The sequence below is a fragment of the Actinacidiphila polyblastidii genome, assembly GCF_036353415.1.
Classification (GTDB): domain Bacteria; phylum Actinomycetota; class Actinomycetes; order Streptomycetales; family Streptomycetaceae; genus Actinacidiphila; species Actinacidiphila polyblastidii.
In genome coordinates, this window is record NZ_JAZEWV010000049.1 from 1 (window position 1) to 49213 (window position 49213).

Below are 49213 nucleotides of genomic sequence, written 5' to 3' on the forward strand. Positions count from 1 at the left end.
GCCGGGGGGCGCGCGGCCGGGGGGGCCCCCCCCCCCCGGGGGGGGGGGGGGCGCCCCCCGCCGTTCGGAACGTCACCTGCCTGAACTACCAGCGATACCAGCGCCCCCTGCTTCCGCTCGAGTGAGTGCCCCGCACGACGAAGCCGAGCAGCCACACCACGAGCACGATGACGGCGATCCACCAGAGAAGGTGGAGCGCGAAACCCGCGCCGAACAGAAGCAGCGCGAGCAGAAGAACTACGAGCAAAGGTCCCATGAGTATCACCCTCCAAGACGCCGCTTGCCCGCGATCCGAACACTTACGCGCTTCCCGGCGCGCTGACGTCCGTTCCTGTCCCGGTGAGGGTCGCGAGGTGCTGGGCGAAGCCGCCGCGGGCGCGCCCCCGCAGGCGGTCGGAGGTGAGGACCGGGCACGCGTCGGTGCGCAGTATCCGGTAGCCGCCCCGGTGCAGCGCGGCGACCAGCGCGCGGTCCTCACCGACGCCGAGATGCGGGAAGCCGCCGACCTCCTGGTACGCGTGCGCGGCGACGCCGAGGTTGGCACCGTGCACATGGGGATGGCGCCACGGCGCACGCGCCGCCGGCCGGGTGGCGTCGTAGCCGGCGGCGTGCAGCGCCGCCAGGGGTGAGGGCGGGAGCCTGACGGTGCCGACGACCGCGTCCCAGCCGGTGCGGGCCATCGCCCGGTGGAAGGCCAGCCAGTGCGGCGGCACGACGCTGTCCGCGTCGGTGGCGGTGATCCACAGGCCCTCGGTGCCCGCCTCCGCGAGCGCGCGCTGCGCGCCGAGGGCGCGGGCCGCGCCCGGGTTGCGGCAGTCGGCGTGGACGACGAGGGCGCCCGCGGCCGCGGCGACCGCCGCGGTGCGGTCCCGGCAGGAGTCCGCGACGACGACGGTCAGCACCCGCAGCGCCGCAAGCGACGGGGCGCGGGAGGCGAGCGCGACGGCGTCGAGGGCGGCGGGCAGCAGGCGCTCCTCGTCGTGCGCGGGGATCACGACGGCCATGGCGGTGAGGGGCGCACCGGTCCCGGCGTTCACACCAGGCCCTCGGCTGCGGCCGGGCTCGCCGGCGGGCGGCCTTCGGCGGTGGTGCGGCCGTGCACCTGGAGGACGAAGTCGCGTTCCCGATGGTCGGCCAGCAGGGCCGTCCCGGGCAGGCGGGCGAGCCGATCCGCGATGGCGTCCCCGGTGGACAGGTGCTCGGGCACGTCGTGGTTCCAGTGCACGGTGACGAGGGTGCCCTCGGGCTCCAGCGACTCCACCGACTGCCGCAGCACCCGTCCGACGGCGTCGTCGTCGAGGTAGTAGAGGAGCTCGGAGAGCACGATCAGGTCGAACACCCCCGCGGGCCACTCGTCGGGGACGGTGAGCTGCCGGACGCTCACCTGGGGGAGGTCCGCGGTGCGGCGCCGGGTCGTACGGACCGCGGCCGCCACCCGGTCGGCGGCCAGCAGTTCGTCGCAGCGCGGCGCCAGGCCCAGCGTCAGCTCCCCCACCGAGCAGCCGGGTTCGAAGGCGCGCCGGTAGCGGGGGCGGGGCAGGGCGGCGAGCGTCAGGTCGTACTTGCGCCGCTCGTACCACCGCTCGGCCAGGTGCCAGGGGTCGTCGGCGTCCGCGTACATCCGGTCGAAGTACGCGGCGGGCGTGCCGGGCCGGGTCATCGCAGCACCGTCTCGACCGGGCGCAGGTGGTGGGCGAGTTCGCCGGGCGGCAGGATCGCGGCGTCCGCGGGGTCCGGGCCCAGCGGCTCGGTCTGGCTGGTGAAGCAGGCGACGGCGGCGCGCTTCGCGGCCATGACCGGCTCGGGAAGGCGCACCCGCGCCGCCGACTCCCACGGCACGCGGGCGTCCCCGGGCGTGGCCCAGTGCCACATCCACACCGGGTACTGCGCGTAGGGCACTCCCGCACCGGCCGCGGCGGCCGCCGCGGCCCGCCCCGCGGCCTCGTGGTCGGCGTGCACGTCCGCGGTCCACGGCGCGAGGCACAGCGCGGCGCCGGGCAGCAGGGCGAGCAGCGCCTCGGCCACCTCGTCCTCGTGCGCCGCGACCGCGGTGTCCGGCACCATGAGCCGCACGACGTCCGCGCCGCCCAGCTCCCCCAGCGCGTCACGCAGCTCCCGGCTGCGCACGGCGGCGAGCCGCCCGGTGGCGGCGGCGGAACTGGCGGCGTGCGACTTCTCCCCGTCGGTGACGGACACGACGGTCACCGCGACGCCGTCCGCGCGCAGCCGCGCGATGGCGCCGCCGACGCCCAGCACCTCGTCATCGGGGTGCGCGGCCACCACCACGACCCGGCCCGACGCGGGCAGCGCGAAGTCGGGCATGGTGGCCCAGGGGTCGGCGGCACGCCACAACTGCTCGTCGGTGCCGGGCGCCTGGATCGGATCGGCGTAGGGCGGCTGCCGCCGCCGCGGGTGCGGCGTCACCGTGCGTCCTCCCCGGCCCGCGTGTCCTGGCCGGTGCGGCCGGCGAGGAGGCCGCCCAGTTCGGCCAGGTTCCGCTCGGCGTGGTGCTGGCGGATGTAGACGGCCAGGTCCGCCGCCGCACGGGCGTGCCGCTCGTCGTGGCACAGCGGCGCGGCTCCGGTGGCGCGGCCGACGTGCGTGAGCACGTCCGCGCAGGCGCCTTCGACGACCGCGCGCACCCGCAGGCTGCGCAGCCGGGCGCCGCCCTCGGTGTCGTGCGGATCGCGGTCGATGTCCGCGGCGGCCTCCCGCAGCACCGCACCGGCCGCATGCAGGCGGACGTCCACCGCGCCCAGATGGGCGAGGGTCAGCGGATCGGAACCGCGCCCCCGCGCGGCTCCGAGCAGCGCCGCGGCCACCGCGCGGGCGCCGCCGTACCAGCAGGCGGCCACGCCGATGCCGCCGTGCTGGAAGCCGGGCCGGTCGACGTACCCCTCGGGCCCGCCGACCGGGACGGCGGGGACGTCGTCGAAGCGGATGTCCGGGGTGTCGCTGCCCGCCATGCCGAGCGCCTGCCAGCTGCCCTCGACCGGACGCGTACCGTCCGCGTTGGCGACCGCGAAGAGCCGGCGGCCGCCGTCGGCCGATGCGGTGACCAAGGCGTGCGTACAGCTGTGCGCGCCGGAGCAGTACCGCTTGAGGCCGCTCACCGTCCAGCCGTCGCCGCCGCGCTTCGCGGTCAGGCCCTCGCCCGGCGGCTCCGCGGCCCACACGCCCCAGCGCTCGCCGGGACCGACCGGCGGACCGCCCAGCTCCGCCAGGATCGCCGCCGCGTCCAGATGGCCCTCGACCAGCCGCGCGACGCACACGTCCTGCTCCGCCACAGTGGTGAGCGCGTCGAACCGCTCGGCCGTACGGCCCGAGCCCGGCAGCGGGAAGTCGGCGGGCAGCGCCGCGACGATGCCGGCGAAACGCCCGGCGGTCTCCCGGCGGGCTCTGGCGGCGGTGAATCCCGGCTCGTCGCCGGTGTCAGGCGGCGCTGCGCCGGCCGGCTCTCGGCGGGTGGTGCTGTGCATCAGGGCTGCTCCTCGGCGCGGTGAACCTGCCCGTCGCGGATGCCCGCGTGCGGGGGCGGGGCCTGCTTGTCACCCTTGCCCGGATCGGGAGGGTACGCATCCGGATGCCCTGGCATGGTCCCGGTATGCGCGGGTCCGGCAGCCGGCGTCCCACCGGATGACGTGCGTGGGAGGGGCGGCGGAAGGACCGCGGGAAGCCGGACGTGGAGGGCGCGAACCGGGGCAGATGGAGGGCGAGAAGCGATCCGCCCGGCGGGCCGTCCCGCGCGGGCGGGGGTGTCCGCGGGGCGCAACGAGGAGGAAGTGCCGTGGCCGAGTTCCTGACCGACATCGAGACCATCCGCAAGCGGGCCCGCCAGGAGATCGGCAAGGGCCCGGTGACCGACGCGTACGGCGCCGATCTGACGAGGGTCCTCCAGGTGCTCAACGAGGCGCTGGCCACCGAGATCGTCTGCACGCTCCGCTACAAGCGGCACTACTTCACCGCGACGGGGATGTACTCCGAGCCTGTCGCGGCGGAGTTCCTGGAGCACGCGAAGGAGGAGCAGGAGCACGCGGACAAGCTGGCCACCCGCATCGTGCAGCTCGGCGGCGAGCCCGACTTCGACCCGGACACCCTCACCACGCGCTCGCACGCGCAGTACGACGCCAGCGCCGACCTGGTGACGATGATCGAGGAGGACCTGGTGGCGGAGCGCATCGCCGTCGCCTCGTACACCGAGATCGTCCAGTGGCTCGGCGACGGCGATCCGACCACGCGCCGGGTGTTCGAGGACCTGCTCGCCCAGGAGGAGGAGCACGCCGACGACCTGCGCGGCCTGCTGGAGCGCCTGCCGCGTGAGCGCCAGGGCTGACCGCCTCCCGGCCCGACGGCCCGCTCGCCCGGCCACCCTGGCCGGCCGTGGCCGGTCGTGCCTGATCCGGCCTACGGGCGCGGAGCCGACCCTCGGGCGAGGGTCCGGCGCCATCGCCGTTCGCCGTCGTGCCACTCGTCGGTGGGAGTGAGGCCGACGGCGGCGGCCACCGCGGCGGATGCCCGGTGATCGGGGTGGACGTGGGCGGTGACGGTGCTCACCGGCTGCCCGGCGAGCCAGTCGACGAGCCCGCGCGCCGCCTCGGTGGCGATGCCGCGGCCCTGCCACGGCGTCCCCACCACCCAGGCGATCTCGGCGACGGCCCCGGGGGTCGCGTCGGAGCCGCGACTGCCGCCGGGGGCGGGAGCGGAGGGACTCACCGTCGCCTGCACGGTGCCCGCCAGGCAGGCCGCGGCGCGGACCCGGATCACCCAGTTCAGCCAGGTGACGTCCGGGTCGGGCGAGCCCGCGGTCATCCGCTCGTAGCGCGAGCGCAGCGACCGCGGGGTGTCCGGGGCGCCGCCGATGAAGGTGTGCAGGGCCGGATCGCCGAGCACCGCGGCCATCTCCTCGGCGTGCTCGACCCGAAGCGGCAGCAGGTCGAGCCGCCCGGTACCGATGGCCTGGGCCGCGAGGGCGCTCACGCTCGGCCCGTGTGGAGGACGCGGAAGCGATCGGGGTGCGCCGGGTCCCGATCGACGACCTGGACCGGCGCCCGGGCCCATTGCCAGACGCCGATGCCGGGGACGCGGGAGAAGCCGATCCGCCCACGGGTGCCGTCGACCGCGACGTGCGGCCAGGACGTGGCGGTACGCGCCCGGTCCGCGCCGTCCGGGCGCAGTGCGTCGGCGAGGACGGCGACCGTGTCGTAGATCCGGACGGCTGGTCCGCCGGGCCGCTCCGCGCCGGGCGGCGGTGGTGCGGTGCTCATGCGTGGTCGCCTCCCGGGGAGTGAACGTCGCCGCGGCCGACAGTAGTCGAGCCGGCCATGCCCGGCTCCGGCATCCGGTCCGCGGCCCCGGACCTGCACCCCCCGGTGGCCGTCACGGCGGTGCAGGTCACGCGGGTGCAGGTCACGCCTGGGGAGGTCACGCCGGTGCGCGGAGCCAGCCGTGCGCGCGGCTGGTCTCGGCGGCCGCTCTGAGCAGGTGGCCGACGCCCGGCCGGCCGGCGTCGCCGCGGGTCAGCAGGTGGATCTCAAGGGCGGCGGGCGGGTGCAGCGGCCGCCAGGTCAGCCCTCCGGGCAGCCCCGGCAGCGCGGACTCGCCGACCACGGAGACGGCCGAGCCCCGCGCCACCGGGGTGTGGGCGGCGTCGAAAAGCTGCCGGTGGCGCAACTCCGGGTTGATGCCCGCGCGTTCGAAGACCGCCGTGATCGCGTCGTAGTGACCGGGGTTCGCCTCGCGCGCGTGCATCAGGACGCGCTCGCCGGCGAGCGCGGCCACCTCGACCTCGTCCTGCCCGGCGAGGGGATGCCGGTCGTGCGTCAGCACGCCCTGCCGCTCCAGCCGGAGCAGGGTGCGGACGAGGTGCGGCAGCGGCGGCGGGCAGCGGACCAGGCCGGCGTCCAGGGTGCCGTCGGCGACTCCGGCGACGATCTCGCCGGTCGGCAGCAGCCGCGTGGTGACGGTGAGACCCGGATGGTGCTCGGCGAGATGGGCCAGGAGCGCGGGCGCGGTCCCGTAGCCGGTGCTGGCGCTGTAACCGAGCGTCAGGCCGCCCTCCGCGCCCGCGGCGAAGCTCCGCATGTCACGCCAGAGCAGGTCCGCCTGCGCGCAGAGTTCCCGGCCGCGGTCCCGCAGCAGGCGCCCGGCCTCGGTGAGCGCGGTGGACTGCGTGGTGCGCTCCAGCAGTCGCACGCCCAGCTCCTTCTCCAGCTCGCGTACCTGGCGGCTGAGCGCGGGCTGGGCGATGCGCAGCCGGGCGGCGGCGCGGGTGAAGTTCAACTCCTCGGCGACGGCGAGGAAGTAGCGCAGGCGACGGAGTTCCGGCATGCCCCGCATGCTACCCGCGCGCTGAACTGTGCTTATGCCGGAGTGTTCTGGGGTGAGCGCAGACAGGTCTTTCCCTCCGGCAGGGGCCGGAACCTAACGTTCGAAGTGCCGCGGAGAGCACCGCGGCAACGACACGAGAGGTCGAGACCATGACCGCGATCGACACCGCCAGGACCGCCGCGGAGACCGCCCCCGTCACCACCGGAGGGACCCCCCGGGCCGCGGCCGCCGGCGACACCACCCGGGCGAGCAGGGCCGTCATCCAGGCGTACATGGACACCCTCATGACCGGCGACATGCAGGCGCTGAAGGCCTTCTTCACCGAGGACGCGACCTGGACCCTCGCCGGCGACCTGCCGCTCTCGCGCACCTGGACGGGGCCCGCGGAGATCCTCGACGAGTTCGTGCCCGCGATGATGGCCCGACTGGAGCCGGAGACCGTGGAGTTCACCTTCGACGGGCTCCTCGCCGACGGCGACCGGGTGCTGGCCGAGTGGAACACCCGGGCCAGGGCGAAGACCGGCGGCCGCTACGACCAGCACTGCCTCGCGGTCTTCACGGTCCGCGACGGCCGGATCGCGGCCGTGCGGGAGTACTTCGACACCCTGCACGCGAAGACCGTCGTCTTCGTCTGAACCCCGCACCGGGAGCGGCCCGGTCAGCTGACCGGGCCCCGGAACCGAAAGGACGAACGGACCATGAAGGCGATACTCCCCGGCGGCGCGCCCGACGCGCCCGTGCTCCTCGGCGAGGCCCCGGAGCCCGAACCCGCCCCCGGCGAGGCCGTGGTGAGCGTGGAGGCGTACTCGGTCAACCGCGGCGAGACCTACCAGCTCGACGGCGGCCTGGACCGTACCTGGGCGGGCTGGCGCCCCGGCAAGGACGTCGCGGGGACGGTGCTGCGCGCCGCGGCGGACGGCAGCGGACCGGCCGCCGGCCGCCGGGTGGTGGCGCACCCGCCGGCGTACGGCTGGGCCGAACGCGTGGCGGTGCCGGCCACCGGACTGGCCGAACTGCCCGACGCCGTCGACGCGGTGACCGCGGCCGCCCTGCCGCTCGCCGGGATCACCGCGCTGCGCCTGCTCCGCGCGGCCGGCCCGCTCGCGGGCCGCCGGGTGCTGGTCACCGGCGCGAGCGGTGGAGTCGGCCACTACGTCACCGAGTTGGCGGCCGCGTCCGGCGCGGAGCTGACCGCCGTCACCGCCACCGCCGAACGCGGCGCCCGCCTGCTGCAGTTGGGCGCGGCGGAGCTGGTCAGCTCGGTGGACGGCGCGACCGGCCGGTACGACGTGGTGCTGGAGTCGGTCGGCGGCGCCAGCCTGCCCGCCGCGCTGGCCCGGCTGGCGCCCGGCGGGCTCCTGGTGTGGTTCGGCCAGGCGTCCCGCACGCCGGTCACGCTGGACTTCTTCGACTTCTTCGGCGGCCCGGACCAGGCGCGCATCGCGCACTTCGACTACACCGCGTCCGACCGGACGTACGGCCAGGACCTCGCGACCCTGGTGCGGCTGGTCGCCGCCGGCCGCCTGCACCCGGAGATCGGCACGGTGCGGGACTGGGCGCGCACCGCCGACGTCATCGCCGACCTGCGCGGGCGCCGGGTCCGCGGCAACGCGGTGCTGACCGTCGGCTGAGCGCCCGCGGCGGCCTCCTTCATGCGGCGCCGCCCCCGGTACGGGCTGACCGCGCCGTCGCACCGGCGAGGCGATGGAGATCGACCACTCCGGCACCCGGACGGTCTCGCGCGCCTTCGCACTCGTGCCGGCCCGCAACGGCGGCGGCGCCCTGGTGAACATGAGGACCGGTACGAGGTCTCGCCGACGAGCGGACCCGCCAGGTGGAGCAGGCCCTGTCGCAACCGCTCGGGCGGCGCGCCTGATCGGACGGCCGCCTGATCGGATCAGCGCTCCATCATGCCCATCTGGGCCTCGCTGTGGGTGTCCCCCGCCGCCGGGGGAAGGGCGGTGAGCTGCGCGAGCTGCTCGTCGGTCAGCCGGACGGAGTCGGCGGCGCAGTTCTCCTCGACGCGGGCCACCCGCCGGGTGCCGGGGATCGGCGCGATGTCGTCGCCCTGGGCCAGCAGCCAGGCGAGTGCGACCTGCGCCGGGGTGGCGCCGATCCGGTCGGCGACGGCGGCGACCTCGTCGGCCAGCCGGAGGTTGTGCCGGAAGTTCTCCTCGGCGAACCGGGGGTTGCCGGCCCGGAAGTCGTCCGGGTCGAACTGGTCGGTGGAGCGGATCGCGCCGGTCAGGAAACCGCGCCCCAGCGGGGAGAACGGCACGAAGCCGATGTTCAGCTCGCGCAGCACCGGCAGCACGCGGGCCTCGGGGTCGCGGGTGAAGAGCGAGTACTCGGACTGCACGGCGGTCACCGGGTGGACGGCGTGGGCGCGGCGGATGGTGTCGGGGCCGGCCTCGGACAGGCCGATGTGCCGGATCTTGCCCTCGGCGACCAGCTCGGCCAGCGCCCCGACGGTGTCCTCGATCGGAGTGCCGGGGTCGACGCGGTGCTGGTAGTACAGGTCGATCCGGTCGGTGCCCAGACGCGTGAGGGAGCCCTCGACGGCGGTGCGGATGCTCGCCGGGCTGCTGTCCGTGCCGCCCTGGCGTCCGCTGTGGGAGATCAGGCCGAACTTGGTGGCCAGCACGACCTGGTCGCGGCGTCCCTTCAGGGCGCGGCCGACGAGCTCCTCGTTGGTGTAGGGGCCGTAGACCTCCGCGGTGTCGATGAGGGTGACCCCCTGTTCGAGGGCGCGGTGCAGGGTACGGACGGACTCGGCGTCGTCGCTGCCGGCGCCGGTGTAGGCGTGGGACATGCCCATCGCGCCCAGGCCGATCCGGGCGACGTCCAGTCCGCCCAGCGTGACGTGCTGCATCTCTTCTTCTCTCCTCGTGGTCGCGGCGCGGCGGTGCGCCGCGTCGTGCTCGTACGCGTCGACGGCCGGCAGGTGGCCGGCAGGTGGGACGGCCGGCCGGTCAGGGCCGGATGAGGGCCTTCAGGGCCTCGCGGTCGTTCATCGCCCGGTACCCGTCGGCGACGTCCTCCAGGCCGAGGGTGCGGTCGAAGACGCGGCCCGGCCGGATCGAGCCGTCCAGCACGTGCGGCATCAGCTCCTCGATGTACGCGCGGGCCGGGGCGACGCCGCCGGTGAGGGTGATGTTGCGCAGGAAGTCGTCGAAGCCGAAGGGGACGTCGGTGAACTGCGGCGCGCCGACCCGGCTGACGGTGCCGCCGTCGCGGACCACGCCGAAGCTCTGCACGACGGCGTCCTTCAGACCGACGCACTCCAGGACCCGGCGGGTGCCCTCGCCGCCGGTCAGCTCCTTCACCCGGGCGACGCCCTCCTCGCCGCGGTCCGCGACCACGTCGGTCGCGCCGAAGTCGCGGCCCAGGTCGGTGCGGACCTGGTGGCGGCCCATGAGGATGATCTGCTCGGCGCCCAGGAGCTTGGCGGAGATCACCCCGGCGAGGCCCACCGCGCCGTCGCCGATCACCGTGACGCTGTCGCCGGGCGCGACGCCCGCGGTGAGCGCCGCGTGGTAGCCGGTGCACAGGACGTCGGACAGGGTCAGCAGGTCGGGCAGCAGCTCGGAGTCCTCGCCGACCGGCAGCCTGACCAGCGTGCCGTCGGCGTAGGGGACCCGCGCGGCCTGGCCCTGGCCGCCGTCGACGTCGCCGACGCCCCACTGCCCGCCGTGCACGCAGGACGTCTGCAGACCTTCGCGGCAGTAGGCGCACGTGTTGTCGGAGTAGACGAACGGGGCCACCACCACGTCACCGGCCTTGAGCCCGCGCACCTGCGAGCCGGTCTCCTCGACCACGCCGAGGAACTCGTGGCCCATCCGGCGGGGCTCGTCGGTGGCCGGCAGCGACTTGTAGGGCCACAGGTCGCTGCCGCAGACACAGGACAGCACGATCCGTACGACCGCGTCGGTGGGCTGGTGGATCTTCGGGTCGGCGACGTCCTCGACGCGGACGTCGCCGGCGGCGTACATCAGGGTGGCTCGCATGAACGGGGGCTCCTTCTGGCAGGTCATGGGGGTGTGGTGGGTGGGACGGGCCGCCGTGGCCGGCAGGGTGCGCGGCGGCCACGGGGCGGGCGGACGTCCGTCCGCCGCCGACCCCGTGGGGGGGTCCGGCGGCCGGGCCGCCCGGCCGGGCGGCGTGCTCCGGTGTACCGCGCCACACCCTCCAGCCTGCCGCGGCACGCCCGTGCCAAACAGGCCGGGATCTGCCGCGGAGCGGCCGGCGGGGGCGTGACAGGGCCCCCTCGCCGGGTGGGCGAGCCGCGTCAGCCGGGTCGTCCCGTGGTACGGCGGGGGTGGTCGTGGCCACATGTGTGGCACGGCGAGAGCCACGGCAAGGGGAAGATCGGGGGGCGATACTGGGTGGGACGGAGCGGTGCGGACGGCGCCGCGCCTGAGGGGTGGCACCGCGTTGTCCGGCGCTGTCACCACCGGAAGTCCTGGTCTGTCCGTGGGGTGGCCCCCATGGAGGAAGAGAGGACATCGTGCGTGAGATCCTGATCGTCGGCGGTGGATACGCGGGCTTCTACACCGCGTGGCGCCTGGAGAAGAAACTGCGGCACGGCGAGGCGCGCGTCACCGTCGTGGACCCGCGCCCGTACATGACGTACCAGCCTTTCCTGCCGGAGGTGCTGGCGGGCTCGATCGAGGCGCGCCACGCCGCCGTCTCGCTGCGACGGCATCTCCACCGCACGCGGCTGATCGCGGGGAGCGTGACGGAGATCCGCAACGCCTCCCGGACGGTCACCGTGCGGCAGGAGGGCCGGCCCGACTACGACCTCGGCTACGACGTCCTCGTGGTCACCGCCGGGGCGGTGACCCGCACGTTTCCCATCCCGGGGATCCAGGAGGAGGCGTTCGGGCTGAAGCACGTCGAGGAGGCCGTCGCCATCCGCGACCGCCTGCTGACCTCGTTCGACCGGGCCGCGGCGCTTCCGCCCGGACCGGAGCGCAGGAAACTGCTCACGGCCACCTTCGTCGGCGGCGGATTCTCCGGTGTGGAGGGCTTCGGCGAACTGATGTCCCTGGCGAAAAGCCTGCTGAAGCACTATCCGGAGTTGGACGCGCACGAACTGAATCTCCACCTGGTGGAGGCGCTGGGACGCATTCTCCCCGAAGTCGGCGACAAGCCGGGTTCCTGGGTGGTCAGGTCATTGGAGCGCAGAGGAGCGCAGGTCCATCTGAACACCCAGCTGCTCTCCGCCGCGGACGGGAACATCGTGCTCTCGAACGGGCAGGAATTCGCGTCCGGACTGCTCGTATGGACCGCGGGCAACGCGTCGAACCCGATTGTCCACAACCATACCGACCTCCCGGTCAATCAGCGCGGACTGGTGAGGGTACGGGCGGATCTCCGCGTCGGTACGGAAACGGCCGTGATTCCCGATGTGTGGGCCGCGGGAGACGACGCGGCGGTGCCCGATCTCGCGACGGGCAGAAGCGACACGTACACGGTGCCCAACGCGCAGCACGCGGTCCGGCAGGGAAAGCGCCTGGCGAAGAACATCGCGGCTTCCCTGCGCGGCCGGAATACCAAGGACTACGTGCACCACAGCCTCGGAGTCGTGGCCACGCTCGGTATCGGGCGCGGCATTTTCCAGTACCACGGCCTGGTCATCAAGGGACTGCCGGCCTGGCTCATGCACCGCGGCTACCACGTGCTCGCCATTCCGACCTGGGAGCGCAAGGCCCGCGTGTTCGCGGTCTGGGCCACCGCCGCGCTCTACGGGCGCGACATCGTCTCGCTGGCCTCGGTCCAGGACCCCAGGAAGGCGTTCGTGTCCGGCGGGCGCCCCGCCTCGCCGGTGGGGCTGCCGGACTGAGCAGCGGCCTACCCGCAGGGACTGGCCGCGCAGCCGCGGTCGGCGGAGTCGGCCGCCGCCGCCCGCGCCGCGATCGAGGACCGCTCGCCGCGGACGGGCCGGAGAACGTCAGGGCGCTGCAGCGGGCCGTCCGCACCACCATGACCGAGCACGCGGGAGCGGTACGCGACGAGGAGGCGCTGCGGGCGGGGCTCGTGGAGCTCGGCGCGATCGAGACGCGCAGGGAGGTGGTCCCGGTGGTGGGCAAGCTCGCGGAGTGACCCACCGCCCGCCGCGACCCGCGGCGCGAGGCCGAGGGCGGGGGCCGGCGCCGGCGCCCGCCTCCGGCGTGCCAGGCGCGGCATCGGCGCTCGTGTAGTCTTCAAGTGGCTGTCACTGTTCACCATCGCGCATGTCGTGCCTTCTCGCCGACATCCTGGTTTCGAGCGTTTCGCCGAAGGATCGAACTCCGGCCCCGTCGTGGACCGATGAGCGATCCCTGCTGGCTCCCCTCTCTGCGGATCGTCTTGTGCGCGGTCGGCCACCCGTGGGTCCGGTCGACGTCGCGTTTCCCGCGGACCTCGGTCGGCCGTCCGTTCTGGAGGTTCCTGGTGCTTCGGGTTCGAAGCAGCGGTTCACCGCAGTCGTCGTGTCCGAGACTGAAGTTACGAGACGTGAGGTAGGACAAGTTGATTTCGTTCATCTGGTCTCCCGGAAACCCGTTGCCCGCCGGCACCGGTGGCTCGGAGAACTACACCGTCGGACAGGTCCGGGAACTCAAACGCCGCGGACTGCCGGCACAGATCGTCACCATCGGCCTGGGCACCGACGACGGCAGGGACGAGTTCCTCGACATACCGTTCCTTTCCCTGCCGGCACTCGCCGATGTCGGCGAACTCGACGGCACCGTGGTCTTCGTCAACGAACCGCACATCGTGGCGACCAGGCGCCCCGCGTTCCTGATCCTGCACAATCCGCCTCCCATCCGGGAGTGGGAGAAGGAGTTCGCCGTCGAGGGGACCAGGGATCGCGCCCTGATCGTCACCAGCCAGTACGCGGCCACGCTGTGGTCGAGGTACCTGGACGTCGACGTCCTGACGATCAACGTGGTGTATCCGTTCGCCGAGCCGTGCTTCGCCGCGCAGTCCCGGCCCGACAACGACACCGGGACGACCCGCGTGCTGTTCGCCGGCCGGCTGAGCCCGGAGAAGGGCGTCTACACCCTGCTGGAGACGCTGCACATCGACATCGTCGAGAAGGACGCGGACCTGACGTTCACCGCGACGACCGCGGGGGCGGACAAGCCGCAGGGGAAGATCATCGAGCGGTTGCTGTCCGGGCACCCGGGTATCTCCGTGGTCGCCAGCTGCAAGACGCCGGCCACGATGGCGGCGCTGATGGCCGATCACGACATCGTCGTGATGCCGTCGAACAGCCAGTACTGGCACGAGACCTTCGGCATCGTCTCGATCGAGGCCCAGCACTCCGGCTGCCGGGTGATCGCGTCCGACGACGGCGGTCTGCCCGAGACCGACTGCGGCGGCGTGGCGCTCATCACGCCGGACAACGCCGAGGCGCTCGCCTGGGGCATCCGTGCGGCCGTGGACAGCGGACCGCTGTCACCGACCGCACGGAAGCAGGCCGGGACCAGGTTCACCGTCGAGCAGTCCGTGGACAGGCTGCTGGAGGTCTTCGCCCAGCCGATGTCGATCCCGCCGGCGACCATCGTCGCGGAGCTGGAGGAGCTGATCCTGGCGCCTTCCGCCGTGGTGCAGCCCGTCCCCCGCCCCACCGGACTGCGGACCGGACCCTCGCTGTGACCCGGGAACACACGGTGCGCTGACGGTCCTGCGGTGGCAGGTCTCGCCGACCAGGAAGGGCCAGTGGCCGGGAGAGGCCTCGCGCGTGTTCGTCTTCGCCCACTGGTACATGCCGGTGCGCCCGTTGAACCAGTCGGCGACCTGAAGTCCTTGCCCGGAGCGGGAGATGCGGCCGGAGCGGGAGATGCGGCCGGAGGGGGCGCGGATGCTGCGTCAGGCACGTGCCGCTCCCCCTTGAGGCCGCGGGGGGCCGCCGCCCTGTGAGGTCACGCGGCGCGGCCGGCGCCCGGCGCGCGGCGATCGGTCGACAGGCCCAGTGTGGGTTCCGCGCGGGGCGGGCCGGGCGCTGCCACGCCCACGCGCCGGACCGGTCCCCCACTGGGGCCAATCACGCGGCGCGGCCACCGAGCACGCGTCCGCGGGCGCGGCGCCCAGCTCCTCCGCGCCGCCTGCGTCGGCGCGGAGCCGGGCCCGCACGCGGGTCCGGCTCCGCACCGAGCGGGGGTCGGCCGGTTCAGGGGGCCTGCCAGTTCTGGGCGGTGCTCCCGTTGCAGGCGTAGAGCTGGAGTTGCGTGCCGTTGGCGGTGCTCCCGGCGGGGTCGTCCAGGCAGAGCCCGGAGGCGGTACCGGAGATGCCGGGCCCGCCGCCGGCGTTCCACTGCCACTGCTGGCCGGCGGTTCCGTCGCAGGTGGCGAGCTGGACCTTGGTGCCGCCGGCGGTGGCGCCGCCGGCGGCCGCGAGGCACTTGCCCAGGGACCGCAGGGTGCCGTCGTCGCCGATCACCCAGCGCTGGGCCGGGGTGCCGTTGCAGTCGTAGAGCGCCACGGGGGTCGCGTCGAGGGAGGTCCCACCGGTCACGTCCATGCACTTGCCGGCGATCTTGGAGGTCACCGGCCCGGAGGGACCGGTCCCGGCGGTCCCGGCCGGGGGCGCGAACCACTGCGCGCGGACGTCCGCGCAGTTGGCGATCTGCAGGGCGCCGCCGTCGGCCGGGGTGCCCGTGGAGACGTTCAGGCACCGTCCCGACTGCGGGTTGAGCAGGGTCCCGTTGCGCTGGGTCCACTTCTGGGCGGCGGTGCCGTTGCAGTCGTAGATCTGCACGGGCGTGCCGGCGGCGGTGCCGCCGGAGGCGACGTCCAGGCACTTGCCGAGGGCGCGTACGGTGCCGTCGGAGGCGATCGTCCACTGCTGGCCGCTGCCGCCGCCGCAGGTCCTGATCTCCACCGGCGTGCCGTTGGCCGCCGATCCTCCGGTGACGTCGACGCAGGTGCTGCCCTCCTGCGAGGTGATCGGGCCGGTGGGTCCGGTGGCGCCGACCGGCCAGGCGATCTGGCCGGAGTGGTAGTAGCGGGTGCCCTGCACGTCCCAGCGCGGCCCCTGCGCGGCCAGGCGCTGGGAGAAGGCGGTGACGTCGTGGCCGGACTGGGGCGACCAGCCCAGCTCGGCGACGACGGGGAGACGCGGGAACGCCAGGTAGTCGATGTCCTGGGTGCTGGTGGCGGTCTCGGACCACAGCGGCGCCTCGACCCCGGCCACGGCCGAGGCGGGCGCCCCCGACAGATAGCCGCCGGGGTCCCAGCCGTAGGTGGTCCGCACGTCGGTCCGCCCGGCCCAGGTCAGGCCGACGACGGTGCTCGCGGTGTACTTCTGGTCGATGTACGCCCGGTTGGCGGGGGCCATGATCAGGCCGGTTCCCTTGGACGCCGCGGCGGCCAGCGCCGGGTCGCTGCCCGAGGTGTCCCAGTCCTCGGCGATCGTGGACGGCTGGAGGGTGGAGCCGACGATCTGGTTCCAGCCGATCGCCTTCTTGCCGTGCCTGACGACGTCCTGCTGGGCCCAGGTCATGTACGTCGCGTAGTCGCTCGCACTGGTGCTGTGCGCCTCGTCGCCGCCGATCGAGAGGTACGGGCCGGGGGTCAGGGCGGCGAGCTGGCCGATGACGGCGTCGATGAAGGACTCCGCGGCCGGCAGCTGCGTCATGCACAGCGAGCTCTGTCCCACCTCGGTGCCGGTGTAGACCGGCGCGGACCGGCCGTCGCAGTTCAGCGAGGGGTACGAGGACAGAGCCGCGCCGACGTGCCCCGGCATGTCGATCTCCGGCACGACGGTCACGTACCGGGCGGCGGCGTAGGCGACCAGCGCCTGGTAGTCCGCCTGCGTGTAGAAGCCGCCCGAGCGGCCGCCGACGCCGGTGGCGCCGCCGATCGCGGTGAGGTCGGGCCAGCCGTTGACGGCGATCCGCCAGCCCTGGTCGTCCGTGAGGTGCAGGTGCAGGTAGTCGATCTTGTACTGGGACAGCTGGTCGATGTACCGCTCGACCTGGGCGACGGTGAAGAAGTGCCGTGCCACGTCCAGCATCGCGCCGCGGTAGCCGTAGCGCGGGTAGTCGAGGATGTGGCCGCCGGGCACCGACCAGGGACCCGGCTGGACGGAGGCCGCCTCGATCTGCGGGGGCAGGATCTGGCGCAGCGTCTGCACGCCGGCGAAGAGACCCGCGGGCTGCTGGGCGCGGATGACGACCTGCGTGGCCGTCACGTCGAGCTGGTACCCCTGGGCGCCCACCGAGGCGGGGGCCCCGGACAGCAGCAGCGAGATCCCGGAGGCCGGCGTCGTGGTGGTGGAACTCACCGGCAGGGCGTACCCGGTGGACGGGCGGAGCACCGCGGCGAGGGCGGCGCCGATCTGGGCGGCGGCGCCGGAGGCCGCGTCGGTGTGGATCGCGGTGGACGCGGTGAGGGGGTAGGCCACGGTGGTGTCCGGCTGGACGGTGACGGGCTGCGGCACGATCCCGCCCATCGTCGACCCCGTGACGGCCTGCGCGGACGGGGGCCCCGCGAGGACCTGAACGCCCGTCACGCCGAGCGCCATCGCGGCCACGGCCGCCGCCGCGGCCCTCGCGCCGCGGCGGCGCCGTCCTCGCGCCGGCGCTGCGGGGGCCGGCCCTCCGTGCCTGGTGCGGATACCTGATGGCTCTGGTGGGAAACGCACGATTCCTCCCATGCGAGGTGATGCCCCGGCGGCGGGCAGGGGCCACCGGGGACGACCGCCAGGCGCCGGTACCGCCCGGGTCGCGGCGGGACACTACTCCCGAACCGGCAAGAGGTATAGACCTCTTGTGCGCCGTTTTACGCGACGGAACGTCCGGCGAGAGATCCGATCTCTACCCATGGCCCACCGCGCTTGCAGCCGAGCCTGCGCCCAGAAGCGGGCACCATCACCGGTTCGCAACATCGTCCTTGACCGTCCATCACCAGAAAACCTCGCCGCGAGCCTGGACGCCACCGCGCGCAGCCTCTATACATTCATCCGATGTCCCTCGCGGCCGTGAGGATCGCTCCGCACCACCCCCACGACCTTCCAGGAGCCGCAGCATGTCAGCTGTCCCCCTGAGCAGACGTTCCCTCATCAAGGCCGCGGCGCTGGCCGGCGGCGCGGCGGCCTTCGGGCTGCCGCAGGCCCTGTGGCCCGACGCCGCGCAGGCGTACACCGTGCCCTCGAAGATGGACTGGTGGTATCAGGCCCGGTTCGGGATGTTCATCCACTTCGGGTCCTACTCCTACCGCGGTCACGGCGAATGGGCCTTCAGCAACGAGAACTGGGCCAAGGCCGACTACCAGGCCCAGGTCTCCGCGCCGTTCGACCCGGTGTCCTTCGACGCCGCCGCCATCGCCGAGCTGGCCGCGAACGCGGGCATGAAGTACCTGGTGATCACCTCCAAGCACCACGAGGGCTTCGCCCTGTGGGACTCCGGGGTCGCGGGCTTCACCGACACCACCGGCACCCGGCGGTACACCCTGCCCGGCTACACCGCCTACCGGGGCGACCTGCTGGCGGCGCTCAAGAGGGAGTGCGAGGCCCGCGGCGTCGCGTTCGGCCTCTACTACTCGATCATGGACTGGAACCACCCCTCGCAGACCATCCGGCACAACGGCACGACCTTCACCCGCATGTCGTCCCTGGACGCCCGCACCGCCTATGTCGCCGGCATGAAGGCCCATCTCCAGGAGCTGCTGGACCGCTACGACCCGGCGGTCCTGTGGTTCGACGGCGACTGGTGCGGCAACCCGTCCAGCCCCACCCTGGACGACTGGTGGACCGAGGCCGACGGCGCCGACCTCTACGCCTGGCTGATCGCCCGCAAGCCCGGCCTGGTCGTCAACGAACGCGTCAAGCGGGACTTCGGACTGGGCGACTTCATGTGCCCGGAGCAGACCGTGCCGGCCGCGCCGCTGCAGCGGCCGTGGGAGACCTGCGCCACCATGAACGGCGCCTGGGGCTACAACGCGGCCTCGGAGAACTCCTACCGGTCCGTCCAGGCCATCGTGCGGGAGATGGTCACCGTCGTCTCCCGGGACGGCAACTACCTGCTGAACATCGGCCCCAAGGGCGACGGCACGGTCACCGCCGGATCGGTCACCATCCTCAAGGGCCTGGCCGGATGGATGGCGGTGAACGGCGACAGCGTCCACGGGGCCACCGCGAGCCCGTACGCCACCGATCCCTCCTGGGGCACGGCGACGAAGAAGGACGGCAGGCTGTTCGCCCACGTCTTCACCTGGCCGCCCGACGGCGTGCTCCGGATACCGGCGCTCACCAACCCGGTCGACCGCGTCCACCTGATGAGCGATCCCTCGGCCGCCCTGGCGTACACCGTCAGCGGCGGTCTGATCGCCGTCAGCGTGCCGGCCGCCGCGCCGGACGCCGTGGACCCCGTGGTCTGCGTCGAGGTCAGCGGCGTCCCCGCGGCGGCGGGCGCCGGCGTGACCGCCTTCGCGGACGTCGGCTACGCGGGCGCCGCGGCGCTCCTGCCGCTCGGCGGCCACACCGCCGCCCAGCTGTCGGCCGCGGGGGTGGGGCCCTCCGCGATCTCCTCGCTGCGGGTGCCGCACGGCCTGAAGGTCACCGGCTACGCCGCCGACGGCTTCACCGGCACCGCCTGGACGTTCACCGCGGACACCGCCGACCTGCGGACGACCGGCAACAACGACGCCATCGTCTCGCTGCGGGTGGGCTTCGACCCCGCCGTCCACTTCAGCCTGCTGAACGTCACCGACGGCCTGGCCCTGGACAGCGGCGGCGCCGTCGCGGACGGCTCGAACCTCAAGCAGTGGACGCCGGTCGACAGCCCCAACCTCCAGTGGCAGGCGGTCGACCTCGGCACCGGCTTCCACAAGCTGGTCAACCGCACCAACGGCATGGCCGTCGACGGCTGGGGGTCCACCACGGCCGGCGCCCCGGCCCGGCAGTCCGCCTGGAACGGCGGCACCAGCCAGCAGTGGCAGATCACCGACCAAGGCGCCGGCCGCTACCGGATCGCCAACCGCGGCACCGGACTGGTCCTCGACGGCGGCGGAGTAGTCCCCTCCGGGTCCGTGGCCAAGCAGTGGACGCCGGTCGACAGCCCCAACCTGCTGTGGCGGATCCAGCCGGTCACCTGACCGCCCACCACCTGACCGCCGGCCGCCCCGCCACCCCGGCCCTCACGGCGAGCGGCTCGTCCGTCACACGCCGGACGGCCCCTCGCCGTGGGCCGCGCGGGCGCCGTGCCAGTCCAGCACCAGGACGGTCGCGTCGTCCCTCAGTTCGTCGCGGCACGCCTCGCGTACCGCGGTGGTCAGCGTCCTGACCACCTCCCGCGGATGCAGGGCGCCGGTGGCACGGACGAGCGCGGCGAGGTCGACCGCCTTCGCGCAGCGCTCCTGCATGCCGTCGGTGAGGAAGACCAGCCGGTCACCGGGGAGCAGGCGCATCCGCTGGAGCCGGAAAGGGCTGGGCGACGGGACGCCGAAGGGCAGGTTCACCGCCAGGCTCACCTCCTCGACGGCGCCGTCCCGCAGCCGCAGCGGCCAGGGGTGGCCGGCGTTGACCAGCTCGCACTCCCCCGACTCCAGGTTGATGCCGGCCAGTTGCCCCGTCGCCAGGCCGCGCCGGTGCTTCAGCAGCGCCTCGTGGGCCTCCTCGGCCTGGCGCAGGGCGTCGCAGTTGTCGCGGCGGGCCCGGCGCAGCGCGCCGACCAGCAGGGTGGCCAGCAGCGCGGAGTCGGCGTTGTGGCCCATCGCGTCGGTGATGGAGACGTGCAGCACCTCGCGGTCCAGGCTGTAGTCGTAGGTGTCGCCGCCGATGTCGTCGGCCGGCACCAGCCCCGCGGCCAGGGTGAACTGGGTCGCCTCGCAGCACGGCGACGAGGGCAGCAGCTGATGCTGGATCTCCGCGGCCAGGCTCGTCCTCGTCGTGCGCCGGCTCACGTGGTACAGGTCGGTGAAGCGGCGGTCGGTGATGAGTATGTACGCCAGCGCGTGCGCCGCCGCCGCGACCTGCTCCAGCGCGACGTCGTCGCCGTGCTGCAGCGTCATCTCCAGGACGCCGATGCAGTCGCCCCGGTTGGTGACCGGGGTGATGACGCGCTGTCCGCCCTGGCCGTCGGGCTCCACATGCTGGCGCTGGCTCTGCAGCACCCGATCGTACACGCTGCCCTGCAACTCCGTCGACTCGGCCCGGTGGGCTCCCTCGGCCGCCCCGCCCTCGTCGTCGGTGGCGGTCAGCCGGACCAGCCGCTGACCGACGAGGTCGACGAGCAGCAGCGACACGTGGTCAGCCCCGAACCGCTTCGCCAGGTCACGGGCGACCACGTCGACCGACTCCCCCGGCGGGGCGGCCTCCGCAGCCGCCAGGAGTTCACCCAGCTCAAGATCCGCACCCTCCACGGCAACCTCCTTCGTCACCCGGTACGCCTTCCCCGCACGCACACAACATCACCGCGCGATATCCGGCCCAGGCGGGGTATCCGTTCCTCGCGCGCGCACCGCGGCGCGTCCCTGTCCTGAGGAGAAGCATGTTCACACTCACGTCCCGCCGTCTGCGGCGCACCGCCCAGCAGGTGTTCGGCTGGGAACGGCTGCGCCCGGCCCAGCTGGAGGCGATGAAAGGCGTGATGAAGGGCCGGGACGTGCTCGCCGTGATGCCCACGGGGGCGGGGAAGTCCGCCGTCTACCAGGTGCCGGCCGTGCTGCTCGACGGCCCCGTGGTGGTGGTCTCCCCGCTGATCGCGCTCCAGCGCGACCAGATGCAGAGCCTGCTCGGCACGGGCGCGCTGCGCGCCGCCGCGGTCAACTCCGCGCAGCGGCGCGGCGACACCGAGGACGCCTGGGACCGGATCAGCGCCTCCACGGTCGATGTGGTCTTCCTCGCCCCCGAACAGCTCGCCAAGGACGACGTCGTCGAACGGCTCGCCGCGGTGCGCCCCCGCCTGCTCGTGGTCGACGAGGCGCACTGCGTCTCCTCCTGGGGGCACGACTTCCGCCCCGAGTACCTCAGGCTCGGCCACGCGCGGGAGAAGCTCGGCCGCCCGCCGGTGCTGGCGCTGACCGCGAACGCGGCTGCCCCGGTCCGCCGCGACATCGCCGAACGGCTCGGCATGCGCGACCCGGTACAGATCGTGGCGGGTTTCGACCGGCCCAACATCGGGCTTGAAGTGGTGGCGTTCCAGGACGAGGCGGCCAAGGACCGCTTCGTCCTGGAACGTTCGGCCGTCGAGGAGAAGCCGGGCATCGTCTACGCGGCGACCCGCAAGGCCGCCGACGCGCTCGCCGCCGAGCTGTCCGACCTCGGGCTGTCCGCCGCGAGCTACCACGCCGGCTGCGCGGCGGCCCGGCGCAGCGCCGTCCAGGACGGTTTCCTGGCCGGCGAGCTGGACGTGATCGTGGCGACGTCGGCCTTCGGGATGGGCATCGACAAGGCCAACGTGCGGTTCGTCCTGCACGCCTCGGTCCCCGGCTCCCTGGACGCGTACTACCAGGAGATCGGCCGGGCCGGGCGGGACGGCGCGCCGGCCCGCGCGATCCTGGCCTACCGGTCCAAGGACCTCGGCCTCCAGCGGTTCTTCGCCGCGGGGACGCCGGACGCCGAGTCCCTGCGCCGGGTCGCGGAGCAACTGCGCGACGCCGGGGGCGCCGTGGGCGCCACGAAGCTGCGGGCGGCGTGCGACCTGAGCGCGACCCGGCTGTCCTCGGTCCTGAACCTGCTGGAGGAGGCGGGAGCGGTTCGCACCGGGAAGGCGGGCAGCCGCTGGACCGGCGGTGCTGACGACAGGGCCAGGGACGGGAACGGGGACGGCACGGCCGGACGCGGCGCTGCCGACGCCGCAGACGCCGCAGACGCCGTCGACGCCGAGGCCGCCGCCGATCCTGTCGACGCCGCGGTGCAGGGCGCGCTCGCCGTCGACGCCACGCACCGCAGCCTGGAGAAGTCCCGGGTCGAGATGATGCGCGGCTACGCCGAGACGCTCGACTGCCGGCGCCGCTTCCTGCTCGGCTACTTCGGCGAGGCCGCGCCCGACAGGTGCGGGGCCTGCGACGTCTGCACCGGCCGGGCCCCCGGCGCGGCCGCCGAGGCCCCCGGGCCCGCCGGCGCGCGCGACGCCCGCGAACCGGCCCGCCCGCAGCGGGCCTTCGTCCCGCGCCGGCGCGGACCGCGCCGCGGCGCCGACGCCGCCGCGGGCGCGGGCACCGCCGCGGCCGCGGCCGCCCACCCCTACCCGCCGGGCGCGCGGGTGCGCCACGAGCGCTGGGGCGAGGGCGAGGTGATGAGCGACGGCGACGGGAAGCTGACGGTGCTCTTCGAATCCGTCGGCTACCGGACCCTGTCGCTGGCCGTGGTGACCGACAAGCGCCTGCTCGCCGCCCTGTCCGATCCGGCGGCCTGACGCCCCCGCGTGCGGACCGGCCCCCGCGGGTGCGGGGGCCGGCCCGCCCGGTGGGCGCCGGCGGCGGCCGCGACGGCGATCGGCCCGCCGGTGGGGCGCCGGCTCGGTATCGTCGTCTCCGGCCGGGCACGCACGCCGCGGTGAAGGCCGGGCGCGGGCCGGGGGGCGGCGCGCGCGGCCGGCACGACCTGTGGGGGGACGATGGTACGGGCGCCACTGCACGCGGAGTTCCGCTACATCCACGAGCCGCTGCCGGCCGGCGACCCGGCCATTCCGACGCTGGGCCACGAACCGCTGGTCACGACGCTGCAGGAGCGGCTCGCCCACTCGCACGGCGGCGCGTTCCTCATCACCGGCTTCCGCGGGGTGGGCAAGTCGACGCTGGTGCTGCGCGCGCTGGCGCAGACCGCCGCGGGCTGGGGCCGCGAGGAGCACCTGCTGCTGGTGCACCTCAACGTGGCCAGGACCATGACGGCCGACCAGCTGCTGTTCGCCGTCGTGCGCCGGATGTTCGAGGCGCTGGACGACAGCGGCCTGCTCCCCCTGCTGCCTCCCGACATCCTGAACTCCCTCGTCATGGCGTACACGCGCACGTCGCTGTCGTTCAAGCAGACCCAGAGCGACAGCAGCGAGCGCGGCGGGACCGTGGGCGTCGGCCCCGGTGGCGGCCTGCTGTCCGGCCTCGCGCCCACTCTGAGCCTGACCGGGCGGCGGACCGAGTCGCAGGCGATGGAGGCGGCCTTCCTCGCGTACTCCGAGACGGACGTGGAGCACGACCTCCTGCGGATCGTCGGCCTGCTCAACGGCGACGGGGGCCGGCCGCGGCCCGCGCCCCGCGGGCTGCGGCGGTTCGGCCGGCGCGCGCGCCAGCGGGGTGAGGCACGGCTGCGGGTGCACCCGGTCGTCGTGCTGGACGAGGTCGACAAGCTCACCGACAGCCGGGACGAGGCGATAGCGGAGTTCGAGGAGCTGCTCGGGAAGCTCAAGAACGTCCTCACCATGCGCGGAGCGCACTTCCTGGTGGTCGCGGGACCCGACCTGCACGACCGGGCGCTGCGCGACGGCGACCGTGGCAACGGTGTGTACGAGAGCGTCTTCAGCTGGCGCGCCTACGTGCCCTGCCTGTGGCAGGCGCCGCGCCGGCTGGTGGAAGGGCTCATCGACGGCTCGCGCCTCCAGGCCGAGGACCAGGGCGCGCACCCCGACGCGGGCGCGGACCCCGCCCCCGCCCCCGAGGCGAACGGGGGCGTTGACGGGGGCGTGGGCACGGACCCGGCCCTGCTGGACGACCTGGTGCGCTACTTCGAGTTCAAGGCGCGGGGGGTGCCGCGCCGGCTGCTGCACGAGTTCAACGCGCTGGTCGCGTGGGACGGCGGAGCGCCGTACATGACCCTCGGGCCCGACGACGGCGCGCGGGTGCGCTTCTACCGGGAGCTCCAGGAGGTCGTCGCCGCCATCGACAGCGGCGGCACGACACGCGGCATCGCGTCCCTCGCCATCGACGAGGACCGCAGGCGGCTGGGCGACTACCACGTGACCGACTGGGCGCTGCGCAGCCAGGGGCGCCCCTTCACCTCGGCCGACGTCACGAGCGCCACCGGCGACCAGCGGATCGACCCGCTGCTCCAGGTGACGGCCGTGCGGGTGGAGCGGGTGCTGCGCCACCTGGCGCGCGGCGGGGTGCTCGTCGCGGTGGACACCTCCGTGCAGATCACCCGGTTCGGGCAGCAGGACGAGGGCCTGCTGCCCAGCTACCGGCTGTCGGACGAGTACCGCCGCGCGCTGGCCGGCTTCGCCCGCAGCAACGAGCGGGAGCGCGCCGACCAGGGCGTGTCCTGGTCGGAGCCGGTGTCGGTGGCGGGGGTCGGCTCCGCCGCCGACGCGGCCTTCCCGATCAGCGAGGTGTCGGTGGCCGGCCGGTTCCCGCTGGTCGGGACGCTCGACGACGGCCGCTTCGAGATCCGGGAGCTGATCGGGCACGGCGGGATGGGCTCGGTCTACCTCGGCCGCGACCGGCTCACCGGCGACGACGTCGCGATCAAGATGATGCACTCCCGGCTGGCCGAGGACGCCGACATGCGCCGCCGCTTCCAGCGGGAGGCGGAGGCCGGGCAGCGCCTCCACCACCTGCACATCGTCCAGATCCGGCAGCTGGTCACGTCGGGCTCCGGAGAGTCGGCGCTGATCATGGACCTGGTCGACGGCCCGTCGCTGAGCGCGTACGTCGAACGGCGCGGTCCGCTCCCCGCCGAGGCGGTGGCCACGCTCGCCCGCCACCTCGGCTCCGCCCTGCAGGCGATCGACCGGGCCGGCCTGGCGCGCATCGACCTCAAACCGGGCAACATCCTCCTCCACCCGCGCCGCGGCGCCGTCGTCATCGACCTGGGACTGGCCCGCATGACGGGCACCCGCGAGGACTCCATCACCAAGCGGGGCGTCCTCGTCGGCACCGTGGGCTACATGGCGCCGGAACACGTCTCCGGAGGGCCCTTCACCATCCGGACGGACCTCTACACGCTCGGCCTGGTGATGATCTTCGCGCTCACCGGGAGCACGGTCTGGAACTCCGAGTCGACAGGCGACGTGGCGGCCGTGCTGTACCGCATCGTCAACGAGGACGTGCCCGTCGACGAGCTGCCGGTCTCCGCGCGGTTGCGGGCGCTGCTCCGGTCCATCACGGCGCGCGACCCGGGCGACCGGCCGACCGTCCCGGAGTTCCTGGCCGCCCTGGACGGCACGCCCGAGGGCCAGGCGACGGAGGTTCCGTTCACCGAGGGGTGACGCGGGGGCGCGCGCGTGCCCCGGCACGGAGGTGGGGCGCGCTCGAACAGCTCCTCCGCCCCTGCCCCGAGCGCGCCCCGCTGTGACCCCCGCGCACCCGTGGCCGGCGCCGTCCCCGCCCGAGGTGAATCCCGTCAGCGCGCGGACGAGAATGGGACGCGCGCAGCCCGGTGGTCACCCCCCGCGCGACCCAAGGAGCCGCTCATGAGGGCACTCGTCCTGAACCAGTACGGCACGCCGATGGAGCTGACCGAGATCCCGACCCCGGTCGCCGGACCCGGCCAGGTCCTGGTCGCCGTCCACGCCAGCGGCGTGAACCCCCTGGACACCAAGATCCGGGCGGGCAAGGCCGCCCACGCCCAGCGGGTGCTGCCCGCCGTGCTCGGCCTGGACCTCGCCGGCGTCGTCCGGACCGTCGGCGAGGGCGTGCAGGGCTTCGCCCCCGGCGACGAGGTCTACGGCCTCACCGGCGGCGTCGGCGACCTCCAAGGCTCCCTCGCCCAGTACGCGGCCGTCGACGCCCGACTCCTCGCCCCCAAACCCACCTCCCTGACCATGCGCCAAGCCGCCGCCCTGCCACTGGCCACCATCACCGCCTGGGAAGGCCTCATCGACCGCGCCGCCGTCACAGACGGCGACCGCGTCCTGATCCACGGCGGCGCCGGCGGCATCGGCCACATCGCCATCCAGATCGCCCGCCACCACGGCGCCCAGGTCTTCGCCACCGGCTCACCCCGCAGCCTGGCCACCATCCAGGAACTCGGCGCCACCCCCATCGACCACACCACCACCGACGTCCCCCACTACGTCGCCCAGCACACCGGCGGCCAGGGCTTCGACATCATCTTCGACACCGTCGGCGGCACCACCCTCGACGCCTCCTTCGCCGCCGCCCGCACCTACACCGGCCACGTCGTCAGCGCCCTCGGCTGGGGCACCCACAGCCTCGCACCACTGTCCTTCCGCGGCGCCACCTACTCCGGCGTCTTCACCCTGCTCCCCCTGCTCACCGGCAACGGCCGAACCCACCACGGCGAGATCATGACCCACGCCACCACCCTCGCCGACAACGGCGCACTCACCCCACGCCTCGACCCCCGCCACTACACCCTCGAAACCGCCACCGACGCCCACACCGCCGTCGAAACCGGCACCGCCCAGGGCAAGATCGTCATCGACGTCACCGACACCACGGACGACACGGACGACACGGACGTCACCGGGTGAGCCGCTCCGCATCCGGGCGCCCGCCCGGATCGGGGTCGGAGGCGGCCGCCGGGCCCGCGGGCGGGGTCATCGCCCAGCGGATCGCGCGGGTCACCCCGTGGCCGGCCAGCCGCACGCCCGTCTCCTCCACGGCCGGCAGGTACGGCAGCCGCAGCGGCACCCGCGTCCACAGCGGCAGCAGGGCCACCGCGGTCGAGGCCAGCACCGCGTACGGCGGGCGCGCCACCCACGGCAGCGGCGGGTGGAGCAGCAGGAAACGCGCCGCGGCCCGCGCCTGCGGGGTGCCGCGCAGCTCCGGGCGGTAACCGTCCAGGCACGCCGCGAGCTCGGCCAGGCTGCGCGGCGGGTCCAGCACGCCGAGCGCCTCGGCCACCCGCGCGGCGTCGGCCACGTACCCGTCGTATCCGGCGTCGTCGAGCGGGTGGGCGCCGTAGCGGCGGTGGGCGCGCAGGAAGCTGTCGACCTCGGCGGCGTGCACCCAGCCCAGCAGGTGCGGATCGGACGCGGCGTACGCCGCCCCGTCCGCGGTGGTCCCCCGGACCCGCGCGTGCACCGCTCGGACCTGGTCGACCGCCGCCTGCGCGTCGGCGGCAGCGCCGAAGGTCGTCACGGCGAGGAAGGTACTGGTGCGCTGCAGCCGCCCCCAGGGATCGCCCCGGTATCCCGAGTGCGCCGCGACCGCGGCCATCGCCAGTGGGTGCAGGGACTGCAGGAGCAGCGCCCGCAGACCGCCCACGAACATCGACGCGTCGCCGTGCACCGCCCGGATCGGCCGGTCGGGCCCGAACCACCGGGGTCCTGGGCCACCGTGGATCCTCGCCCGGTTCGCCGGCCCCTCAGGCCCCGCCACCCGGGCGAACAGCTCCCTGCCCAGACGCTCCCGCACCGCGCCCAGGCCCGGCGTCTGCGCCGGCGAATCCGCCATGCCGCCACCCTACGACTCCGCGCCCGGTCAGCACGACCGGTCCGGCCGGGAGGCAGCCGCCCGACGGCCGCGATCGGCGGGCAGCGGCCGGCGGGCGGCGGTACGGGAGAATCACGTCATGCCCACGACGTCCTGGCCCGCGCTGGATGCTCTCGACACGCTGCTCGGCCGGCTCCCGGCCGGGCCCTCCCGGCGGCGGCAGCTGGGCATGGTGCGCGCGGAACTCGCCCAGGCCCTGACCCTCGGCACGCTGCCCGTCGCCGCCCAGGGCGGCCTGGCCCGGCTCCTCGCCGACGACACCCTGCGCACCTACGTCCGCGTCGCCGGGACAGGATCGCTCCGCACCCGCACGGTACGGGGGGCGCGCCCGCCGACGGCCGCCGCGACCAACGCCGCCCGGCTGGCCTGCCTCGACCAGATCCGCCGGGCCGCCGGGCTGCCGCCGATCGGCTGGGGGCAGGCCGTCCCGGTCGCGCCCCGGCCGACGCCGCTCGCCGCGCAGATCACCGATCTGCGCGAGCAGTTGGGCCACGCGCTGATCACACGGGCCTCCACACCCGGCCAGATCCGGCTGCACGCGGTGGTCGCCCTGGTACTCGACACCGCCGCCCGCTCAGGGGAACTGGCCGACCGGCGGCTGACCGACCTCGACCTGGCCACACGGCAGTTGCGGCTGCTGCGCCAGCCCCAGCACGGCACCCACGCGCCGCCCCGGCACGAGTCCGTGCCCCTCACCCACCTGAGCGTGGCCGCACTGGAACGGTGGCTGCCGGTGCGCGACCGCCTCGTCCAGCGCGCGCACGGCACCTCCCGCCTGTGGGTCTCCCTCACGCCCAACCACTCCGGCGTCGTCGACCCGGCCGTCCCCCTCGTACGCCGGCCGGCCGGAATGCCCCTGGAGGAACGCGGGTTGCTCCGCAGCTACCAGCAGGGCCGCGCCGCCCACGGCCTCACGGCCCTGCTCCCGCCCAAGCTCGAACAACTGCGCCGCGCGGTCGTCGCGACGCTGGACATGTCGTAACTCCTGTCAGCCCGCTGGTAGTTGTCGGTGTGGGGTGCTCAACCGCCGCCATTGGGCCTGTTATTGAGAGAGGAACAGCAGAGAGGACGACGACGGCCCGAGCCGCTCGCGGCGGCTCGGGCCGGTGGCCGGGAACTGCCCTGGTTCGGGCCGTTCAGGGTCGGATCAGGATGGGTTCGGGTCGTTTCCGGTGCTGTCCGGGGTCAGTTCAGCCGCCACTGCTGGTTGGCGCCGCCGTTGCAGTTCCACAGTTCGAGCGCGGTGCCGTTCACGTTGCCGGCCGGCTGGTCGCCGCCGGTGACGTCCAGGCACAGCCCGGACTGCGCGCCGGTGACCGTGCCGTCGGGGTTCAGGCGCCACTGCTGGTTGGCGCCGCCGTTGCAGGTCCACAGCTCCACCGCGGTCCCGGCGTTGGTGGCGCCACCGGTGGCGTCCAGGCACTGGGTGCCCCCGTACAGCCGCAGTTCACCCGCGGCGGTGGGCGTCACCTGCTGGTTCGTGCCGCCGTTGCAGTCCCAGATCTCGATCTTGGTGCCGGGTGCGGTCTGGTTGTTGTAGGCGTCCAGACAGCGGTTGGAGGAGGCCCCGGCGAGCGGGTGCGTGGTGCCGGTGGTGGTGGCGGAGCCGGTGGAGACCCGGTACATCACGGAGCCGTGGCCCGGGACGGTGGCCGAGATGGCGCCGCCGGTCGTGCTCTTCACGTGGGACCAGAGGTTGTTGAGGGTGTAGGAGGAGGCCGCGGGCAGTCCGGCCGCGGCGGCCGTGGTGGAGATGGTGGCGGCGCCGGCGTTCTCGTTGAACAGGACCACGGCCCGGTCGCCGTTCGCCAGCGGCTTGGTGAGGACGTCCAGGCCGCCGCCGGAGGAGATCTCGGTGCCCTGCTTGCCGAGGGAGTCCTGGTCGACGGCGACGACGTCCCGGTTGCCGAGGATGGACAGGGTCGCGGCGGAGGAGCCGGGCAGGTCGTTGCCCGCGATCAGCGGGGCGGCCATCTCGGCCCAGAGGCTGAACTCGCTGCGGTCCTCGGTGAAGGACATCCCGCCGTTGCCGACCTCCAGCATGTCGGGGTCGTTCCAGCCGCCGGGACCCGCGTACCCGGCGAGCGTGACGTTGGTGTGGAAGTTGGAGAGCAGCGATCCGAAGCTGTCGTTGATGTCCCCGGTGGTGCGCCACATGTTGCCGACGCCCGCGCCCCAGGTCCACACGCTGTCCTGGCCCCACTCGCAGAGGCTGTACAGGATCGGCCGGCCGGTCCTGGCCAGGGCGTCCCGCATGGTGGTGTCGCGCTGCTGCGGCGAGGTGCCGTCGCTGTTGCAGTTGTCGTACTTGAGCAGGTCGACGCCCCACGACGCGAAGCTGTTCGCGTCGGTCTGCTCGTGGCCGAGGCTGCCGGGGTAGCCGGCGCAGGTCTTGGTGCCCGCGCTCTCGTAGATGCCGAGCTTCAGCCCCTTGCCGTGGACGTACGCGGCAGTGCCGCTGATGCCGTCGGGGAACTTGCCCGGGTCCGGCACGAGATGGCCGCCGCTGTCACGGCTGCCGGACATCCAGCAGTCGTCGATGTCGACATAGCTGTATCCGGCGGCGGCGAGTCCTGAGGAGACGATGTAGTCCGCGACGGACTTGACCTTCTGCTCGGTGACGTTGCAGCCGAAGGAGTTCCAGTCGTTCCAGCCCATCGGCGGGGTGACGGCCAGCCCGTTGGACAGCGCCTCGGCCTGCGGGGCCGGCCCCAGCAGGACGAGCGCGGGCGCGGTGACGGCGGCGAGACCGAGGACGGTCGCCGCCGCCGCGAGCCGCGAGGACAGGGAACGGGGGCCGCCCCGGGAGGGCCGTGGCGGCCGGGCGGGACGACGCAGGCTGAGGGGCATGATCGTGCTCCTTCGGTGGGGGAACGGAGGTGCGTCGGGCAGGAGGCGCGTCGATCGACGGCTCAGGCGGTGTGGGGGCCGTCACCAGATGCGTACCAGGTGGAGCGTCGGCTGTCCCGCCCCCCGGGCCCGCCGTTTGCACGAACGGGCCGCCGGCCGCCGGCCGGACGGCGCGCGTCCGGTGGCGGCCCGGTGGGCGCGGGGCCCCGCCGGGCCGCCGCAGGAGTGGGCCTGCGGCGTGCCCGGCGGGGAGCGGAGGTGCGGTCAGGCGCGTCGCCAGACCTGGTTGGCGCCGCCGGTGCAGGTCCAGATGTCCAGGGCCGTGCTGTCGGCGGTGCCGTGTCCGACGGCGTCGAGGCACTTGCCCGAGCCGGTGTTGACGATCGTGCCGTCGTCGCGGACCCGCCACTGCTGGGCCGCGGTGCCGTTGCAGTCGTAGATCTCCACCGGGCTGCCGTCGGCGGTGGCGCCGCCGGTGACGTCCAGGCACTTGGTGTCGTAGACGCTCAGCTGGTTGGTGGAGGTGGAGGTCCACGTCTGGTTGCCGGCGCCGTTGCAGTCCCACAGCGCGGGCTGGGCGCCGTTGCTCTGGCTGCCGGCGGGGACGTCGACGCAGCGGCCGGACTCCTGGCCCCTGACCGGGCCGGCGACGCTGCCGCGGGCCCACGCCTGGTTCGGGCCGCCGTTGCAGGTCCAGATCTCCAGCAGGGTGCCGGGGGCGGTGGCGTTGGCGGTGGCGTCGAGGCACTTGCCGGAGTTCGGGTTGGTCACGGTGCCGTCGGCGCCGACCGTCCAGGCCTGCGCGGCGGTGTTGTTGCAGTCCCAGATCTGGACCGCGGTTCCGTCGGCGGTGCCGCCGCCGTTGACGTCCAGGCACTTCGCGCCGCCGTAGACGGTGAGCCGGCCGGCGGGCGTGAGCGTCCAGGACTGGTTGGCCGCGCCGTTGCAGTCCCACAGCGCGACCTGGGTGCCGTTGGTCTGGGAGGCGGCCGGTACGTCCGCGCACAACCCGGAGGCGCGGCCCTTGAGGATGCCGCCGTGGTTGCCGGGCGCGTTGGCGGTGACGGACAGGTTGTCGAACTCGTCCGTCTGGTAGCCGACGACGCCGATGCCGACCTGGCCGGCGCTGTAGGTGCTGTCGGTCGCCGTGCCGAGGGTCGCGCCGTCGACCGACGCGGTGATCTGGTCGCCGGAGAAGCCGAGGGCGAGGGTGTGCCAGGAGCGGGTGCCGAGCGCGGCGTGACCGCCCGAGGCCAGTGTGGTGGCGCTGCCCCCGGCCGAGGTCCGCACGATGGACCAGGCGCCGGTGTCGGCGACGCGCAGCTCGTACGCCGCCTGGTGGCTCTGCGGGCGGTTCTGGGTGTTGGCCCTGCCGAGCAGTTCGGCGGTGCCGGCCTGCTGGAGGTCGACGTCGGCCTTGACCGTGTAGTCCGTCCAGGTCGGGTCGCCGGCCAGCGAGAAGGCGTCGGAGTCGTCCTGCCATTCGATCGGCTTGACCGGCGCCACCTGCTGCACGCACTGTCCGGAGCGGCCGTCGGTGCACGCCCGCGCCTCGAACGCGCCCTGCATGTCGGAGAGGTACCGGGCCTCCGTACCGCTGGTGTCGTTGTCGAAGCCGTCGGTGTAGGGCAGCGCGAGGGCGTGGGCGGCCGGGCCCGCGGCGGTGCCCTTGCCCTGGCCGGTGGTCGTGCTGACGGTGTAGATCCAGCCGGGCTGGAGCGTCAGCGTGTACGAGCCGCCGGAGGGGGTGATGTCCTGCGTGTGGACGAAGTCCGTCGCGGCGCTGGGGCTGTTCACCCGGGTCGCCCACACGTGCGCGGTGCCGGTGGACAGGCCGCCCTGGACGTGGAAGCCGACCGTCTGCGCGGCGGTGGCGGTGGTGGTCTCCAGCACGGTGGAGTAGTCGGACCCGCCCGGCGACTTCAAGGTGGCGTACGTGCCGTTGGACTCGGCGCCGCCGAGGTAGCCGGAGGCGGAGTCGACGAACTTCCAGCCGGGCTGCGCGAACTGGGTGATCTGGGCGGTGGCCCAGGTGTCCTCGCCGATCGAGTAGCTGCCCGACCAGGGCGAGTTGGCGGTGGCGAGCCCGACGGTGTTGTACGGCAGGTTGGGGTAGATCGCGGCCACCAGCGGCCAGTTGAGGTAGGCGGTCATGCGGGCGTCGACGTATCCGCGGACGATCGAGCGGATCAGCGCGGGCGCTCCGGAGTTCATGTCCAGCGAGCCGTTCTCCGACGCCCACAGCGGCTTGCCGTTGTTCTTCGCCGCGGTGGTGGACGAGCAGGTGTCGGCGTTGCCGCCGTCGCCGCCCTGGCACGGGTAGTGCGCGCCGATGACGGACACGGCGTTGTTGAAGGCGGAGTTGGACGCCATGTCGTCCGCGACGCCCCACCCGGAGTCGTCACCGACGATCTGGACGCTGCCGTAGCCGGCGTTGTTCAGCGCGGACCGCAGCTGGATGTACCAGTTGACGTCGTGGCCGCGTTCGTTCCAGCCGCCGAGGTAGCTGATCGGCAGGCCGTGCTGCTTGGCGCAACCGAGCCAGGAAATGAGGTAGTTGATGGTGTCGGTGGACCAGAAGCCGCCGTTGATCCAGCCGGGGGCCGCCCAGGCGAGCCCGTAGAGCTTGATGTTCGGGTTGCGGGCCTTGGCCTGCTCGCCGAGCCAGAATTCGTAGCCGGCGTCGCAGTTGACCTGGCCGCGGGTGTGCTCGATCGACGGCTCGGCGCCGTCGGTGGAGTTGGCGTCGCCGCCGATCTCCAGCTTCAGCAACTGCAGGTTCGCGCCGTAGCCCGGCTTGAAGAGGTAGTCCAGGATCTGCGACTGCTGGGCCGCCGGATAGTCGCGCAGCAGGCGGGAGTTGCCACCGCCGCCGCTGATCGCGCCGATGCCGTCGAAGGTGCGGCCTCCTTGCGATCCGTCCACGGTGACGGTGGTGGTGGTCGCGGCCTGTGCGGGGCCCGCGCCGACGGAGAGCGCGGTGGCCAGGAGGGCGAGCAGCCACAGGGGCAGGAGGAATCTCAGGTGTCGATGCACGGCATGGTCCTTCGCCAGTGGGGGGCGGGACAGCGAACGAGGGTTTCCCGGTCCGCGGGCGCGTGCCGAAGCCGTGTGCCGAGCGGTCCGGGAGACTGCGCGACAGTGTGAAGTCGTGTTCGTTTGAGCGTCAAGGTCCGTACCAAAAAAACATGTTCCAACGAAAGGCAAAGCCTTCTCGACCGACGCCCCGCGGCTCACCGTGCCGGGTGGGCGCCTCCCATCCGGCGCGGGACGGTGCGGGCCGCGGACGGGGGCGGCGACGGTGGTGAACGGCCCGGGGGCGGGTCGCCCGGCGAGGGCGTGGCCGCCGGTCCGTGGCCGCGAGGGGCCGGCGACGCGATCTCCCGCAGGCCCGCCCCGATGAGCGCTCGCGGGGGAAGCGGGTGCGGCACGGCGGCGACACGGCCGTGCCGCACCCTTGCTGTTATCACATATAGCGCCTAGGCTCGCGTCCACCCGGTGACGGGCGGCCCGCGGGCATCCCGGCGTGGAGCGCAAGCAATCCCACCTCTCTCAGGAGGCCGCAGATGGCCAATCAGCGCGGTGCCGCGACCTTCGAGGTCGACGGGCACACGATCACCGCGATCACCGCCGACCCCGCCACCCCCGCGGACCGTGGCGACCCCGCCGCACCGAGCGGCAAGCCCCTGATCGCGGCGCTGCCGGGCGGCACGTACACCGCGCGGTACTTCGACGTCGCCGGGTCGCCCGAGGGATCGTTCATGGACGTGGCCGCCGCCAACGGCTACCGGGTCGTGGCCTTCGACCGCCCCGGCTACGGCGGCAGCACGCCGCTCGAACCGGACGCCAACACCTTCACCCGCCACGCCGAGCTGCTCTCCGCGGCGGTGGCCCAGGCCGCCGAGCGGGCCGGCGCGGACGGCGTGATCCTGGCCGGCCACTCGATCGGCGGCATGATCGCGCTGATGATCGCCGCCGCCGGTCCCGGCTTTCCGCTGATCGGCGTCTCGGCGACCGGGATGGGCGCCGTCATCCCGCCCGGCGGCGCGGCCGAGGCGCTCGCCGCGCTCCCGCCGGACGCGACGGTCGACCTGCCGTACGGGGAGCGGGACAAGGTGATGTTCGGACCGGCGTCCACCTACCGGGCCGAAGGGCTGCGGCAGGCCCACGGCTCGTACGCGCCCGTCCCGGTGCGGGAGTTGATCCAGGCCCCGCGGTGGCCCGAGGAGCACCTGCCCCAAGTGGCGCCGCGCGTCGGGGTACCCGTGCACAACGCCCTCGGCGAGTACGACGCCCTGTGGGACAGCGCCCCGGAGAACGTGGCCAGGTTCGCCGCGATGTTCACCGCGGCCCCCTTCGTCGACGCCGCCGTCGCCCGCGGCACGGGTCACTGCATCGACCACCACACCCTCGGCTTCGCGCTGCACCTGCGGCAGTTGGCGTTCGCCGAGGAGTGCGCCGTCTGGGCGGCGGGGCTGCGGTGAGCCGGGCGCGGGGGCCGGCGCCCGCCTCCGGGGAGCGCCTGCCGCGCAGGGTCCAGGTGCTGGTCGCCGGCGGCGGCCCGGTGGGGCTGGCGGCCGCCGTCGAACTCGGGCGGCGCGGCGTCCGCTGCCTGGTGGTCGAGCCGCGCCCGACGGTCTCCCGGGCCCGGCCGCGGTGCAAGACGCTCAACGTCCGCACCATGGAGCACCTGCGCCGCTGGGGCCTGGCCGACCGGCTCCGCGCCCGCGCTCCGCTTCCGGTGTCCTGGTCGCGGGACGTCGTCTTCTGCACCTCGCTGACCGGCTGGGAGCTCTCCCGCTTCACCGGCGTGCTCGGCCTCGCGCCGGACGGCGACCGTTTCCCCGAGACCGGTCAGCAGGCGCCGCAGTACGTGCTGGAGGAGGTCCTCCGCGAGGCCGTCGGGGAGATCGACGCCTGCCACCTCGCGCTCGGGTCACGGGTCGTCGCCCTGGACCAGGACGACGAGCAGGTGACCGTCGCGGTGGAGGACGGGCACGGCGGGCGCACCCTCGTCACCGCCGACTACGTGATCGGCTGCGACGGCCCCCGCAGCGCGGTGCGGGACCTGATCGGCTCCTCGTACCTGGGCGAGCACGCGCTGCGCCCGAACTTCGGCTTCGTCTTCCGCAGCCCCGGGCTGGGGGACCTGGTGCGGCACGGCCCCGCCGTCCAGTACTGGATCGTCAACGCCTCCGCCCCGGCGCTGGTCGGACCGCTGGACCGGGAGGACACCTGGTGGGCGATCGCCTTCGGTGTCGACCGGGAGAGCGGGGAGCGGGAGGCGCAGCGGCTGATCGACGGTGTCGCCGGCCGCCCGGTGCGGGCCGCGGTGCTGTCCACCGACCCGTGGACGGCCCGGATGCAGATCGTGGACCGCATGCGCGGCGGCCGGGTGTTCCTCGCGGGCGACGCCGCGCACCTCAACCCGCCGTTCGGCGGCCACGGGCTCAACACCGGGATCGGCGACGCGGTCGACCTCGGCTGGAAGCTCGCGGCGGTCCTGGCCGGATGGGGCGGCGCGGCCCTGCTCGACAGCTACGAGACCGAACGGCGGCCGGTCCAGGAGCGGGTCATCCGCGAGGCGACCGCCAACATGCGGGTGCTCTCCACCGAACTGCTCGCCGACAACCTCGACGACGCCGACCGGGCGGGCGCCGAGGCGCGCCGGGTGGCGGGGGCGCGCATCCAGCAGACCAAGGCCGCCGAGTTCCACTCCCTGGACCTCGTCCTCGGGCTGCGCGTCTCCACCTCTCCGGTGCTGCCCGAGGACGAGGTCCAGGGAGGGGACGGGCCGGAATCCGCGGGCCGTACCGGCGCCCGTCTCCCGCACCTCTTCCTGGCCGACGGCCGCTCCCTCTACGACCTGCTCGGGCCCGGTCTGACGCTGCTGACCTTCGGGCGCGGTGCGCCGGACCGCGCCGTCGAGGACGCGGCGCGGGCCCGCGGCGTCCCGCTGACGGTCGTCGACCTGCACGAGCTGACCGGCCGCGACCGGGACCGGGCGGCGCGCCTCGGCGCCCGGCGGCTGCTGGTCAGGCCCGACCAGGTCGTCGGCTGGCGGGGTGACGGCCTCCCGCAGGACGTCCCCGCGCTGATCGACACCCTGAGCGGCGCCGCGCAGGCGCCCCGGCGCCCCCCGGCGCTCCCGGCCGCCCCGCGGCCGCGCGCCGGCCGGAACGGAGACGGAGCCGATGCCGCACACCCGCGTTGACGTCCACGCCCACCACCTCGGCGGCACCGTGGAAGCCCTGCTCGCCTCGGGGTCCACCCTGGCCGGCGGATACCGGGTTCCCGCGGGCCGGTCCGCCGGGGGCGCGCCGGCGTTCGTGGACCGCCGGGGGCTCCGCGCGCGGAGCCTCTCGGCGCCCCCGACGACCTCGCCTTCGCCACGCGTTCCTGCCGCGACGCCAACCGCGAGCACGCCGAGCTGACCGCGGTGGAGGGCGGCAACGCCCGACGCCTCTTCCCCCGTCTCGGCCCGGACCAGGTCCGGCCGTAAGGAGGTCCGTCCCGTATGACCACCGTCCCCACCGGCAGCGTCCCCGCCGGCGCCGTCCCGGCCGGCATCTCCGCCGCCGGCGCCGCCGCCTGGCTCGACGTGCTCGGCGAGGTCGAGGAGCGCGTGCTGTGGCTGTCCACGGCGATCGTGCACCACGCCAACCGGGTGCGCCCCAACCCCTCCGGGCTCAAGGTGGGCGGCCACCAGGCGTCGTCCGCCTCGATGGTCTCGATCATGACCGCGCTGTGGTTCCGCCATCTGCGGGCGGAGGACCGCGTCTCGGTCAAGCCGCACGCCTCACCGGTCCTGCACGCCGTCAACTACCTCCAGGGGCGGCTCGACGCCGCCTACCTGCCGACCCTGCGGGCCTTCGGAGGGCTGCAGAGCTATCCGAGCCGGACCAAGGACCCCGACCCGGTCGACTACTCGACCGGCTCGGTCGGCATCGGGGCCACCGCCACCGTCTGGGGCGCCCTGGCACGCCGTTACGCCTGCCCGGGTGAGGCCGGCGGCCGCCAGTACGCGCTGGTCGGCGACGCCGAACTGGACGAGGGCGCGGTCTGGGAGGCCGTGCTCGACCCGCAGGTCGCGGGCCTCGGCGAACTGGTGTGGATCGTCGACCTGAACCGGCAGTCCCTCGACCGGGTCGTGCCGGGGCCGGCCGCGACCCGCCTGCACGGCATGTTCGCCGCGGCGGGCTGGCAGGTGATCACACTCAAGTACGGCACGCTGCTGCGGGAGTTGTTCACCCGCCCCGGCGGTGAGCGGCTGCGGGAGCGCATCGACGCGATGTCCAACCCCGAGTACCAGCGGCTGCTGCGCTGCACGGCCGCCGAGCTGCGCGAGCGCCTCCCCGGCGACGGTCCGGGCGCGGCGCACGTGGCGGCGCTGCTGGACGGGCTGGACGACGCGGACCTGCTCCGAGTGCTGCGCAACCTCGGGGGCCACGACCTCGCCGCGCTCGACGGCGCCCTGGCCGCCGTCGACGACCACCGGCCCACCGTGATCCTCGCCTACACCGTGAAGGGCTACGGACTGCCCACCCAGGGCCACCCGCAGAACCACTCCTCGCTGCTGACCGAGGCGCAGCTCGGCGAACTCGCCGCGCGCACCGGAGCCGACCCGGAGCTGCCCTGGGCGGCGTTCCCCGCCGGTTCCGCGGCGGGGAGGCTGTGCGCCGAGGCGGCGGCGCGGCTGCGGCGGGATGCGGTGCCGCTCACGCCTCCTCCCCCGGTGCCCGCGGACCTCGGGCGTACGCCCGCGGGTGCCGCGACGACGCAGGCCGCGCTCGGCCGGGTGCTGCTGGACCTGACGCGCGCGGCGCCGCAGACCGCCGCCCGGGTCGTCACCGTCAGCCCCGACGTGAGTTCGTCCACCAACCTCGGCGGCTGGGTCAACAAGGTCGGCGTCTGGGCCCCCGCCGAGCGCGTCGACTGGTTCCACGACGACCGCGAGACCCTGCTGCACTGGCGCGAGCAACCGACCGGCCAGCACATCGAACTGGGCATCGCCGAGACCAACCTGGTGGGCCTCCTCGGCGAGTTGGGCGCGACCTGGAGCCGCTGGGGGCAGCCGCTGCTGCCGATCGGCGTGCTGTACGACCCCTTCGTCCAACGCGCCCTGGAGCCTTGGTCGTTCGGCATCTACGCGGGAGGCAGGTCGATCCTGGTGGGCACCCCCTCGGGGGTCACCCTCGCTCCCGAGGGCGGCGCGCACCAGTCCGTCACGACGCCGTCCCTCGGCATCGAGCAGCCCGGCTGCACGACCTGGGAGCCGGCCTTCGCCCTCGACACCGAGTGGACGCTGCTGCACGCGCTGGCCCGGCTGGGCAGGCCGGACGGCGGCTCCGCCTATCTGCGGCTGTCCACCCGGCCCGTCGACCAGTCGCTGGCCGCGGTGCCCGCCGACCCCGCGGCCCGCGAGCGGCGCCGCCGCCAGGTGGTCGCGGGCGGGTATCCGCTGCGCCGCGTCGAGAGCCCCCGGGTGACCATCGCCGCCATGGGCGCCATGGTCACCGAGGCGCTGGCGGCGGCCGACCGGCTGCAGGGGCTCGGGACCGCCGCGGACGTCGTCTGCGTCACCAGTCCCGGGCTGCTCTTCCGGGCCCTGGACGCCCGTGCGGGCCACGGGGAGGCCGACACCTGGATCCTCGACCAGGTCTTCCCCGCCGCGCGCGCCGCACCGCTGGTCACCGTCCTGGACGGGCACCCGCACACCCTGGCGTTCCTGGCGGCCGTCCACCGGGTGCCGCTGAGCACGCTGGGCGTGACCCGCTTCGGGCAGTCCGGCTCGCTGGAGGAGGTCTACCGGCATCACGGCATCGACGCCGACGCCGTCGTCGCCGCCGCGCTCGACCTGACCGACTGATCGACGCGCGGGCGGCGCCGCCGGGGTCAGCCGACCTCGGTGCCCGCGAGCCGCAGGTACGCCTCGCGCACCGCGGGCAGCAGCCGGGCCGCGGCCTCGGGGTCGCGCCGCTCGGCGCGCAGCCTGAGGATGTCGCCGCCCCGCCGGTCGGCGGGGACGTCGGCGCCGCGCGCGGTGACCAGCGTGTGGAAGTGCCGGTAGTTCTCGCCGAAGGCCAGCAGGTACGTGGCCGGCGCGCCGGTCGCCTCGGTGACGGCCGCGACCAGGTCCCGCGCGCGCCGGGCGAAACCGGCCAGTTCCGCGCCGTCCAGTCCGGTGATCAGCTCGGCGTGGCGCCGGGCCCGCAGGATGAACCAGCCGGGCACCTCGTAGCCGGGCACGATCTCGGCCGCCCACAGGGAGTCGCCGAAGACACGCGCCGTCTCGTCCGCGTCCTCCATGGCGCACATGAGGCATGCGGAGTGGTTGCCGTCGTTGCTCACGGTCGTCGTCCCTTTCGCCGTCGCCGGTGACCGGCGTCGTCCGGGCCGGCCCGGGACGGAACGCGCCCCGGGCCGAGTGTGTGTTATCACATATATCGTACTCACCGAGGAGGGGCCGTCGCTATAGTTGATATCGACAGGTCGGACGGCCGAAGCGAGGAAGACAACGTGGCGACACCCCGGGACGCCGTCCAGCCGATCACGTCCCGGTCGGTGGTCGAGCAGGCCACCGACGAGCTGCGCCGCTCGATCCTGGCGGGCGTGCTGGCCCCCGGCGAGCAGTACTCGCTGCGGGAACTGGCCGGCATGCTCGACGTCAGCTTCATCCCGATCCGGGAGGCCCTGCGCAGCCTGGAGGGCGAGGGCCTGGTCATCACGCGCCCGGGGCGCAGCGCCGTCATCACCCCGCTCAACCTGGACGACCTGCACGGGATCTACCGGCTGCGCCGCACTCTGGAGCCGGAGATCGCGGGCCGCGCCTGCGGTCTGCTGACCGAGCAGGAACTGGACCGGCTCGACGCGCAGGCCGCGGGCTTCGGCCTGCGGGAACGCGGCATGGCCGACATCTACGACGGCCACGACGCGTTCCATCTGGCGCTTCTGGCGCCGGCCGCGACGGCCTGGGACATCCGCGTCCTGACCCTGCTGTGGCGGGCCGGGGAGCGCTACATCCGGATCGGGTTCGGCCGGCTTGACCCCGACCCGGCCGAGCACGAGCGGCGCCGGAAGGCCCACGTGGACCTCGTCGCGGCCTTCCGCACCCGCCGGGCCGCGACCGCCGCCGCCGCCGTGGAGCAGCACCTCGCGCGCAACGAGAAGATCGCGATCGGCGCCCTGTCGGCGGCGTCCGGCGCCTGACGCGCACCGCGGGCCGGGCCGGGTCAGGCGGCGGCCGGGACTTCGACGCCGCCGGCCCACACGCGCCGGACGGCGCGCGTCGCGGTGATGTCGGCGAGCGGGTCGCCGTCGATCAGGACCAGGTCGGCGCGGTAGCCGGGGCGGATCGCGCCGCGGTCGCGCAGGCCGAAGGACTGCGCGGGCAGGTACGTCGCGGCTCCCAGCGCCTCACGGGTGGTCAGGCCGGCCGCCACCAGCAGCTCCAGCTCGTGGTGGAGGCTGAGGCCGAAGGCCGGCTGCACGGGTATCCCCGGGGTGAGGTTGGAGTCCGTCCCGGCCAGGATCCGCACGCCTGCCCGGTGCAGCGCGGCGACGCTGTCCTCGGCCGCCGCGTAGCTCAGCCCGGGAATGCCCAGCGCGCCGAACCCTTCCATCATGGTCAGCGTCGGCACGGAGATCGCGCCGCCGGCCACATAGCGCGCCGCGGCCGCGGCGGTCAGGGCGGTGTCCAGCGGCACGTGGTGGACCATGTCCACGCCCGCGTCGAGCGCCTCGTCCACGGTGGCGGCGTAGGTCGCGTGGGCCATCACGGCCTTGCCGAACGCGTGGGCCGTCGTGGTCAGGGCGCGGACGGTCTCCTCGCTCAGGCCGGGCACGTCCACGATGATCTTGATGTAGTCCGATCCCTCGGCGATCCGCTGCTGCACGAACCGCAGCGCCTGGTCCGGTCCGTTCACCACACCCGAGGCGGGGAAGGTCGGCAGCCGGCTCTGCGGGCTGCCGGGGGCGACGGCCGGGGTGCCCGCGCTGCGGATGTCGGTCAGGCCCCGCCGGCGCCGCAGCGAGGTGACGAGCGACGGGGGGAAGCAGGCCATGTCCAGGCCCGTGGTCACGCCGTGGCCGGCAAGGGCCGCCAGGGTGTCCACGTCCTGCAGGTGGATGTGCGCGTCGATGAGTCCGGGCAGCAGGACCGCGCCCTCGCAGTCGATCGTGCGGGCGCCGAGGGCGCTGACGCCGATCAGCCCGTTGTCGATGACGACGGTACGCGCGGCGGTGAGGTTCTGTCCGTCGAAGACCCGGACGTCGGTCAGGGCCACCTTCTCGCCGAAGCCGGCGGTGGCCTCCTGGGCGTGGGCGGCGCTCGGCGCCGCGAGCGCCTGCACGCCGGTGAGGGCGGCTCCGGCCGCCGCGGCCGTCTTGAAGAAGTCGCGTCTGGTCCTGTCGTCGATGCACATCGTGGTGGGCCCTTCTGTGAGGTGAGCACGGAAGTGGGGGGTGGGCGTCGGGGCGCGCCGGACCCGCCCGGAGGGGCGGTGCGGGCAGGCGCGTGGGAGGCCGGCGGTCAGCCGGCGGCCGCGGTGCGCGGACCGGCGACGAACGTCTGCCGCAGTTCGCCGATCCCCTCGACCCGGCTGACGAGTTCGTCGCCGGGCGTGAGCCAGCGCTGGGGGTCGCGCCCCAGACCCACGCCGCCGGGCGTGCCGGTGAACAGGATGTCGCCGGCCAGCAGCGGCAGGACGGCCGACAGCTCCGCGACGAGGCGGGGCACGGAGAAGATGAGGTTGGCGGTGCGGCTCTTCTGCATCTGCTCCCCGTTGATCGCGCAGCTCAGCTGGAGGTCGTCAGGGTCGGCGAACTCGTCCGGCGTGACCAGCCAGGGACCCGTCGGCGTGAAGCCGGGGAGGGATTTGCCGAGGCTGAACTGCGGCGCGGGCCCCTGCAGTTGGGTCAGCCGCTCGGAGATGTCCTGACCGACGGTGAGGCCGGCGACGTACGCCCAGGCCTCGCTCTCCCGCACGTGCCGGGCGTCGGCCCCGATGACCGCGACCAGTTCGACCTCCCAGTCGGTGTGCCCTCCGTCCGGCAGCACGACCTCGGAGACCGGTCCTGAGATGCTCGTGGCGAACTTGGTGAAGACCGGCGGCATCGTGTCCGGCACGCCGAGCCCCGACTCGGCGGCGTGGTCACGGTAGTTGAGGCCGACCGCCAGCACCTGGCGCGGCTCGGGCGCGGGCGCCCCCAGGTCCCGGGGGTCGAACGGCTCGCCGGCCGGCAGGTCGGCGCCCTGCGCCCAGGCCCGGAACTCCCGCCACCGGGCGTACACCGCCTGGGGCGCGGCAGGGAAGCGGCCGCCGCTCGCCTTCTCCACGTCGACGGCCCGGTCGTGGGAGTCGAGCAGCACGAGCCGTCCGGCGAGGTTGGCACTACGCATCGGGTACTCCAGCGGTAGGGGACGGTGGCTGCGGGCCGCGGTGCGGGGCGGCGCCCGCGCGGCCCGGCGGTGGCCGGCTCAGGGCGAGCCGAGCAGGACGCCCATCGGGTCGGGCAGCTCGGCCCGGAGCGACCAGGCGCGTGCGGTGAGTTCGTCCACGGACGCCCCCGCCTCGCGGGCCAGCAGCATGCGCTGGGGGTCGAAGGCCGGGCCGACCGAGTCCGCGGCGTACTCCGGACCCCGCATGTAGCCGGTGGCCAGGTCGGGTTCGGCGAAGTTGTCGATCTGCATCTCGACGAAGTTGCCGTCGGGGTCCTGGTAGTACATCGAGGTCGTGACGCCGTGGGCGATGCACACCGCGGGGGCGATGCCCTTGTCGCGCAGCGTCACGTACCGGTCGAGAAGGTCGTCGAGGCCGTCGAAGGTGTAGGCGACGTGGTGCATGGCGGCCGTGGTCGGCGCTTTGCGCTGCAGCGCGCCCGGTGGATTGAGCAGGGCGATCCGGTGGTGCTCCTCGTCGAACGTGATGAAGGTCAGCGCCGCGTCCTCGTAGACGACGTGGCCCTCGAGCACCGCGCAGTACCAGTCCCTCATCGCGGCCGGCTGGCTGGTCTGGAAGACGACGTGGGCGAACTTCGGAGTGGCCATCGGAGGGCTCCTCGGTGACGGACGGTTGTCGCTGCCGATCTTGTTCTGACCTTTCGCCGACGATAGTCAATATATGTGATAACAGCAAGGCTTCCGACAGCCGCCGGCCGGGTCGACGCGGACCCCGGCGCCGGCGCCGCCCGTCCGCCCGTCCGCCGCACCCTGTGAGCAGAGTCTCCCCTCCGCCCGGCGCCACCCGCGCGCCACCCGTACGCCACGGCAACTCGGCCTGGGGGGTGGGCGATGCGGCGGCGCGGCCCTCCCGCGATCACCGACGCAGGCCGTCCGAACGGGCGCCGAACGGGCGGCTCGGCGCGTCCCGGCTCGCTGACCTGGGATGACCGCGCTACGCTAATCGAACTCACGTACGAGGATCATTTCGGTCTAATAGTATGAATGGGGTGTATCGGGTGAGGGAGGTGCGACGTGGCCGGATTCGCGCATCTGCATGTCGCCACCGGTTACTCCCCGCGGTACGGCGCCGCGCACCCCGAGCAGCTGGTGCTGCGGGCCGCCGAGCGCGGCATGGACGCGCTCGCGATCACCGACCGGGACACCGTCACCGGCGCGGTGCGGTTCGCGCAGTCCTGCGCGCAGGCCGGCGTCCGGCCGCTCTTCGGCGTCGACCTCGCCGTCGAAGCGCTCGCTCCGCCTCCCCCTGCGGAGCGCCGCAGGACCCCGGTGCGCGGCGGGGCGCACGTCAGCGAGCCGCCGCTGCGGGTGGTGCTGCTGGCGCAGGACCGGGCCGGGTGGGCGCGCCTGTGCCGCCTGGTGTCGGCCGCGCACGCGGGCACCGCGGGCGGGAGCGGGATCAGCCCGGTCGTCTCCTGGGAGGCGCTGCGGGAGCACGGCGGGGACGGCCTGGCCGTCCTGCTGGGCCCGGCGTCCGAGCCGGTGCGCGCCCTGGCTGCCGACCGCGCGGACGTGGCGCGGCAGTTGCTGGCGCCCTGGCAGGAGGTCTTCGGGGCGGGGGTGCGCCTGGAGGCCGTCTGGCACGGCCGGGAGGGCACCGGTCCCGGCTCGCTGCGGCTCGCCGCACGGACCCTGTCGCTGGCCGACCGCACCGGTACGACCGCGGTGATCGCCAACGCGGTCCGGTACGCGGACCCGGAGCAGCACCGCCTCGCCGACGTGCTGGACGCCGCGCGGCTGCTGCGGCCGATCGACCGGCGGCGCCTGGACGGCGGCGAACGCTGGCTGAAGGACCCGCAGGCCATGGCGGCGGCCGCGCGACAGATCGCGGACTGCGCGGGCCTGGGCGCCCGGCGGGCGGCCCGGCTGATCGCGGACACCGCGGCCACCGCGGACGCCTGCCGGGTCGACCCGGTGCGCGACCTCGGGCTGGGCGTCCCGCACTTCCCCGAGCCGGAGGTGGTGGGGGCCAGGCCGGGGGACGGCAGCGCGGCGCGGCTGCTGCGCGAGCGGTGCGAGGCCGGCCTGGCCGACCGCGGCCTGGACCGCGACCGCGCCGCCGTGCACCGGCTGGACCAGGAGCTGCGGGTCATCGGCGCGCTGGACTACGACGCGTACTTCCTCGCCGTCGGGCAGGCCGTCGCGGACATCCGCGCGCTGGGGGTACGGGTCGCGGCGCGCGGTTCCGGGGCCGGCTCGATGGTCTGCCACGCCCTGCGGATCGCCACGGCGAATCCGCTGGACCACCGGCTGCTGTTCGAGCGGTTCCTGTCGGTGCGGCGGGCCGGGCTGCCGGACATCGACATCGACGTGGAGAGCGCGCGGCGGCTGGAGTGCTACGACGCGATCATCGCCCGCTTCGGCCGCGAGCGGGTCGCGGTGACCGCGATGCCGGAGACGTACCGGGCCCGGCACGCGCTGCGCGACACCGGCCTGGCGCTGGGCATCGCCCCGCACGAGGTCGACCGGATCGCGAAGTCGTTTCCGCACCTGCGGGCGGCGGACATCACCAGCGCGCTGGCGGAGCTGCCCGAGCTGCGCGGGCTGGCCGCCGAGGCGGCGGCCGGCCGGTGGGGGCCGCTGTTCGAGCTCGCCGAGGGCCTGGACGCCCTGGTGCGCGGCATGGCGATGCACCCGTGCGGGGTGATCATCAGCAACCGTTCGCTGCTGGACCGGCTGCCGGTGCAGCCCACGCCGAACGACCAGTACCCGATGGTGCAGGCCGCCAAGGAGGAGGTGGAGGCGCTCGGGCTGATCAAGCTGGACGTGCTGGGCGTGCGGATGCAGTCCGCGATGGCCCACGCCGTCGACGAGATCGAGCGGACCTCGGGCGAGCACATCGACCTCGACGACGGGGCGCAGGTGCCGCTGGACGACTTCTTCGCGTTCAAGCTCATCCAGAACAGCGACACGATCGGGATGTTCCAGCTCGAGTCACCCGGACAGCAGGACCTGCTGTCGCGGCTGCAGCCCCGCGACCCGCAGGACGTCATCGCCGACATCAGCCTGTTCCGGCCGGGACCGGTCCGCTCGGGCATGCCGGAGCAGTACATCGCCGCGCGGCACGGCGCCGCCCCCGCGTACGCCCATCCCGACCTGGAGCCGGTCCTGTCCGACACCTACGGCGTGACGATCTGGCACGAGCAGATCATCGAGACCTTCGCGGTGATGACCGGCTGCGACCGGGCGCTGGCCGAGATCGCCAGAAGGGCGCTCGGCGACAAGGGCCGGCTGCCCGGCCTCCGGGACTGGTTCGACCGCACGGCCGCGGCCCGCGGCTACGGCGCGCAGGTCCGCGGGCGGGTGTGGGAGGTGGTCGAGGCGTTCGGCGCGTACGGGTTCTGCCGCGCGCACGCCGTCGCCTTCGCTGTGCCGGCGCTGCAGTCGGCCTGGCTCAAGGCGCACCATCCGGCCGCCCTGTACGCGGGTCTGCTGGAGCACGACCCCGGGATGTGGCCCAAGCGGGTCATCGTCGCCGACGCCCGCCGCCACGGCGTGCCGGTGCTGCCCGTCGAGGTCAACCGCTCCCGCACCAGGCACGTCATCGAGGCCACCGGACCCGACGGCCGGTGGGGTGTGCGCCTGGCGCTGGCCGGGGTGCGCGGCATCAGCGAGGCCGAGTCCGCGCGGGTCGAGGCCGGGCAGCCCTACGCCTCGCTGTCGGACTTCTGGCAGCGGGCCCGGCCCTCGCGCCCGCTGGCCGAACGCCTCGCCGAGATCGGCGCGCTGGACTCCCTGCACGACGGATCGCTGACCCGGCGGGACCTGCTCCTGCAGATCGTCGAGCTGCACCGGCAGTCCCGCACCCGCACCGCCGCGGACGGCCAGGTCCCCCTCGACGCGGGCGCGGTGGGGGCGGCGGAGCCCAGCGGGCTGAAGGAGCTGACCGGCCGCGAGGCGCTCGGCGCCGAGCTGCAGATCCTCGGCATCGACGTCTCGCAGCACCTGATGGTCCACCACCACCGGCTGCTGCGGGAGGTCGGCGCGTTCGACGCCGCCCACCTGGCCGCGGTCCGGCCGGGGCGGCAGGTGCTGGTCGCCGGGGTCAAGGCGTCGACCCAGACGCCGCCCATCGCCAGCGGCAAGCGGATCATCTTCGTCACCCTCGAGGACGGGTCGGGGCTGGTCGACCTGGCGTTCTTCGAGGACTCCCACGAGGCCTGCGCCCACACCGTCTTCCACAGCGGGCTGCTGCTGGTGCGCGGCACCGTCCAGGTCCGCGGCGGCCGCCGCACCGTCGTCGGCAGCATGGCCTGGGACCTGGACGAGGTCGCCGCCGCCCGCCGCGACGGCGGCCCCGAGGCCGCCCTCGCGCTGCTCGGCGCCGACCGGCCGCGACCCGCAGCCACCGCCACGCAGCCGGAACAGGCAGAGCAGCCGGAACAGGCAGAGCAGGGGGCGCAGGCAGAGCAGGGGGCGCAGCCGGCCCGGCCGGAACGGACGCTGGCCAACGGGACCGCCGGCGCCCGGCTCCACCCGTACGCGGACCTGCAGCCCGCCGGCACCCGCGCGGCCGATCTGAGGAAGCTCGGCCACCGCAGTCCCGGGAGCGCCGGATGAGCGCCCGCCCCCGGAGCATCGCCCACCTCCACCTGCACGCCGACCTGGACGACGAGGGTTACGAGGACGTGCTGGACCTGCTGGCCGGCATCACGCCCCGCGTGCAGCCCTTCCCGCCCGACGCCGTCCAGCTCGACCTCACCGGCGCGCTCAGGTTCTTCGACCTCGGCCCCTACGCCCTGGTCCAGCTCGTCAAGCTCCGGCTCGCCGCCCTCTACGGCATCCGGACCACCGCGGGCCTGGCCGGCAACCGGATGCTCGCCGCCATGGCGGCCGCCGCCACGCCGCCCGGCGGCACCACCCACGTCCCCGGCGACCAGGCCGCCGTCGACGCCTGGCTGCGGCCCCGTCCGGTCACCGCCCTGCCCGGCATCGGCCGCGCCACCGCCACCACGCTCGGCCGCTTCGGCCTGCACACTGTCGCCGACGTGGCCGACGTCGCGCCGGCCACCCTCCAGCGCCTGCTCGGCGCCGCGCCCGCCCGCCTGCTCGCCGAACGCGCCCGCGGCCACGACCCCCGCCCGGTCACGCCCCAGCCCACCGCCCTGCACCTGACCGCGGACCGCATCCTGGAGCGCGACTGCCTCGATTCCGCCGAACACCACCGGGCCGTCCTGCACCTCACCGAGCAGCTCGGCATCCGGCTGCGCGGCGACCACCAGGCCGCCGGCCGGCTCAGCCTCACCGTCCGCTACGCCGACCGCTCCTCCTCCACCCGCACCCGCACCCTCCCCGAGGCGACCGCGCACTCCCCCGCCCTCGCCGCCACCGCTCTCGCCCTGCTCGACTCCCTCGGCCTGCAACGCGCCCGCGTCCGCGCCTACGCCCTGCGCGCCGACCAGCTCCGGCCGCAGGGGGAGGCCCACCACCAGCTGACCCTCGACCCGGACGGCGACCGCGGCCGCGCCGCGGAGGCCGCGAGCGACCGGGCGCGCAAACGCTTCGGCGCGGACGCCGTGCGGCCGGCGAGCCTCGCCCGCCACGCCGGGACGCAGGCGGCCGAGGACGCGCATGGGCGCGCGCGGCGGGGGAAAAGCAGTGGACGGTGATCGCCCGATCGGGAGACTGGTGCGATGAACGGATCAGACGCGAAGGCGGATCTCCGCCTCTACCTGCAGGACGCCCGCGACGCGCTGTTGTGGAAGCTGGAGGGCCTGTCAGAGTACCACGTCCGCCGGCCCATGACCCCGACGGGCACCAACCTGCTGGGCCTGGTCAAGCACCTGACCGGCGCCGAAGCGGCGTACTTCGGCGAGGCCTTCGGCCGGCCGGTCGAGGCGCCGCCGCTCTGGATCGCCGGCGCCGCCGAGCCGAACGCCGACCTGTGGGCGACCGCCGAGGAGACGCGCGAGCAGATCGTCGACGGCTACCGCCGGGTCTGCGCGCACGCGGACACGACGATCGAGTCGCTGCCCCTCGACGCAGTCGGGCGGGTGCCGTGGGGGCAGCGGGCCGAACTGCCGCTCCGCCGGATCCTCGTCCACATGATCGCCGAGACCCAGCGGCACGCCGGGCACGCCGACATCGTCCGTGAACTCGTCGACGGGGCCGCGGGGCAGCGTCCCGGCAGCGCCAACACGGCGCCGGGCGACCCGGCGTGGTGGGCGGCGCACCGAAGCCGGCTGGAGCAGGTGGCCAAGGAGGCGGCCGCGGGCGGGTAGACCAACGCGGGGTGGCGCGCGTCCCGGCCGGGACGCG

At 74.4% G+C, this 49213-nt stretch carries 35 protein-coding genes and 2 pseudogenes; 18 read left to right on the plus strand and 19 right to left on the minus strand.

What is annotated here, in order from left to right:
* Positions 1–85: 85 nt before the first annotated feature.
* The 5 genes from V2S66_RS32125 to V2S66_RS32145 are packed head-to-tail and all read right to left on the minus strand — an operon-like array spanning position 86 to position 3479.
* Entirely contained in the window at positions 86–256 is a 171-nt protein-coding gene (locus tag V2S66_RS32125) for a DUF5670 family protein (RefSeq protein ID WP_330800315.1), read from the minus strand.
* A gap of 43 nt (positions 257–299) precedes the next feature.
* Positions 300–1004 (minus strand): glycosyltransferase family 2 protein, encoded by a 705-nt coding sequence (locus V2S66_RS32130; protein WP_330800317.1) that lies wholly within the window; start codon positions 1002–1004, stop codon positions 300–302.
* 29 nt (positions 1005–1033) lie between these two features.
* Positions 1034–1660 (minus strand): SAM-dependent methyltransferase, encoded by a 627-nt coding sequence (locus tag V2S66_RS32135; protein ID WP_330800318.1) that lies wholly within the window; start codon positions 1658–1660, stop codon positions 1034–1036.
* Complete coding sequence (locus tag V2S66_RS32140) at positions 1657–2424, minus strand: PIG-L deacetylase family protein (protein ID WP_330800320.1); 768 nt, start codon at positions 2422–2424, stop codon at positions 1657–1659. The genes V2S66_RS32135 and V2S66_RS32140 overlap by 4 nt, the downstream gene beginning before the upstream one ends.
* Positions 2421–3479, minus strand: a complete 1059-nt coding sequence (locus tag V2S66_RS32145; RefSeq protein WP_330800322.1) for an acyl-CoA dehydrogenase family protein — start codon at positions 3477–3479, stop codon at positions 2421–2423. The genes V2S66_RS32140 and V2S66_RS32145 overlap by 4 nt, the downstream gene beginning before the upstream one ends.
* 308 nt (positions 3480–3787) lie before the next feature.
* Here V2S66_RS32145 and V2S66_RS32150 point away from each other — a divergent pair, with 308 nt between their 5' ends.
* Positions 3788–4333, plus strand: a complete 546-nt coding sequence (locus V2S66_RS32150) for a ferritin-like domain-containing protein (protein WP_330800323.1) — start codon at positions 3788–3790, stop codon at positions 4331–4333.
* A 71-nt stretch (positions 4334–4404) separates the two neighbouring features.
* Here the strand turns inward: V2S66_RS32150 and V2S66_RS32155 are convergent, their stop codons facing one another.
* The 3 genes and pseudogenes from V2S66_RS32155 to V2S66_RS32165 form a co-directional block, all read right to left on the minus strand.
* Complete coding sequence (locus V2S66_RS32155; RefSeq protein ID WP_330800325.1) at positions 4405–4977, minus strand: GNAT family N-acetyltransferase; 573 nt, start codon at positions 4975–4977, stop codon at positions 4405–4407.
* Positions 4974–5210: pseudogene (locus tag V2S66_RS32160) on the minus strand (ABC transporter substrate-binding protein); the annotation flags it as partial. The pseudogene V2S66_RS32160 and the gene V2S66_RS32155, both read right to left, overlap by 4 nt.
* Positions 5211–5421: 211 nt before the next feature.
* Positions 5422–6327, minus strand: coding sequence for a LysR family transcriptional regulator (locus V2S66_RS32165; protein ID WP_330800326.1), 906 nt, complete (start codon positions 6325–6327; stop codon positions 5422–5424).
* 149 nt (positions 6328–6476) lie between these two features.
* On the opposite strand from V2S66_RS32165, the gene V2S66_RS32170 reads away from it, so the two are divergent.
* Both V2S66_RS32170 and V2S66_RS32175 read left to right on the plus strand, forming a co-directional pair.
* Positions 6477–6962, plus strand: coding sequence for a nuclear transport factor 2 family protein (locus V2S66_RS32170; protein ID WP_330800327.1), 486 nt, complete (start codon positions 6477–6479; stop codon positions 6960–6962).
* Between the two features lie 63 nt (positions 6963–7025).
* Complete coding sequence (locus tag V2S66_RS32175) at positions 7026–7958, plus strand: zinc-binding dehydrogenase (protein ID WP_330800328.1); 933 nt, start codon at positions 7026–7028, stop codon at positions 7956–7958.
* A gap of 266 nt (positions 7959–8224) precedes the next feature.
* On the opposite strand, the gene V2S66_RS32180 is transcribed toward V2S66_RS32175, so the two are convergent.
* Both V2S66_RS32180 and V2S66_RS32185 read right to left on the minus strand, forming a co-directional pair.
* Positions 8225–9199 carry an aldo/keto reductase gene (locus V2S66_RS32180; protein WP_330800329.1) on the minus strand — a complete coding sequence of 325 codons (975 nt, stop codon included), beginning with the start codon at positions 9197–9199 and terminating at the stop codon, positions 8225–8227.
* Between the two features lie 100 nt (positions 9200–9299).
* Entirely contained in the window at positions 9300–10334 is a 1035-nt protein-coding gene (locus V2S66_RS32185; RefSeq protein ID WP_330800330.1) for a zinc-binding dehydrogenase, read from the minus strand.
* Between the two features lie 500 nt (positions 10335–10834).
* Here V2S66_RS32185 and V2S66_RS32190 point away from each other — a divergent pair, with 500 nt between their 5' ends.
* From V2S66_RS32190 to V2S66_RS32200, 3 genes and pseudogenes are all read left to right on the plus strand, one after another.
* The gene (locus tag V2S66_RS32190; protein ID WP_330800332.1) at positions 10835–12172 is read left to right on the plus strand and encodes an NAD(P)/FAD-dependent oxidoreductase; all 1338 of its coding nucleotides are present in this window, start codon (positions 10835–10837) and stop codon (positions 12170–12172) included.
* Positions 12173–12411 (plus strand): annotated as a pseudogene (locus V2S66_RS32195) (succinate dehydrogenase); the annotation flags it as partial.
* Positions 12412–12873: 462 nt separating this feature from the next.
* Positions 12874–13971: a glycosyltransferase family 4 protein gene (locus V2S66_RS32200; protein WP_330800334.1), complete on the plus strand. Its 1098-nt coding sequence runs from the start codon at positions 12874–12876 to the stop codon at positions 13969–13971.
* Between the two features lie 514 nt (positions 13972–14485).
* Here the strand turns inward: V2S66_RS32200 and V2S66_RS32205 are convergent.
* Positions 14486–16828, minus strand: a complete 2343-nt coding sequence (locus tag V2S66_RS32205; protein ID WP_330800335.1) for a family 20 glycosylhydrolase — start codon at positions 16826–16828, stop codon at positions 14486–14488.
* 515 nt (positions 16829–17343) lie between these two features.
* On the opposite strand from V2S66_RS32205, the gene V2S66_RS32210 reads away from it, so the two are divergent.
* Positions 17344–19410: an alpha-L-fucosidase gene (locus V2S66_RS32210; RefSeq protein ID WP_330800336.1), complete on the plus strand. Its 2067-nt coding sequence runs from the start codon at positions 17344–17346 to the stop codon at positions 19408–19410.
* 63 nt (positions 19411–19473) lie between these two features.
* Here V2S66_RS32210 and V2S66_RS32215 read toward each other — a convergent pair whose 3' ends face one another.
* Positions 19474–20676, minus strand: a complete 1203-nt coding sequence (locus tag V2S66_RS32215; RefSeq protein ID WP_330800358.1) for a PP2C family protein-serine/threonine phosphatase — start codon at positions 20674–20676, stop codon at positions 19474–19476.
* A 128-nt stretch (positions 20677–20804) separates the two neighbouring features.
* Between V2S66_RS32215 and V2S66_RS32220 the strand changes: the two genes are divergently transcribed.
* From V2S66_RS32220 to V2S66_RS32230, 3 genes are all read left to right on the plus strand, one after another.
* A complete protein-coding gene (locus V2S66_RS32220) occupies positions 20805–22673 on the plus strand; it encodes a RecQ family ATP-dependent DNA helicase (protein ID WP_330800338.1) in 1869 nt (622 codons plus the stop codon).
* A 201-nt stretch (positions 22674–22874) separates the two neighbouring features.
* On the plus strand, positions 22875–25454 hold the full coding sequence (locus V2S66_RS32225) for a serine/threonine-protein kinase (protein ID WP_330800339.1): 2580 nt from the start codon (positions 22875–22877) through the stop codon (positions 25452–25454).
* 204 nt (positions 25455–25658) lie between these two features.
* Entirely contained in the window at positions 25659–26681 is a 1023-nt protein-coding gene (locus V2S66_RS32230; protein WP_330800340.1) for a zinc-dependent alcohol dehydrogenase family protein, read from the plus strand.
* On the opposite strand, the gene V2S66_RS32235 is transcribed toward V2S66_RS32230, so the two are convergent.
* A complete protein-coding gene (locus tag V2S66_RS32235) occupies positions 26671–27606 on the minus strand; it encodes an oxygenase MpaB family protein (RefSeq protein WP_330800341.1) in 936 nt (311 codons plus the stop codon). The two genes, V2S66_RS32230 and V2S66_RS32235, sit on opposite strands and share 11 nt — an antisense overlap.
* Positions 27607–27724: 118 nt before the next feature.
* On the opposite strand from V2S66_RS32235, the gene V2S66_RS32240 reads away from it, so the two are divergent.
* Positions 27725–28627, plus strand: coding sequence for a hypothetical protein (locus tag V2S66_RS32240; protein WP_330800343.1), 903 nt, complete (start codon positions 27725–27727; stop codon positions 28625–28627).
* Between the two features lie 203 nt (positions 28628–28830).
* Here the strand turns inward: V2S66_RS32240 and V2S66_RS32245 are convergent, their stop codons facing one another.
* Together V2S66_RS32245 and V2S66_RS32250 are read right to left on the minus strand one after the other, a co-directional pair.
* Complete coding sequence (locus tag V2S66_RS32245; protein WP_330800345.1) at positions 28831–30495, minus strand: glycoside hydrolase family 27 protein; 1665 nt, start codon at positions 30493–30495, stop codon at positions 28831–28833.
* A 264-nt stretch (positions 30496–30759) separates the two neighbouring features.
* Positions 30760–33531: a ricin-type beta-trefoil lectin domain protein gene (locus V2S66_RS32250; RefSeq protein WP_330800346.1), complete on the minus strand. Its 2772-nt coding sequence runs from the start codon at positions 33529–33531 to the stop codon at positions 30760–30762.
* 530 nt (positions 33532–34061) lie between these two features.
* On the opposite strand from V2S66_RS32250, the gene V2S66_RS32255 reads away from it, so the two are divergent.
* The 3 genes from V2S66_RS32255 to V2S66_RS32265 all read left to right on the plus strand — a co-directional run bounded on the left by V2S66_RS32255 (position 34062) and on the right by V2S66_RS32265 (position 39364).
* Entirely contained in the window at positions 34062–34979 is a 918-nt protein-coding gene (locus V2S66_RS32255) for an alpha/beta hydrolase (RefSeq protein WP_330800347.1), read from the plus strand.
* Entirely contained in the window at positions 34976–36709 is a 1734-nt protein-coding gene (locus V2S66_RS32260; protein WP_330800348.1) for an FAD-dependent monooxygenase, read from the plus strand. Before V2S66_RS32255 ends, V2S66_RS32260 begins: the two co-directional genes overlap by 4 nt.
* A gap of 303 nt (positions 36710–37012) precedes the next feature.
* A complete protein-coding gene (locus V2S66_RS32265; protein WP_330800349.1) occupies positions 37013–39364 on the plus strand; it encodes a transketolase-like TK C-terminal-containing protein in 2352 nt (783 codons plus the stop codon).
* A 26-nt stretch (positions 39365–39390) separates the two neighbouring features.
* Here the strand turns inward: V2S66_RS32265 and V2S66_RS32270 are convergent, their stop codons facing one another.
* Entirely contained in the window at positions 39391–39846 is a 456-nt protein-coding gene (locus tag V2S66_RS32270) for a hypothetical protein (RefSeq protein ID WP_330800350.1), read from the minus strand.
* A 168-nt stretch (positions 39847–40014) separates the two neighbouring features.
* Between V2S66_RS32270 and V2S66_RS32275 the strand changes: the two genes are divergently transcribed.
* The gene (locus V2S66_RS32275) at positions 40015–40704 is read left to right on the plus strand and encodes a GntR family transcriptional regulator (protein WP_330800351.1); all 690 of its coding nucleotides are present in this window, start codon (positions 40015–40017) and stop codon (positions 40702–40704) included.
* Positions 40705–40727: 23 nt separating this feature from the next.
* Here V2S66_RS32275 and V2S66_RS32280 read toward each other — a convergent pair whose 3' ends face one another.
* From V2S66_RS32280 to V2S66_RS32290, 3 genes are all read right to left on the minus strand, one after another.
* On the minus strand, positions 40728–41918 hold the full coding sequence (locus V2S66_RS32280) for an amidohydrolase family protein (RefSeq protein ID WP_330800352.1): 1191 nt from the start codon (positions 41916–41918) through the stop codon (positions 40728–40730).
* Between the two features lie 107 nt (positions 41919–42025).
* Positions 42026–42895: a fumarylacetoacetate hydrolase family protein gene (locus V2S66_RS32285; RefSeq protein ID WP_330800353.1), complete on the minus strand. Its 870-nt coding sequence runs from the start codon at positions 42893–42895 to the stop codon at positions 42026–42028.
* A 78-nt stretch (positions 42896–42973) separates the two neighbouring features.
* Positions 42974–43543 carry a VOC family protein gene (locus tag V2S66_RS32290; protein WP_330800354.1) on the minus strand — a complete coding sequence of 190 codons (570 nt, stop codon included), beginning with the start codon at positions 43541–43543 and terminating at the stop codon, positions 42974–42976.
* 426 nt (positions 43544–43969) lie between these two features.
* Between V2S66_RS32290 and V2S66_RS32295 the strand changes: the two genes are divergently transcribed.
* The 3 genes from V2S66_RS32295 to V2S66_RS32305 are packed head-to-tail and all read left to right on the plus strand — an operon-like array spanning position 43970 to position 49176.
* Entirely contained in the window at positions 43970–47515 is a 3546-nt protein-coding gene (locus tag V2S66_RS32295; RefSeq protein WP_330800355.1) for a DNA polymerase III subunit alpha, read from the plus strand.
* On the plus strand, positions 47512–48564 hold the full coding sequence (locus tag V2S66_RS32300; protein WP_330800356.1) for a DNA polymerase Y family protein: 1053 nt from the start codon (positions 47512–47514) through the stop codon (positions 48562–48564). Before V2S66_RS32295 ends, V2S66_RS32300 begins: the two co-directional genes overlap by 4 nt.
* 24 nt (positions 48565–48588) lie before the next feature.
* Positions 48589–49176, plus strand: a complete 588-nt coding sequence (locus V2S66_RS32305) for a DinB family protein (protein WP_330800357.1) — start codon at positions 48589–48591, stop codon at positions 49174–49176.
* Positions 49177–49213: the final 37 nt, after the last annotated feature.

Bases quoted from the DNA above. Each gene is read 5' to 3' on its own strand.
- V2S66_RS32280 (WP_330800352.1), bottom strand. From the start codon at position 41,918: ATGTGCATCGACGACAGGACCAGACGCGACTTCTTCAAGACGGCCGCG.
- V2S66_RS32175 (WP_330800328.1), top strand. From the start codon at position 7,026: ATGAAGGCGATACTCCCCGGCGGCGCGCCCGACGCGCCCGTGCTCCTC.
- V2S66_RS32230 (WP_330800340.1), top strand. From the start codon at position 25,659: ATGAGGGCACTCGTCCTGAACCAGTACGGCACGCCGATGGAGCTGACC.
- V2S66_RS32180 (WP_330800329.1), bottom strand. From the start codon at position 9,199: ATGCAGCACGTCACGCTGGGCGGACTGGACGTCGCCCGGATCGGCCTG.
- V2S66_RS32210 (WP_330800336.1), top strand. From the start codon at position 17,344: ATGTCAGCTGTCCCCCTGAGCAGACGTTCCCTCATCAAGGCCGCGGCG.
- V2S66_RS32185 (WP_330800330.1), bottom strand. From the start codon at position 10,334: ATGCGAGCCACCCTGATGTACGCCGCCGGCGACGTCCGCGTCGAGGAC.
- V2S66_RS32290 (WP_330800354.1), bottom strand. From the start codon at position 43,543: ATGGCCACTCCGAAGTTCGCCCACGTCGTCTTCCAGACCAGCCAGCCG.
- V2S66_RS32300 (WP_330800356.1), top strand. From the start codon at position 47,512: ATGAGCGCCCGCCCCCGGAGCATCGCCCACCTCCACCTGCACGCCGAC.
- V2S66_RS32265 (WP_330800349.1), top strand. From the start codon at position 37,013: ATGACCACCGTCCCCACCGGCAGCGTCCCCGCCGGCGCCGTCCCGGCC.
- V2S66_RS32130 (WP_330800317.1), bottom strand. From the start codon at position 1,004: ATGGCCGTCGTGATCCCCGCGCACGACGAGGAGCGCCTGCTGCCCGCC.
- V2S66_RS32125 (WP_330800315.1), bottom strand. From the start codon at position 256: ATGGGACCTTTGCTCGTAGTTCTTCTGCTCGCGCTGCTTCTGTTCGGC.
- V2S66_RS32170 (WP_330800327.1), top strand. From the start codon at position 6,477: ATGACCGCGATCGACACCGCCAGGACCGCCGCGGAGACCGCCCCCGTC.
- V2S66_RS32305 (WP_330800357.1), top strand. From the start codon at position 48,589: ATGAACGGATCAGACGCGAAGGCGGATCTCCGCCTCTACCTGCAGGAC.
- V2S66_RS32220 (WP_330800338.1), top strand. From the start codon at position 20,805: ATGTTCACACTCACGTCCCGCCGTCTGCGGCGCACCGCCCAGCAGGTG.
- V2S66_RS32255 (WP_330800347.1), top strand. From the start codon at position 34,062: ATGGCCAATCAGCGCGGTGCCGCGACCTTCGAGGTCGACGGGCACACG.
- V2S66_RS32165 (WP_330800326.1), bottom strand. From the start codon at position 6,327: ATGCCGGAACTCCGTCGCCTGCGCTACTTCCTCGCCGTCGCCGAGGAG.
- V2S66_RS32145 (WP_330800322.1), bottom strand. From the start codon at position 3,479: ATGCACAGCACCACCCGCCGAGAGCCGGCCGGCGCAGCGCCGCCTGAC.
- V2S66_RS32225 (WP_330800339.1), top strand. From the start codon at position 22,875: ATGGTACGGGCGCCACTGCACGCGGAGTTCCGCTACATCCACGAGCCG.
- V2S66_RS32245 (WP_330800345.1), bottom strand. From the start codon at position 30,495: ATGCCCCTCAGCCTGCGTCGTCCCGCCCGGCCGCCACGGCCCTCCCGG.
- V2S66_RS32235 (WP_330800341.1), bottom strand. From the start codon at position 27,606: ATGGCGGATTCGCCGGCGCAGACGCCGGGCCTGGGCGCGGTGCGGGAG.
- V2S66_RS32135 (WP_330800318.1), bottom strand. From the start codon at position 1,660: ATGACCCGGCCCGGCACGCCCGCCGCGTACTTCGACCGGATGTACGCG.
- V2S66_RS32240 (WP_330800343.1), top strand. From the start codon at position 27,725: ATGCCCACGACGTCCTGGCCCGCGCTGGATGCTCTCGACACGCTGCTC.
- V2S66_RS32285 (WP_330800353.1), bottom strand. From the start codon at position 42,895: ATGCGTAGTGCCAACCTCGCCGGACGGCTCGTGCTGCTCGACTCCCAC.